The following is a 57,671-nucleotide window of genomic DNA, read 5'->3' as shown; positions in this document are numbered from 1 at the left end:
TCTTTTCCCGATGATTATATTTTTAAAGGAGGAAAAACAAGTCAGTTAAAACAAATAGGTAATGCAGTTCCACCATTATTGGCTAAAACAATTGCAGAAGAATTAATTAAATACATTTAAAATGTTCAATCCAGATATTCAATATAGATGTACAATCATTCGAGGTAAAGCACAAAAGGAATTAGACAATATTTTACCTGCTTATGCTACGATTGTAGCTGAAATATGTCCTTGTCCAAAAGAAGTATTTGATCAAGAATTTAATGACAGATTATCTCAAATAATCTATAATGATGATTTTGAAAATCTTAGGGAAAGCAATCAAAAAACAATTAGAAACCATATTACCGAAGTTGCAGGAAAACTTTTTGGGTTGTACTATTTTGATGAGCAATATATTTATGAAAGTCCAAGTAATGAGAAACTTTTAATTGATAATGACCAACCTGCATTTTTCAAAAATCTTTGTTTGAATTTTCAGTTTCCAAATGGAACTCAAAAAATCCAAACTATTGAAGAACGTATAAATTATGGAATAAAATTCAAACCTTTTCATTTTGTTTTGGCTTTGCTTTCTCTTGCTCAAAATAATGGAATAATTCTCACCAAAGACGAAATTGGATACTATGTATTGAATGCAAAACAAGTTTTGCAAGGAAATATTTCTATTGAAGAAGTTTTAGGAATAATTTTAAAAGACAGAGCTGAAAATACAGTCAATAAATTAGAAACAGGTTCATTTCATACACAACATATAAGAGAACAGCTCAACTTATTGGCTTTAGCCAATTTGATAATTATTGATGGAAATAATTTGATAATCAATAAAGCCGAAAGAGAAATTATTGATGTTTTCATTTCAGAATTAGCCCAACCATTACAATTTGACATATTCAAATATGATTTGAATATTGATGGCGAGAAGAAACAACTGTATTATGATTGGTCTGCATATTTTGGAAAAATAGCCGTTCAAAATCCTGAAATTTTATCAACTTCATTAGAAGCATTACAAAGAGAAGAAGTAGAAAAACCCAAAGTTCCACAAAAAGGAACTGACCAAACTATTTTGGGAGATGAAGGTGAAGATTTTGTTTTCGATTTAGAGAAAAAACGAGTAAATGCAACACATCCACGTTTGGTAAATAAAGTATTACTATTAGGAAAACAAAGAGGTTTAGGTTATGATATTTCTTCTGTGGAAGCTGACGAAAATCGTGGAGAACCTGAATTTGCAAGGTTTGTAGAAGTTAAATCTACAAAACGAATTACCGAACCTGATTTAGAAGATAATTCTTGGACAGACACAATCAACTTAACAAGAAAAGAATGGATTGCAGCAAAACAATACCGTTCTGCGTACAATATTTATAGAGTTTATTTCACTCCAAATGCAACAATCGTTAGAAAAATCAATGACCCATTTGGGAAAAATGATAGTGGAATAATTACAGTTTTACCAACTTTATACAGAATGGACTTTGGTTCTGAAAGTATAGACAAACAATATTAATTATGGAAAATAAAATTAAAGTAGCGTCATTTTTTTGTGGCTGTGGAGGCTCGGATTTAGGAATACTTGGAGATTTTAAATTCCTAAAGGATTTTTATGTACCACTACCATTTGAGATAAGTTATGCTTTGGACTTTGATAAATACGCAGTTGAAACGTACAATGCAAATTTTGAACATCCAGCCATTTGTGATGACATAAAAAATGTAGATATTAACTCAATCAACGATTTTGATTTATTGCTTGGAGGTTTTCCTTGCCAATCATTTAGTACGGTAAACCCAAATAAAGACACGAATGACGATAGAGCAAATCTTTACAAAGAACTCGTAAAAATATTAAAAGTAAAACAACCTAAATTTTTCGTTTGCGAAAACGTAAAAGGTTTGGTAACGCTACAAAAAGGAGAAATTCTTAAAAAAGTAATTACCGAATTTGAAAGTGTTGGCTACAAAGTGAAATATAAAGTTTTACTTGCTTCAAACTTTGGTATTCCACAAAAAAGAGAAAGGGTTTTTATTGTCGGAGTAAGAAATGATGTAGATGTAGATTATAAATTTCCGATAGATACACACTCTGAAACAAGCCTTTTCAGTACAAAAAAATGGGTTTCTCTTAAAAATGTAATTCCTCAATTAGCAATTGATGACGAAAAATATTATTTCTCTCAAAGAGCAGTAGAAGGAATGAAAAATGCAAAAAATAATATGAAGCGTGGCTTGTATCAAGATCTGGACGGACAATGCCTAACAGTTACTTCGCATTTAGCAAAAACGAGTTTAAATTCTCGTGACCCTGTGTTATTAGTTAATCCCGAAAAGGAAATTTATAGACGATTTACACCAAGAGAAGCCGCAAGCATTCAGTCATTTCCTGAAAGTTTTGTATTTCCTGTGAGTGAAACACAAGCCTATAAGCAAATAGGAAATGCAATTCCGCCTGTTTTGATGTGGCACGTTGCAAATGCTTTGGCAGAAAGTCTTAACACAATGAGTGAAAGTATTCAAGTAAACGAATTACAAGAAATCTAAACATTTGGTAGCACATTTGCATTTTCCCAACCGCACAAAGCCATATAAAAAATGCAAAAGAGCTACCAAGCCAACGCACAACAAAGCGACCGAAAAAAGCCACTACCGATAACATGGGTTTTGCAAAAGAGCGAATTAAGTGCAAAATTCAACATTTGTGCTTTTTATCCGCAAAAACCATTTTTTATTTGCTGAAAAAATCTAAATTAGCAAATAAAAAATGGTTTTGCTAACTGTAGTGCAAAGTTGAAAGTTCCGTCTTTCTAATCCGCTCCTTCGCAAAGCCCTTAACCGTTAGCTGCAATATCACAAAAACTTGCGTAACAAATTAAATATCAAAAAAAATAAATAAAATCTTTCACGAAATTTTATGAGAAAACAAATTTCTTTATTTGCATTTTCCATTTTAGCAATCTTGGGAAAAGCACAAAATTCAAATGTTGAAAAAAATATTTCAGGAATTCAAATTGGAATGTTTGGTCTCGACCTTTACAATGAAACTAAAATTGCTGATAAAACAACTTTAAGAGCAGAAGCAAGTTTATTCCCGGCAATTTGGGGTGGAGATATGTACGCAAAAACAGGTTTTGCTTTTTATCCTGCTCTGACAATTCAACCAAAATATTATTATAATATTTCTAAAAGAGCTGAAAACGGAAAAAACACTAAAAATAATTCAGCAAATTATTTTGGCTTGCAAATTCGTTACATTCCAGATTGGTTTGTAATTTCAAATACAAAAAATGTAGGTCTTTCAAATCAGATTAATTTTATTCCAACTTATGGTTTTAGAAGAAATTTTGCTGAAAATTTCAATTATGAATTTAAAGCAGGATTAGGTTATGGAACAACATTTGGAAATGACTTTAATACATCAGGAGCTGTTTTAGATTTGAGTATAAAAATTGGATATGATTTCTAAAAGATACTGCAGCTAACAGTGTATTGGCAAAAACGGGCTTGAATATCCAAATTGAAAATTTGAATAATCTTCGCCGCCACTGCTTTTCGTTACAACTTTTTTTGTAATTTAGTTTCCACGAAAAAGCATTGGTTTCTTTCAGTCAAAATTGAATTCTCCGAATTCCTTTTTGCCCGTCTTCGCCAATACTTTTTCCGTTAGCTGCAACCATACCAAAAATGACGCTTAATCAAACTGATAGAAACAAAATTAAGAAAGAAATGATAATCGGAAACATTGCTTCAATTATCATTATTTTCGGTGTGCTTATTTTTGATATAATTCAATTCGTAAAAAAAGACGAAATTGATTTTAAAATTATTCTAATAATAAATTTTTCAGTATTACTTCTCTCCTATTTAGTGAATTTTTTATTAAATTCTAAATACAGAAAAGATTTAAAATTTAATTTAAAAATCAGTAGAATTGAAAAAGTAACTGAAAAATTACAAAGAGTAGACTATGAAGCAGGATCAGGAACTTTATATATTCCAATTCTAGGTGATTTATTTCCCAAACTGTGGGGACAAGAAATGAAAAAAGAAGAAATTCAATTCTTAAAAGTAAATAATGAATTAATTGAAACAAATTCATCAATTTATGATTCTATTGAAATTGGAAATAAAGTTGAAGTTTTTGAAACTCAATTCAGTAAAATCATTTTAGAAGTAGAAAAAAAGTAAAATTATGGCTGCAGCTAACATAGGTAACCGTTGCACAACTCTGCAATTCTTAAAAATACAGAAAATATCGACCTCGTTTTAGCCTTTTTAAGCGAGGTTTATTCTGGCAATTTCTAGAAAAATAGAATAATCAAAGAGGCTTAAATCCAAGCTACCGAACAAGTATTTTATTGCTTATCTAAAAACCAAAATCTCTTCTTGAGTAGCTGCATTTGTTGAACTAAGATATTTGGTTTTTTCGTCGTAAAATTCAGGTATTTCTTCAGGTTGTAACACAGCGCCGACATCAAAACGTGTTTGTTCGCCTGAGCTTTTCCACGGCTGTTAACACGTTTCATATTGTGGTAGTTGATCAGCGTCCCCAAAACAGGCTCAACCGTACCTGAACGGCGTTTAACCAGCCTGCGGTGATAAGCTTTGTGTTGCGTTAGTTTTTCATGCATTCTATCATAAAGTGGTTTGTGGATACTGTCTTCAAGTTTTTTTCCGCGTAGATATAGTTATGAATTCTGAATATCTTCTAAAATTGAGTTGTGCAACAAGCATATTGTATTGGCAAAATGCGGGGATTTGTGAAAGTTTAATATTTTGTCAAAATAATTCGCAAAATGCTTTTCATATTGATTTTTTCTTTAATTTTAACAATCTGAAAAAGCATTTGTTACGTTTCTGAATTCTTGAACTTCTCGTTCTTCGAATTCCCGCACTTCGCAAAGCCTTTTTCCGTTGTACGGAATTTTACACCAATGTCGTACTAAGTTGATAATCAAAATATTAAACAATCAGATGAAAAAAACTTTTCTTATTGCTGGAATAATTTTTCTTTCTCAAATCATTTCAGCACAAACTAAATTTGAAAATAATTATAAGTTAGAAATTGGTCTGCAAGGAGTTTCGTTCGGAACAGAAATACCAATTAATGATAAATTTCTTGCTGACGTAAATCTTGGTTGGGGCGGAATTACTGACTTTTGGCATAATGGAATTTCTTATGAATGGACAAATAATAGCAATAGTATTTTTGCAAGAGCACAGATCAGATATTATTTAAGCAGAGAAAGAAGATCTCAAAAAGAATACTCACTTAAAAATAATTCAGGAACTTTTGTAGCATTTCAAACGAAATATCTTCTTAGTGGAATGAAATATTATCCTGTTGGAAAAAGTTGGTTAAATGAAATTCAATTCGGACAGCAACTTCCTTTAGGAAATCATTTTATCTTTAGATATTATGCTGGAATTGGAAATGCTAGTGATTTAGATTATAAGCAAAATAAAATATATCCAGCATTAGGTTTTGCTTTAGGATATTCTTTCTAAAAAAACTGCGTACAACATAGGTAACCGTTGCACAACTCTGTAATTTTTAAAAAATACAGAAAATATCGACCTCGTTTTAGCCTTTTTAAGCGAGGTTTATTCTGGCAATTTCCAGGAAAATAGAGTAATCAAAGAGGCTTAAATCCAAGCTATTGACCGCGTATTTTGTTGCTTATCTAAAAACCAAAATCTCTTCTTGAGAAGCTGTATTTTTTTCACTTTGTAAGCTTCCTTTTTCCATTGAAGATGTTGCTCCACCAGCTTTTTCCGCATAGATGTAGTTTTGAATTCTGAGTTCAATTCAAGTTCATTAACATAAGCTGAAGAGTCCTGCAAAACATCCTTCTCCACCAAAGAATCCATACTTGCATTGGCTTTGATAAAAGCTGAATCTACCGCCTGACGCTTGCCTCTTACCATGCCTTTTTCGACACACTTTTTTAAAATTAATTGAAAAAGCACCAAGAAAACTTCCTCACCAAAAAGGGATCGTGTCCGGCTTATCGTGGAATGCCAGGGCAATTCTTCGTTGAGATCATAGCCTAAAAATAATCGGACGTCCAGACAATTGCTGCAATAACGCATCAGCGCACGATCGCTATTGATATTGTTGAGATAGCCAACCAGCAAAATCTTAAAAAAACGACAGGATCAATACTATCCTGACCCTGGCTGCCATAATAATTTCGAGTAGCTTTATACAGAAAATCCAGCTCTAAGGACTGATTGATGCGGCGATAAAAATTATCTGTAGGAACTAAAATATCTAAGCTTAATTCGTAAAATAACTGTGGTGTGAATACTTTCCGGCCTTGCATCGGGATAATTAACTTTAGTCTAATTTAATAAATAAAATACTGACAATCAAATATTTAACTAAAAAAACATGGTAAATTAAAACAAAATACCAAATCTAAAATTAAATTGTGCAATAAGCACACGGTATTGGCAAAATGCGGGGTTAAGTTCAAAGTTGAACTATTTGTAATTTTTCGCCGCCAATATTTTTCAATTTCACAAGTTTTTTATAAATTAGTTCCATTGAAAAAATATTGGCTACGTTTGGTCTAAATTGAACATTTCGTCCAATTTAACTCGTACTTTGCCAATACTTTTTCCGTTAGCAGAAATTATAAAACCAAACTATATAACTTAAATAAATGAAATCAAAATTTAAATTTTTTGTTTTAGGTATTTCACTATTATCTTTAACAAGTTGTGCCTTGTCAAATTCAGCAAAACAGATTAATTATCAATCAAATATGAAAATTGACAATAAGTTATCCTCAAGCAAAACTGTTCAAATTGAAGCAATGAAAGACGCAAGAGGCTATCAAGATGAAAAAGTTATTTTTTACAAAAAGAATATGTACAATCAGACAATGTCTGGAGCATATATGGCTGAAAAACCTGTCGCTGAAATCCTGACAGAAGCCATTAAAAATGGATTTAAAGAAAAAAATATTCCAGTAAATAATGTTACTAATGATTATATACTAAAATCAGAATTAGCGAAATTAGATTATGAAGCAATTTCTGGTTTCTCAACAGTTCAATTAATTCCACAAATTACAGTAAAGTTTCAATTAATTGACAAAAGCGGAAGAGTTGTTTGGACAGACCTAATAACTGGAAAAGCAAATACTAAAGGTGCTAAATTTGAAAAATTTTTACCACCGGCAATTGACAATCTTGTAGAACAACTTGTAAATAATCAAGACTTTATAAACAATATAAAAACTGAATAAATATAACTTCTGCTAACACTGGTAACCGTTGCACAACTCCGTAATTTTTAAAAATACAGAAAATATCGACCTCGTTTTAGCCTTTTTAAGAGAGGTTAATTCTGGCAATTTCCAGGAAAATAGAATAATCAAAGAGGCTTAAATCCAAGCTATCGAACAAGTATTTTGTTGCTTATCTAAAAACCAAAATCTCTTCTTGAGAAGTTGCATTTGTTGAACTAAGATATTCGGTTTTTTCGTCACAAAATTCAGGTATTTCGTCAGGTTGTAACACAGCGCCGACATCAAAACGTGTTTGTTCGCCTGAGCTTTTCCACCGCTGTTAACACGTTTCATATTGTGGTAGTTGATCAGCGTCCCCAAAACAGGTTCAACCGTACTTGAACGGCGTTTAACCAGCCTGCGGTGATAAGTTTTGTGTTGCGTTAGTTTTTCATGCATTCTATCATAAAGTGGCTTTTGGATGCTGTCTTCCAGCTTTTTAAACTTCGTCAATTTGCCACAACATTCTTGTCGTAGAGGGCAATTGCCACAATCTTTCTCGCTACTGCGATAGCTTTTCTTGTCGTAGCCTTTACTGTCTGTTAAAATCCGTTTGAAGGGTAATAAGGCTCGGTTTCCGCCCGCTTGAATACATTCGTAGCGATTTTTTTCTTTATTAAATATAAATCCTTCACGGACGGGTTTGTACTGTCCGAAGTTCGGGATCCAAGCATCTAAATTTTTGTCCTAGCAATATTGCAAACTCGTCCCACTGCTGTAACCAGCATCGGCTAACACCTCATTGATTTCGATACCGTTTTGTCCAAGATTCTCAAGCGTTTGATCCATAATATCGGAAAATATGGCGCTGTCTTTGCTCCCAGCAGTACTCGCGCAAGCACCGGTGATGACATGATGTTTATCGTCAACAGATAGTTGCCCTGCGTAATTCAGTTGGCGAGGTTTCCCCGGTTTGGTTGAGATCTTCGCATCCGAATCTGTTGGACTGTAATGGGTGTGGTTGCTTAGGAATTTTGGACGAATTTCGTTCCCGTCCTCATCATGAGCTATAATTTTCTTAGCACCGGGCATCTTTTTATACTCTTCTTTTTTCCATTGATGATGTTGCTCCACCAGCTTTTTCCGCGTAGATGTAGTTTTGAATTCTGAGTTCAATTCAAGTTCATTAACATAAGCTGAAGAGTCCTGCAAAATATCCTTCTCCACCAAAGAATCCATACTTGCATTGGCTTTGATAAATACTGAAACCTAGCGTAGCGGTTAGACGAAGTCAATCTACCGCCTGACGCTTGCCTCTTACCATGCCTTGTTCGACACACTTTTTTAAAATTAATTGAAAAAGCCCCAAGAAAACTTCCTCACCAAAAAGGGATCGTGTCCGGCTGATCGTGGAATGCCAAGGCAATTCTTCGTTGAGATCATAGCCTAAAAACAATCGGACGTCCAGACAATTGCTGCAATAACGTATCAGCGCACGATCGCTATTGATATTGTTGAGATAGCCAACCAGCAAAATCTTGAAAAAAACTACAGGATCAATACTATCCTGACCCTGGCTGCCATAATAATTTTGGGTAGCTTTATACAGAAAATCCAGCTCTAAAGACTGATTGACGCGGCGATAAAAATTATCTGAAGGAACTAAAATATCTAAGCTTAGTTCGTAAAATAACTGTGGTGTGAATACTTTCCGGCCTTGCATCGGGATGATTTATTTTAGTCTAATTTAATAAATAAAATTCTGACAACCAAATATTTAACTAAAAAAAACATAGTAGATTAAGACAAAACACCAAATCTAAAATTGAGTTGTGCAACAAGCACATTGTATTGTCAAAATGCGGGGTTTTGTGAAAGTTGAAAATTTCGTCTATTTAATCCGCAAATTGCTTTTTAATTTCACATAATTTTATTAATTTAGTTTCATTGAAAAAGCATTTGCTTCGTTTCTGAATTCTTGAACTTTCAGTCCTTCGAATTCCCGCACTTCAGCAATACTTTTTCCGTTAGCAGAAATTGCATACAAACACATCGCAGACCATTATGAAATGGAATTTTTCTAAAACGATAACTGATAATGAACCCTACTTTATTCAAAATATTAATATTTGGGATAAAAAATGGAATAATACTGGCGAAAAAATAAATATTAAGGATCCACTTTACAATCAAAATTATACTTTTGAAGTTTATGAGATTGAAAATAATGGAAAAAGAATCTTGTTTTCAGCTGGTGAATTTTCAAACAATATTTGGGGAATTTATGAGCCTGAAAATTTAATGACTCAGAACAAAATGTCAATGAGAAGAAAATTATTTATTGGTGGAGTAATATCATTCTTCTCTTCAATTCTTATGCTAATATTTGGCGCAGGAATGTTTGTTTCACGAGGTGATTATAGCAAATTCATTATAAAGTTATCTGAATTTTGCTTCATATTTTGGATTCCATTTTTGATAATTGGAATTTCACTTATTTTAGTATCAATTATTTTAACTGGAATCAAATCTACCAAAACAAAAAAGCAGTAAAAAAGCTCCAATTGCAACTTCTGCTAACATAGGTAACCGTTGCACAACTCTGTAATTTTTAAAAATACAGAAAATATCAACTTCGTTTTAGCCTTTTTAAGCGAGGTTCATTCTGGCAATTTCCAAGAAATCTAATAATTAAAAAGACTTAAAACCAAGCTATCGAACAAGTATTTTGTTGCTTATCTAAAAACCAAAACCTCTTCTTGAGAAGCTGCATTTGTTGAACTAAGATATTCGGTTTTTTCGTCACAAAATTCAGGTATTTCTTCAGATTGTAACACAGCGCCGACATCAAAACGTGTTTGTTAGCTTGAGCTTTCCTACGGCTGTTAACACGTTTCATATTGTGTTAGTTGATCAGCATCCCCAAAACAGGCTCAACCGTACTTGAACGGCGTTTAACCAGCCTGCGGTGATAAGCTTTGTGTTGCGTTAGTTTTTCATGCATTCTATCATAAAGTGGCTTGTGGATGCTGTCTTCAAGCTTTTTCCCGCGTAGATATAGTTATGAATTCTGAGTATCTTCTAAAATTGAGTTGTGCAACAAGCACATTGTATTGGCAAAATACGGGGTTAAGTCCTAAATTGAACTTCTTTCCTACTTATTCCGCAAATTGCTTTTCATATTGATTATTTTTTATAACTTAACAATCTGAAAAAGCATTTGCTACGTTTCTGAATTCTTGAACTTCTCGTTCTTCGAATTCCCGTACTTCGCAAAGCCTTTTTCCGTTGTACGCAATTAATCACAAACATTTCACTTTAAATGAAGATAAAAATTCTATTACCAATTTTGTTAATTACTTTATTAAATTGCAAGAAAGAAACTTCTAAAAAAGCACAATGGAAAGTATATTCTATTGACAAAAATATTAACCAAAATAAAGTTTTTAAAGAATTGGAATCTGAGAATGAAATTCAAATGATGATAGATTCTGAACCACCTAAAAAGAAAAAAACAACCAAAGTGATTTATGATGAATATGTCTGCAATCCTATGTTTTGGAAAAATTTGGACACATTAAATATAAATATAGTATATAATTCTGGATTTAGTTCAATTGGTTTTAATATTAGAGTAAATAAAAATGAATATGAGATTTATCCATTTTCAGCAGATGATGTAATCACAGATAACGAAAAACCTTCTACTTTTAAAAACCCAATTCAAAAACTAATATTAAATAAATCTAAATATAAACCAAATGATAGTATTTATGGTTATGTTGAATTTTCAAAAATAGAAACTGATCAATTTGGTAATATAATACCACATAAAGGAAAAGGATATTTCAGAGGAAAAATTGAAAATTATAAGTAACTGCAGATAACATAGGTAACCGTTGCACAACTCCGTAATTTTTAAAAATACAGAAAATATCGACCTCGTTTTAGCCTTTTTAAGCGAGGTTTTGTGAAAGCGGAAATTCACTCAAAATAAGCAGCAACTGATTTTAGTTTCAACATTTTTTGTAATTTAGTTCCCACTAAAAAGCATCGGCTCAGCTTGGTCTTTCTTGAACTTTCAGTCCTCCGAAAGCCCGCACTTCGCCAATACTTTTTCCGTTAGCTGTAATTGTACCAAACTACCGTTAAATAAAAGAAAATTAAATTTCTAAATTAAATACAAAATCAGCATTTGTAAATTAATTAAAAAAATATATTTGCCTGAAATTATGGGATTATCTTGTTCTCCTGCACCAAAAAATAAAAAAGAATATATTTCTGATATTGGAAAAATTCTTGTAAAAGATTATGGAAAAAAGAAATTTTACAAGCCCGAAGAAGTTAAAAAAGCTCATAATAAAAGTAAATGGTATAATGGTTTAGACTTTTCTTGTTGGGGAATGAGTACATTTTCTTCACACTCAGATTTTGATAAATATCATCAAGAAATTGGAGAAGAATGCGACTATTCTGAAATGAAACCCGAAATGTTAAGTGGATTATCAATTTCAGCAAATTCAAATATTGATTGGTTTGAAATTCCAGGTATGGACATCGATGCTTCGTGGCTAGATTTTGGAGATGTTTTCGGCGAAATTTTTAATGGAATAGGTGAATTTATTGGTGGAATATTTGATGGAATTTAAAAACAACTACAGCTAACACCGGTAACCCTTGCACAACTCTGTAATTTTTAAAAATACAGAAAATATCGACTTTGTTTTAACCTTTTTAAGCAAGCTTTTGTAAAAGCAGAAATTCACTCAAAATAAGCAGCAACTGCTTTTTGTTTAACTATTTTTTATAATTTAGTCAATTGAAAAAAGCATTTGCTTCGTTTATTAATTCCCAGAAGTTTTGGTTTTTAGAATTCCCAAATATTGCCGATACCTTTTTCATTGTACGATATTCCTCCATAAACCTTATAAATGAAAACACAATTTAGTACTATATTTTTTTTTATTTTCGCAATTATAAATTCGCAAATCATCAATGGAAAAATTATTTCTAAGGAGAATAATAAGCCAATACCTTTTGCGAAAATTGGGATTAACAATGAAAACATAGGATCAAGCGCTGATGAAAATGGCAATTTTTCAATAGATTTAACTAATATTTCTCGAGATAATTTTATCATTATTGAATATGGAGGCTATCAGACATTTAAAAATAAAGTTGATAATTTTATAAATACTAAAAATCATATTATTACTCTACAAGAAAATATTTTTAATATTCAAGAGGTTGTAATAAATCCAAAGAAGTACGTAAATAAAAATTGGGGAACAAATGCTAAATCCAAAAAAATATTATTGGGTTTTAATCCAGCGCGAAGTAAAGAAGATAAATCAAAAGAATTCGGAGTTCTTTTCTCAAACTCAAAAAAAATAAAAATTGATAAAATTAACCTGAACATTATTGACATTAAGACAGATGTGCCTATTCTACTCAATTTTAATGTTTATTCTAAAGATGAAAAATTCCCTGGACAATCTCTTGCGGACGAAACACTTTCTGTTGTTTTAACTAAAGACAAAATAATTAATGAAACCTTTACCTTTGATGTAAGTGATAAAAATATTTGGATAGATAAACAAGATTTTTTTGTTACTGTACAAGTAATGAATGCCTTTGATGGTTGGATGTACTTAAGCGGCGCATTATTAAAAAGTGTTTATTACAGAAAATTTTATGGTCCTTGGACTAAGTTAACCGCTGCAGGGCCTGCCATCAATATTGATGTGAAAATTGAAAAATAATAAGTTTAGTATTTAATTAAGCATCTACTCTATTTATTTTGCAAAAAGCCAATTATATTTCCTTTTTTTTATAAATTTGTTCAATTAATTCGCTTTTGCTTACTGTGTCGCCTAATTGAAACTTTTCGATTCAATTTCCGCCACTGACGCCAAGCCCCGATACGTTAACCGTAATGCTATGAAATCATTTCGAATTAAATCTAGAATTCTAATCATTTTCCTCTTATTTATTATTTCGTGTCAAAAAATTGAAAATTTTGAATTCATTAGATATGAAAATGGTGGATTTGGTTCACCAAATTATATTTTTAAACTTAAAAAGGATAGATCATTTGAAATCGAGATTCAACACAACCCTTTCAATGAAACAATTGATAGTTCTAAAATTGGACAGTTCTATGGTAAAATTTCCGAAGAAGAAATGTTGAAAATTCAAAAATTAATACACAAAGTAACCCGAACCGGATACGATTATAATAATCCTGAATTAATTTTAGATGCTGGAATTCACCAATTATATATCAAGACTGAAAATTCAGAAAAAGTTTTTCAAACCGATCATGCAACGAAAAACTTTAAAGTTGATATTATTGAACCTTTTCAAAATATTGCTGAAAATAATCTCAAATTTAAAATTGAATAAAAAAACTACAGCTAACATAGATTTTATAAAATGAGAGCTAAAACTCAAAGTTGAAAATTTTGTCAAAATAAACTAAAATTACTTTGCACTCTTACAATGCTTTCCGGGTTGTGTATAACTTCTTGTAGAAATAAAACAGATATGGAAGGCAATTCTGTTTCTACATAAAATAAGACAATAAAAATTAATAAATAAAACCTATGAAACTAACAATTATTATAATAAATCTTTTGCTTTTTGGTTTTCTTTCTGGACAGGAAAGTTATATCGTTGAGTATAATTATACTTTTAAAAAAGATTCATTAAGTGAAAAAAATAATACCGAAAAGTATTTCTTCATCAATTCTGATAATAAGCAATACTTTTTAAGTGAAACTGATTTTCATCTCTTAGAAAATGAAAAAAAATTGGAGACGGTATATAAAGGAGATGGTATCATAAAAGGATCAAATAAAAATATTAAACCACCTAGATTAAAATCATTACTAATTGATGAACAAGGTAAAGTTACCTTCTTTAGAAATTATTTTAACAAAATAAAAGTAAAATATGATGATAAAATTTTACTTGATTGGACATTAACTAACGATACTATAACTCATAACGGTTATCTTTGTAATATCGCAACAACCATATATTCAGGAAGAAAATATACCGCGTATTTTACAAGTGATATTCTATTACCTTATGGACCTTATGTTTTTAACGGATTACCAGGTCTAATCATATTTATTAGCGACACTGAACGTAATCATATTTTTGAGTTAACAAAATTATCAAAAGAGAAGTCCAATTATACGATGAATAATTTTAAGGCTGTTTCCAAAACTGATTTTAAAAACATGGAATATGATTATCAAACTGATCCCGTAAGATTATTAATCCCTGAATCTAATATCATTAATGGTGAAGAACAGAAGGAAATTAAAAGAAAATTAAAAGAAAAAATTAAAAATGATAATAATCCTATAGAACTTAAAGACGAATGAAACAATTCTTTTTAATTTCTTTTATATTTATTAGCTCAATTATATTTTCCCAAGTTACAATTAACGGAAAATTAAGTAATGACGCTGGTGAGCCAATTTCAGGTGGGAGCATTTTTATTAAGCAAATCAGTACAAATAAAATAATTGCCTACGACATTTCTAAAGCAAATGGCTTGTATAAAATTACATTTGCATCCCAACTAAAGGATGTGGAAATTGAGGCAGGAAATTTAGGTTTTGAATCTATCAAAAAAAATATTGAAAACAAATCCCAAACTCAAAACTTTCAACTACGAGAAAGCTCGGTGATGATTGATGAAATTGTTATAAAAAATTCTCCAATAACAAAAAAAGGCGATACCATAAGTTATGCTGTCAATTCATTTGCAAAGGATCAAGATAGAACGATTGCAGATGTATTAAATAGGCTCCCTGGAATTGAAGTCCTCAACGATGGAAAAATTCTTTATCAAGGAAAAGCCATCAACAAATACTATATTGAAGGTTTGGATTTATTGGAAGGGAAATACAATTTAGCAAACGATAATCTCCCTCACAAAGAGGTTGCCCAAGTCCAAATATTGGAAAATCATCAACCTATAAAAGCTTTGGACAGTCTGAAATTTTCGGACAATACAGCGCTCAACATCAAACTGAAGAATGCTTATACCTTTACAGGACAAGCAAGGTTAGGAAGTGGTTTTAGTCCTTTACTCTGGGATGTAAATGCAACGCCTATGCTTTTTACAAAAAAAAGGCAAATGCTGACAACATACCAAACCAACAACACAGGGGAAAATATAGCTTCACAAATCAAAAAATTAACTATTGAAGACCTTCTTAACCAATTTGAAAACAATTCTGAGAAAACAGATTGGCTTACTGTACAACAGCTAGCCAAACCAAATTTTTCAGAAAAAAGATGGCTGAACAACAACATTCATTTACTTTCGGGAAATTATCTCCATAAACTTAAAAAAAACTACGAATTAAGAATCAACACTTCTTATCTGAATGATTATCAACAACAAAACGGTTATACCAACACACAATTTATCACGCCAACAAATACCATTACATTACTAGAAGAAAAACACAATCAACTATATTACAACTCGTTACAAACAAATGTAACCTTGCAAAAAAATGCAGATAAGAATTATTTTAAAAACAGTTTAGAATTTCAAGGATTTTGGGATAGTCAGAAAGGAAATATTGTGTTGAACAATAAAAATCTAAATCAACAACTCAACAATCAATTTTTTAGATTTTCCAACACTTTAAAATCAATTTTTCCTGTCGGAAAACAAATACTTACTCTAAATTCTTATCTCGCTTATAACAAAACCCCTCAAACACTCGCTGTACATCCTGGGCAGTTTGAAAATCTATTGAATCATGGTTTACCTTTTGGTGAAGTCAATCAACAAATTGATTTAAGATCATTTTACACCAATAATTCAATTAGTTTAACCAAAGTAATCAACCGATTTTCACTTGAACCCAAAATAGGATTTCAATTGGAAAGTCAGAATCTTTACAGTCAAATCACCACTTCGGAAAATACAAATTTAGGTCATGATTTTTCCAATGACTTGGATTGGAATCGTTCTAAAATCTATTTTAATTTGCAAACCCAATATAAAAAAAACAAATGGAGGTTAGAATTTTCAACTCCTATTAATTTTCATTCATATCAAATAAAAGACAATTTTTTACAGCAATCGGAAAACCTGAACCGAGTAACTTTTGAACCCAGATTAACTGCAACTTATGATGTAAATTTATTTTGGAAAATAAATTCTTCTACAAGTATTTCTAATCAGTTTGGGATAATTAACCAACTTCATTATGCCTACATTTTACAGAATTACAGAAATATACAACGGATAAATTCTCCTTTACCACAAACATTTAATCAAAATTATTCTTTCGGAATTACTTATCGTAACCCTATCAAAACTTTATTTTGGAATATGATGTACACAAATACGAAAAGTGAAAATAATTTGATCTACCAAACCCAAGTATTACCAAACGGAGCAACCGAATTACAAGCAGTTGAGCAAGCTAACAACAGAAACAATCATAATATTTCGACTCGTGCAAGTAAATATTTTAGAAATTTCAAATCAAATATTAGCCTAAATTCAAATTTTGGTTTACAGGAGTTTCAACAGATTATAAATACAGATTGGTCTAATATTTCCAATCAAAACCTTAGAATAGGAGGTAAAATTGAAACCGACTTTACAAATTGGTTAAATACTGAATATCAACTTGAATGGACGTTTTCTAAAAATAAAATTGAAAGTCAATCCAACCCTACTGTTAAACAACAAAGTCATATTTTTAATCTTAACTTTTATCCAAAAGAAAACCAATATTTCGCTATAAAAACCGAATATGTAAACAATAATTTATTTTCGGAAAGAACAGAGAATTTATTCACAGATTTAATATACAGATACACCTTAAAAAAGAAAAAAATAGATTTGGAAATACAATTGACAAACCTCTTCAACACAACCAATTTCAGAACAATAAATATCAATCAGTTTAGCTATGTTGAAACAAATTATCAGTTAAGACCAAGACAAATATTGTTTAAAATCAGAATTTCGCTAAGCTAAAAAATATAAAACTACGTTCTCTAATCAATTCACGGAACAAGTTTATATTCTATCCCCGAAAATCTAAAAAAATATATAAAAAGCCTTTATGGTGGTGCCTCACCAGAATATAAAAACGTGCCGAGTATTGAATTCACAACCCGAAAATAATATTGGAAATTTCACTCAAAATAATCTGCAATTGCTTTTTAATTTCACATATTTTTGTAAGTTTATTCCATAGAAAAATATTTGCTACGTTTATGAATTCTTGAACTTTTTGGTTCTTCGAATTCCCGCACTCGCCAATACTTTTTTCGTTAGCTGTAATCTTTAATAATTGACCACAAAATTCCAATTGGCGTCTTTTCAATATACTCTTTAAAATTCCATAAACCAAAAAAAGGCATTCCTATAAATAAGAACAAAAAATAAGATAATTTATAATTGAAAAATTTCATAATCTTAACAAAAGTATTATTCACTATAATTTTTTTATTAAAATTTTCCAAACTTTGATTATCGATTAAAAAAGGGAAAACAATTGAAATTAAGTTAACCATAAAAAACCATCTAGAAAAATCAGCAGCTATAATACAAAGCATCAATAAAATAAAATTATTTAGGACAAAAGTAGCAATGAAAATATTTTTTCTAGTGTTTTCTATTTTATTTATTATTATCCCTACAATAAAATAGAAATTCAGTAATATAACAAATAAATAATTTAAAGCAGAATTAAAATTCCATTTCGATGATTTAAAAACTATAGTTGACCTTACATATAAAATTCTATCTAATCTGTCTAGATAACTTTTTATATTGGAATCAATTAAATTCCATGACTCAATTATAACTTTAGAATCTATTTTATAACCTGAGTATTTATAGGTTATAAGAAAAAGAACTGTGTTTATTACTATTAACATTAAACTGATCAACCTATACTTTTTAAACACGAAAAGTAGTGCTAATGGAACTAAAGTGAGAAAGAAAAATATTTCATGAAAAAACATACTGAAAATTGAAACACCAAAAAGTATAAGATATTTTAAAATCCAATTTTTCATTTTAAATATAATATTAAATTGCATTAATATCAATAAAAGAACATATAAATCTTTTCTAAAAATACTTCCATAATAAATTTCGGATAATAATACCGGCATAGAAAAAATTACAATCCATAAATATTCTTTGTCAATTAAAAATTTAATTAATAAAATGAAAAATAAAGTTATCACAAAAATTGTTGCAATAGGAATAACTATTAGTGGCGAAATTTGTAGATACATTCCAATATTGTACAATAACTCACCATCAATTCCTCTTCTGACAAATCCGTCACAATAGTTGAGAAAAAACTCTTTAAAATAGAAATTATTTAAATTATAATAATACAAACTATTTATAATAACAATACTAATTACTAAATAATACACGGAATTTAATAACTTTAATCGTTTCATAATTGCAAATATACACAAAAACACTACAGCTAACATTGATAACCATTGCACAACTTCAATCTTCAGATAAAAGATAAAATAAATGACCTCGCTTAAGTCTTTTTAAGCGAGGTTAGTTTTTGATTGACATATTCTTACACGCAATAATCTTTAAGGAGAAAAACTTCTAAAATAATAAAGATAAATGATTAAGTGCCAATTAATATCAATCTGGCAGGCGCAACAATTAAATCACTTCAATTGGAGTCTATGATTTCCAAGAAAGGTGAGTTTTCTGCAACAGTTCAATTTAACGCCGATAAACCTTATTCTGTAGAATTACTGTTTGACAAAAGCAATAGCAATCAAAAAACCCAAAATCCATTACAAGAGATTCCTAAAATTTTTAGAGGGAAATAATTGGATAAAATACAACAAACCCTCCTAATCTGGAGGGCTTTATCATTATGCTTTTAATACTTTAAAGCTTGCATTGATTTTTTCAATTAGTTCATTCATCATGATAATAGATTAAAATTTCTAGGTAAAGGTAGAAAAGAGAAATTTTATGTTTTCATTTATTTGAATATCATGCAATTTCATATAAAACAAAAGCCAAAACTTGTTCAGTTTTGGCTTTATTCATCATAAATAACTGCTAATCAGTTGACATTGCAGAGAGGAAGGGATTCGAACCCTCGATAAAGTTACCCCTATACTACCTTTCCAGGGTAGCTCCTTCAACCACTCGGACACCTCTCTTTTCGAGGTTGCAAATATATGAATTTATTTGATAAATACTATTTTTAATGGAAATTTTCTGTTACTTCCCCACATATATTCTTAGAGAACATATCTGAAAACGAGGCAGAATTATTAGGATTATTAAGTAGATACATCGCTTTAGTAATTGCAGCCTCTGCCGTCATGTTTTTCCCATTAATTGCACCAACTCTAGTGAAAATATTGCTGTTGCTATATTTACCAAAGCTAATACCGCCAGATACACATTGGCTGATGACGATAATTTCTACGTTTCTCTCTCTTAGAAGTTGCAATACACGCTCAGTCTTATCATTATTGAATATTGTACCTGATCCGAAAACCTGAAGAATTACAACTTTAATATCTTTAACATCTAATAAAAAATCGAAATTCATTCCTGGGAAAATCCTCCAAAACAAAACATTTTCATCCAGGTGAGTATCTAGATAAAAATCTTGATTAGTATGGCGTAAAAGATTTTCTTTTTCAATATTTAGATGGACACCTGATACTCCTAATACTGGATAATTTGGACTTTGATAAGCATCAAAATACTCTGCAGAAACTTTAAGACTTCTATTGCCACGTAATAGTTTGTACTCAAAATATAGAGCTACTTCTTGTATAACTGCTTCATCATTATCATAATGACTTGCATAATAGATACTTGTCAATAAATTTTCTTTAGCATCAGTCCGCAGGTCTCCAATAGGTAACTGAGAACCTGTAAGAATAACTGGCTTTTTAAGATTACGAAGCATAAAACTAAGCGCAGAAGCAGTATAAGACATCGTATCTGTACCGTGGAGAATTACAAATCCATCAAATATCTGATAATCCTTCTCAATAAACTGTGCAATCTTTTGCCATTCTTTAGGCCCCATATCAGAAGAGTCTACGGGATTATCAAAAGATTTTACAGAAACCTCACATTCCATAAGGTTCATTTCTGGCATTCTTTTAAAAATATTAGAAAAATCAAATGGAACAAGACTTCCTGTTTCATAATCTTTCTCCATACCAATTGTACCGCCAGTGTAGATAATTAAGACCTTTCGTTTCATCTTTCAAAAATAAAGCTTTAATCTGATTTTCTTTCAATAAAAATAGCCCATCTCTAAAGATAGGCTGTTTTTACTTGAATTCTTTTTATTCTCAGTAGGTTAAATAATACAAAAACTATTTAACTAAAAGTATACTATGGATTTGATCTGCAAGACTAGTCCCTATTCTATCTTGAGCTTCTAATGTTGCAGCACCTGTATGTGGTGTTAATGAGATTTTAGTATGTTTTAGTATGTCTTGTGAAGGCTTAGGTTCATTCTCGAAAACATCTAAACCAGCGAATGATAACTTTCCAGAATCCAAAGCCTCTAACAAAGCTTTCTCTTCTACAACGCCACCTCGAGCACAATTAACAATGGCGGCACCATCTTTCATCATTGCGATTTCTCTTGCACCAATTATGGGTCCATCTTGAGCAGGTACGTGCAATGTGATAAAATCTGCATGCGAAATCAATTCTTCTAAAGGTTCTGTCTCTATCTCAACATTGATAAATTGATTATTATAAAAATCAACCCTTACACTTGCCTTACCAATTCTGGTATCAGAAGCAATCACTTTCATTCCTAACCCTAACGCTATTCTCGCTACTTCCTGACCAATTCTCCCTATACCAACAATCCCTATAGTTTTCCCTCTGAGTTCTATTCCTTTTTCGTAGGCTTTTTTCAAACTCGCAAACTCCACATCACCAGATGTAGGCATTGCACGATTGGCTTGCTGAAGAAATCTACAACCAGAAAATAAATGTGCAAAAACTAATTCTGCTACAGACTCAGAAGAAGCTGCTGGTGTATTAATAACATGGACTCCTTTCTCGCGCGCATAAGCAACATCAATATTATCCATACCAACACCTCCTCTACCTATAATTTGCAAACTAGAGCAAGCATCTATAATATCTTTGCGCACTTTCGTTGCGCTACGTACCAAGATTACGGCTATCTTATTTTCATTAATATAATCAATAAGATTCTCTTGGGCTACTTTTTTTGTAATTACCTCATATCCTTTTTCTACCAAAGCATCAATACCGCTTTGTGTAAGGCCATCATTAGCTAATATTTTCATTATAATAATTTATTTTGGAGCTTATACCTGCTGTCACTACTCGCTATCTTCCCCCATCCCCCACATCAATGCTCAAGCAGAAAGATGAGCTCAGACATACCGTTCCATCAGGGCTAGATAAGCGCGATTAGATCTGAGTAATCGTTAAGATATTTAATCTTTAAATACTTCTATGGTTACTTGTTTTTCTATCATATCGGTAAACTTTCCTTTGTAACGTGTTGCTTTTACAAGGTGATTATCAATCCAGTGATAATTGCCACCTCGTGGTTTACCACATAAAACACTATGGTACTTAAATCCATTTTGGTCCAACCACTCTTCTGTAATTTTCTTTAAATCCTCTGTTCTAGAAGTAAAAAAACAGATCTGATGACCTTCGTCATACCAACGGTTGATAGTTTCTAAAGCATCCGGAAAAGGTTCGCAGGTACGCATACGCTCCGGCTCTTCATTAGGGATGTCATCAGTAATTGTTCCATCAATATCAATAAGATAATTTTTAACACCATCCTTTAATATCGGGCTTAGATGTTCTATGTATTCAAGTTCCATATGTAAAAATCAAGTGGCAAAATTAAGCATTAATTAGCAAACAGAGCAATTGATATCAAATTATTAACATAAACTTTATTATACAACACTATTCTCAATCCAACAACAATAAAAATTAACAAACCCGAAAACTAAAATTATCACGTTTTATCATCTAATATCTCATGATGTGATGAGTTTTTTTTTATATTTGATAGAAATAAAACTATGGAAAAGAAGCTAAAACTGTGGGATGCCATAATGATTGTCATGGGATCTATGATTGGCAGCGGGATCTTTATTGTAAGTTCTGACATTATGCGTAATCTAGGCTCTGGCTATTGGATGTTGGTTGTCTGGATTATCACTGCTGTTATGACGGTATCTGCTGCAATAAGTTATGGTGAACTATCTGCAATGTTTCCTAAAGCTGGTGGTCAATATACCTATATCACAGAAATCTTCGGAAAAATGATGGGATTTCTTTATGGATGGGGACTCTTTACAGTTATCCAAACCGGGACAATTGCTGCTGTGGCAGTAGCTTTCGGGAAGTTTACCGCTTATCTTATTCCTGGTCTTAATGATGCCGCACCTATTTTTCAACAAGGAAGTTTCAAAATTACATGGATTCAGATATTAGCAATTGGTATTATTTTGTTACTCACTTTTATCAATACCAAAGGTGTCCAAAGCGGTAAAATATTACAAAATATCTTTACGTCATCTAAAATTATTGCGCTTTTAGGGTTAATTGTATTAGGCTTTGTTTTGGTAGATCACTCACGGTTATCAGAAAATTTCCAGATGGGATGGCAATCATTTCAGGACTTTGGACAAGAAATAAATGGACAAAAATTAGCTACCAATTGGAGTAGTATTTCTGGCACTTTAATATTAGGCGGAATAGCCGCTGCAATGGTTGGTTCAGTTTTCAGTTCTGTAGCTTGGGAAAATGTAACCTTTATCTCGGGCGAAATAGAAAATCCTAAAAAAAATGTTGTCCGCGCTATGATTATTGGGACTTCAGCAGTTATGATTTTATATTTATTAGTTAATCTAGTCTATCTTAATACATTAACTCGAGACGAAATTGCCTTTGCTCCCAACGATCGTGTTGCTGTGTCTGCCGCCGAAAAAATTTTTGGTAATGCGGGCACCTATATTGTTGCTATATTAGTTATGATCTCTACTTTCGGTTGCGTTAACGGAATTATATTGTCAGGTAGCCGAGTATTTCAAACGATGGCAAAGGATGGATTATTTCTAAAGCAAGCCATCAAAAATAATAAAAATAATGTTCCTGCTAATTCCCTTTGGATGCAGGGTGTCTGGGCTAGTTTATTGTGCCTTAGTGGACAATATGGCGATCTTTTGGATATGATATCTTTCGTAATCGTTTTATTTTATATGATTACAGTTATCGGAGTTATCTACTTAAGAATTAAAAAACCTAACTTAGAACGTGGTTATAGAACATGGCTTTATCCCATGACACCTATCTTATATCTAGTGATTGGTATATCTTTTTGTATTTTACTTTTCATTTTCAAACCCAATTACACATGGCCAGGTTTAGGATTAATACTATTAGGATTACCTATCTATTTCATTTTTAATAAAAAATAATTTAATAAATTTAAAAATGAATATAATCAAAAACATACTATCAGACGACCGACATCGCCCTTATCCAATACCCAATAAAAAATATAAATATTATCAAGAATGGAATAAAGCGATCTTTCTACATTGGAAAGTAGATTACGATCAATTAAGACCATTAGTTCCTTCTGCATTCAATTTAGATAATTTCAATGGTGACTATTACATTTCTATTGTTGCCTTTACCATGGAAAAAATTAGACCAAAATCACTTCTATCTATTTCATTTTTGTCCAATTTCCATGAAGTCAATGTCAGAACTTATGTAGAAAACGAAGGCAAAAAAGGAGTTTATTTTCTTAATATTGAAGCAGAAAAACTTCTTGCCTGTATCATTGCCAAGCAACTTTCTGGTCTTCCTTATCAAAAAGCAAATATTCTTCGAGACAAAAACAAATTCTATTCTCAACTTGACACTAAAAATTTTAAACTTTCAATTGACTTTAAAATTGAAGAGAATCTCACAGAAAAATCAGCATTAGACCTATGGTTAACAGAAAGATATTGTCTATATATAAATACTAAAAATCGAAATTATAGGTATGATATTCATCACAAAGAATGGGAAATTAACAATATAGAATTGTTTAATCTAGAAACCAAATACCAACTAGGAAGCATCAACTTACAACAACGTAAGCCAGATATAACACATTATTCCAAAGGCGTTCAAGTTATTGCTTGGGAGAAAACAAGACTGTAACAATAAGGAAAGTACAAAAAATAAAAACATACTATTTTTTGTTACTAAATTTTCTTTCATACAATACTTACAATCTAATCTTTTTCTATGGCGCTTGCCCTATCCTTCCTTGCTTAAGTCCAGGCTTAGGCTATGTCACCGGGCTATCCGCTACTATCTTTTTCTTTTTACAGTGTCTATCTTTCGTTGTTTAGGACTTCGGCAGCTCAAAATCTATTACAATAATCACCAGAAGCCAAAAGAAAAAGGATAACCGCTTCTATCCCTAGCGCGAGAACGATGCGACAATTCGAGGATATGGAGATACGGTAATATGACGATTTGTTGATTTGCTGATGCGGTATATGCCATTTCGTTTCTCATGTCTTTTCATCACATTTCTAATATCTAACTTCTAAAGTTTAATATCTTTCGTCATTTTTCAAAAGTATGGACCAAAAAAAAGCTCAATCAACTAAATGATTGAGCTTTTAAAAAAAACTGGCGGCGACCTACTCTCCCGCGTTAGCAGTACCATCGGCGCTAGAGGGCTTAACTTCTGTGTTCGGAATGGGAACAGGTGAGCCCCTCTGCTAAAACCACCCTAAATAAGGTATATTTTAGTTTTGGGTATTTAGTTTTGGGTATTTAGCATTCATACTAAAAACAATACACTAAAAACTAAAAACTATGTTTATCGATAAAAACGTTCACAAAGACAAAACCTTTGGCGCGCAAACTTGCGCTTTACAATAGGCTATAAATCTACGGGTAATTAGTACTACTTGGCTATGACATTACTGCCTTTACACCTATAGCCTATCAACGTGGTCATCTCCCACGACCCTTAAAAGAAGTCTAATCTTGCGGCGAGTTTCGCACTTATATGCTTTCAGTGCTTATCTCTTCCAAACGTAGCTACTCAGCGGTGCACCTGGCGGTACAACTGATACACCAGAGGTTTGTTCAACACGGTCCTCTCGTACTAGAGTCAAGTCCGCTCAAACTTCTAACGCCCGCAATAGATAGAGACCGAACTGTCTCACGACGTTCTGAACCCAGCTCGCGTGCCACTTTAATGGGCGAACAGCCCAACCCTTGGACCTTCTCCAGCCCCAGGATGTGACGAGCCGACATCGAGGTGCCGAACCTCCCCGTCAATGTGAGCTCTTGGGGGAGACTAGCCTGTTATCCCCGGAGTACCTTTTATCCTATGAGCGATGGCCCTTCCATACGGAACCACCGGATCACTATGTCCTGCTTTCGCACCTGATCGACTTGTTGGTCTCACAGTCAAGCACCCTTATGCCATTACACTCTACGCACGGTTACCAAGCGTGCTGAGGGTACCTTTGAAAGCCTCCGTTACTCTTTTGGAGGCGACCACCCCAGTCAAACTACCCACCACGCAATGTCCTTCTAAAAGAAGTTAGGCTCCAAGTAAGTAAAGGGTGGTATTTCAACGTTGACTCCACAAACACTAGCGTGCCTGCTTCAAAGTCTCCCACCTATCCTACACATTACTTACTCAAAGTCAATACGAAGTTATAGTAAAGGTTCACAGGGTCTTTCGTCCCATTGCGGGTAATCGGCATCTTCACCGATACTACAATTTCACCGAGCTCGTGGCTGAGACAGTGCCCAGATCGTTACACCATTCGTGCAGGTCGGAACTTACCCGACAAGGAATTTCGCTACCTTAGGACCGTTATAGTTACGGCCGCCGTTTACTGGGGCTTCAGTCAAACGCTTCGCTTACGCTAACGCCCTTCCTTAACCTTCCAGCACCGGGCAGGTGTCAGACCCTATACAGCATCTTTCGATTTAGCAGAGTCCTGTGTTTTTGATAAACAGTCGCCTGGGCCTCTTCACTGCGGCCAACATTGCTGTTGGCGTCTCTTCTTCCGAAGTTACGAGACTATTTTGCCTAGTTCCTTAGCCACGACTCACTCGAGCACCTTAGGATTCTCTCCTCGACTACCTGTGTCGGTTTTGGTACGGGTTGCTTCACTTCGGCTTTTCTTGGAAGCGCTTTCCTTACAACAACTTCGCCCGAAGGCTAGGTCTTGACTATTCCGTCAGTCTCCAGTAAGTACGGCACTCCGTCCCCTTTTTAGTGTGAGCAAGTATGGGAATATTAACCCATTGTCCATCCACTTCCACGTTCGGGTTCGCGTTAGGTCCAACTAACCCTCAGCTGATTAGCATGGCTGAGGAAACCTTAGTCTTTCGGTGAGGGGGTTTCTCGCCCCCTTTATCGTTACTTATGCCTACATTTTCTTTTCTATCCGCTCCACAATACCTCACGATACTGCTTCGGCGCAAATAGAATGCTCTCCTACCAGATATACCCCTAAGGTATAAATCCATAGCTTCGGTAATATGTTTATGCCCGATTATTATCCATGCCGGACCGCTCGACTAGTGAGCTGTTACGCACTCTTTAAATGAATGGCTGCTTCCAAGCCAACATCCTAGCTGTCAATGCAGTCCAACCGCGTTATTTCAACTTAACATATATTTGGGGACCTTAGCTGTTGGTCTGGGTTCTTTCCCTCTCGGACATGGACCTTAGCACCCATGCCCTCACTGCCGTAGAACATTTATTAGCATTCGGAGTTTGTCAGGAATTGGTAGGATTTGACTCCCCCGCATCCAATCAGTAGCTCTACCTCTAATAAACTTATATACGACGCTGCACCTAAATGCATTTCGGAGAGTACGAGCTATCTCCCAGTTTGATTGGCCTTTCACCCCTACCCACAAGTCATCCGAAGACTTTTCAACGTCAACCGGTTCGGTCCTCCACTTTGTGTTACCAAAGCTTCAACCTGCCCATGGGTAGATCACAAGGTTTCGCGTCTAATACTACTAACTAAGCGCCCTATTCAAACTCGCTTTCGCTCCGGCTCCGGACCTGAAGTCCTTAACCTCGCTAGTAACATTAACTCGTAGGCTCATTATGCAAAAGGCACGCCGTCACTCAACTTGTGAGCTCCGACCGCTTGTAGGCGTACGGTTTCAGGTTCTATTTCACCCTTCTATTCGAAGTGCTTTTCACCTTTCCTTCACAGTACTTGTTCACTATCGGTCTTTCAGGAGTATTTAGCCTTGGAGGATAGTCCCCCATATTCAGACAGGATTTCACGTGTCCCGCCATACTCATTTATCATCTAAATATACCTTTCGAATACCGGGCTATCACCGTCTACGGCTGTTCTTTCCAGAACATTCTTCTAAATATATAAAGACTTTTGGGCTAATCCGCGTTCGCTCGCCACTACTTACGGAATCTCTTCGATTTCTTTTCCTCCGGGTACTTAGATGTTTCAGTTCTCCGGGTTTGCTTCTCAATGTAAACATCAAGATGACTGGTCTTCAACCAGACGGGTTGCCCCATTCGGACATCTGCGGATCAATTCGTGTGTGCCGATCCCCGCAGCTTTTCGCAGCTTACCACGTCCTTCTTCGCCTCTGAAAGCCTAGGCATCCGCCATACGCCCTTAACGATTTCTTTCCTATTGGTTACTCAAGCGCTTGTTTGCGCTCGGTTTTCTCTTTGTGATGTCTTTACCGTTAATGTCAATGATCTTTGTTTTCTTCTTATTTGTCTGATGAACAATTGTTGTTTTTGGCTCCAATCGTAACTTTTAAATCAAACTCCTAAAACTGTGGAGAATAAGGGAGTCGAACCCTTAACCTCCTGCGTGCAAGGCAGGCGCTCTAGCCAGCTGAGCTAATTCCCCCTCTAGTTAAGATGTTAGATGATAGATATTAGATATTAGACTTTTGCTTGCGCATATATCTAACTTCTAAATTCTGACCTCTAACCTCTATTCCAATTAGTAGTCTCGGGCAGGCTCGAACTGCCGACCTCTACATTATCAGTGTAGCGCTCTAACCAGCTGAGCTACGAGACTTCGTTTTAGATGTTAGATAATAGAGGTTAGACTAATTTCTAACTTCTAATTCCTAACTTCTTTTTCCAAATCTCTTCCCTATACTAATTTCTAGTGGGTTTATCTTTTTTTATATATCCAACCGAGTAAAAAAACCAAAACTTGTAGTTTTGTCTAAGGTCTTGTTGTCAATCTAATGACTTGTACGTTTTTCGTCTTAAAGACGCTCTAAAATGAGATGTTCCAGCCGCACCTTCCGGTACGGCTACCTTGTTACGACTTAGCCCTAGTTACCTGTTTTACCCTAGGCAGCTCCTGTTACGGTCACCGACTTCAGGTACCCCAGACTTCCATGGCTTGACGGGCGGTGTGTACAAGGCCCGGGAACGTATTCACCGCGCCATGGCTGATGCGCGATTACTAGCGATTCCAGCTTCATAGAGTCGAGTTGCAGACTCCAATCCGAACTGAGAACGGCTTTCGAGATTTGCATCCAGTCGCCTGGTAGCGTCCCTCTGTACCGTCCATTGTAGCACGTGTGTGGCCCAAGGCGTAAGGGCCGTGATGATTTGACGTCATCCCCACCTTCCTCTCTACTTGCGTAGGCAGTCTCACTAGAGTCCTCAACTTAATGTTAGCAACTAGTGACAGGGGTTGCGCTCGTTGCAGGACTTAACCTAACACCTCACGGCACGAGCTGACGACAACCATGCAGCACCTTGAAAATTGTCCGAAGAAAAGTCTATTTCTAAACCTGTCAATTCCCATTTAAGCCTTGGTAAGGTTCCGTCGCGTATCATCGAATTAAACCACATGCTCCACCGCTTGTGCGGCCACCGTCAATTCCTTTGAGTTTCATTCTTGCGAACGTACTCCCCAGGTGGCTAACTTATCACTTTCGCTTAGTCTCTGAAACCTAAATCCCAAAAACGAGTTAGCATCGTTTACGGCGTGGACTACCAGGGTATCTAATCCTGTTCGCTCCCCACGCTTTCGTCCATCAGCGTCAGTTAAAACATAGTGACCTGCCTTCGCAATTGGTGTTCTAAGTAATATCTATGCATTTCACCGCTACACTACTTATTCCAGCCACTTCTACTTTACTCAAGACTTGCAGTATCAATGGCAGTTCGACAGTTAAGCTGCCGGATTTCACCACTGACTTACAAGCCCGCCTACGGACCTTTAAACCCAATAAATCCGGATAACGCTTGCACCCTCCGTATTACCGCGGCTGCTGGCACGGAGTTAGCCGGTGCTTATTCATATAGTACCTTCAGCTACTTACACGTAAGTAGGTTTATCCCTATATAAAAGAAGTTTACAATCCATAGAACCGTCGTCCTTCACGCGGGATGGCTGGATCAGGCTCTCACCCATTGTCCAATATTCCTCACTGCTGCCTCCCGTAGGAGTCTGGTCCGTGTCTCAGTACCAGTGTGGGGGATCACCCTCTCAGGCCCCCTAAAGATCGTAGACTTGGTGAGCCGTTACCTCACCAACTATCTAATCTTGCGCGTGCCCATCTTTATCCACCGGAGTTTTCAATAAATCAAGATGCCTTGACTCATATTATGGAGTATTAATCCGAATTTCTTCGGGCTATCCCCCTGATAAAGGTAGGTTGCACACGTGTTACGCACCCGTGCGCCGCTCTCAATGTCCCGAAGGACATCTACCGCTCGGCTTGCATGTGTTAGGCCTCCCGCTAGCGTTCATCCTGAGCCAGGATCAAACTCTCCATTGTATGTTGGTTTATCCTTAAACTCTACTCAATCCTAAAATTGACGCTTTGGTTTTTTTTCCTTACTTGGTTGTTATATGTTATTTCAATGATCTATATTCTTCTCGCTTTTCTATCAGGAATCTTCTCTGTCAGTCGTCCCTGATTTGCGAGTGCAAAAGTAAAAACTTTTTCCGATATACACAACTCTTATTATTACTATTTTTCTTAGCCATAATAATCATCATCACACATCTTATACTCTACTCCTACGCTTGCTAATCTATCTCGATTTGCGTTTGCAAAAGTAAAACTTTTTATCAATACTCGCAAATAAAATTTGTATTTATTTTTTGAGAATCTTTATAGTTTATGTCATCTTTACTGTCTTCTGCGCCGCTCTTATCTCTAATTGCGACTGCAAAGGTAAGCCCTTTACATATCTCCCGCAAACTTATTGTGAACTATTTATTAACGCATCCTTAAACACACTGAAATTCAATGCTATTTTTTTAATCTTAGTCTTCAGACATGGATATGGGATTCGAAGATTGGAAAATGCAACGATGATACAATACAGCGAGAGGCTATATAAAATAAACCTATCTAATTAGTCAGGCGCATCTTTTTTAACGGGAAGAATACGATTTTAAATAATGAAAGTAAGCTTGTAAAGCTATTTTTTTATTATGATAAAGGTTATTAAAACTCATTAAGCGTTAAATAAAGATTCATATAATATACATTTGCCGGAGCATTACTAATATTCATAAAATAAACTCTCACTTGCGATGTAGAAATTAATCGACTACTTACAACTGCAAAATTATTATTGAACTCATTAGAGTTATTGGATGGCGATACTGTCACGGTAACCCTAGTAGAACTTGGCTGACTTGTATTAGGAATATTAAAATCAATATAATTAACACCATTAGCAGGAATATCAACAAAGCTAACACCAGTTTGTACCTCAAAACTAATCAAATTCTTTTGTATCGATCCATTTGTTCCTAACTTATAAGATCCTGAAACATCTATCTTCGTATTTGTATTAGGCGTATTAGTCCCGATACCAACATTAGTCAACTCATCTCCCAAGACTAAAGCTCGCTGTTGAGAAGTCTTAGCGTTATGTCCTATTGCAACAGAATACTGTCCTGTTGCAGAAGCTCCTGCCCCTATTGCGATAGAACTCTGATTAGCCGTTTTCGCACTATTCCCTAAAGCTATTTCGTCATTAGAGCTTGTTGATGCATCACTCCCAATTGCAACAGATTGATAACCTGAAGCCAAGGAGCCATTACCAAATGCAATATTACGCATGCCATTAACACCTAATCTACCTGCTATATTACCATTGACCTTAAAAACTAAATCATCATAAGTAGCTGTACCAATAGACATTGTCGTTTTGTCACCACTATTATTACCTCCATTATCTCCTGATAAAGACCAATTAAACTGTGAGGAACCACCGTTACCATTTCCTACAGAAAGAGAATTCCATTGATTATTGTTCCAATAAAAAAATCCTTGAGGAGAAAGTCCTTCATTACCATTATTCCATACTAGCAAGCCTACAGCAGGATTAAGAATGGTAGATGTATCGGTAGTAGATTTCAATCCAACTTTTGTCATCAAGAAACCTTTGTTATTACTTTCTAAATGTAAAATAGAAGAAGCATCCGGATCAGACGTCCCAATACCAACTTGCCCTAATAGTACATTACTATATAACACAATGCCAAAGAATAGTATTTTATTTAAATTCATCATCTGTGTGTAATCTCAGACCGCAAAATTAAAAACATAATAAAACACAAACATTACCTTATGATAATAAATTAAAAAAACAATATATTAATTAACACTATTTGCTAATTAAACCTATTTATTTAAGATTATTTTCAATTAAAACAATCAAAAAGCATAAAAAAAAACTCATTCAATGTTTTTACACATAATAAAATATAAATATTTATCATTTAATTATATATAATTTTAAATACATTTAATTATAAATAATATAATTTGTAAGATCATTTAATACAATTAAATTTAACCAAATACACTTTAACATAATTTTAATATTTAATACAATATGTTAAAACTATTTAACTACAATTAAAAGTTAATTTACGATTACATTAACAAAAACTTCATATTAGCTTTTAATTTAAAAAAAACGGACAAATCTTCATGAGAAAAATAGACAAGTTTTTCAAGAATCTGCTTACTTAATCATTCAATAGCTAAAAACAAAAAAACCACTTCTTTCGAAGTGGTTTCTATATATCAATTGAAAATGATTACGCTTGATCTGCAGGCTTATCACCTTCAGGTTTTGCTGGAGCATTCTCAGCTTTTGGCTTAGCTTCTGGTCTTGGTGGTCTAGGAAGAAGTACTTTTCTAGAAAGCTTCATCTTCTTACGATCATCATAACCCATAAATTTCACTTCAACTTCATCACCTTCTTTATAAGGAACTTTCTCTAGACGAGACCATTCGATTTCAGAAATATGAAGAAGACCTTCTGTACCTTTAGCAATCGCTACAAAAGCTCCGAAATCCATTACTTTCACAACTTTACCTTGATACACTTCACCAACTGTTGGCACAAAAGTAATTTCGTTGATTTTTGCAATCGCAGCATTGATTTTTTCTCTATCAACACCAGAAATTTCGATACGACCGATCTCGCCGATTTCTTCAATCGCAATAACTGTATCTGTATCTTTTTGAAGCTGCTGAATAATTTTTCCACCAGGTCCAATTACTGCTCCAATAAAATCTTTAGAGATCTCGATCATTACCATTTTCGGAGCGTGAGGTTTCACGTCTTCTCTTGGTTCTGCGATAGTTTCTGTGATTTTATTTAAGATATGTAATCTTCCGTCTCTTGCTTGCATTAACGCCTGCTCCATGATATCCATAGAAAGACCTTGGATTTTGATATCCATTTGACAAGCTGTAATTCCGTCTTCAGTTCCTGTTACCTTGAAGTCCATATCACCTAAGTGATCTTCGTCTCCTAAGATATCAGAAAGAACCGTGAATTTACCTGACTTTTCATCTGTAATTAATCCCATCGCAATACCAGAAACCGGTTTTTTAATCTGCACACCTGCATCCATTAATGCTAAAGTACCTGCACAAACTGTTGCCATAGAAGAAGAACCGTTAGATTCTAAAATATCAGAAACAATACGGATTGTGTAAGGATTTTCTGCAGGAATCATGTTAGCCAAAGCTCTCTGAGCCAAGTTACCATGTCCTACTTCTCTTCTTGACGTTCCTCTTAAAGGACGCGCCTCACCTGTTGAGAATGGAGGAAAATTATAATGTAAGAAAAATCTCTCGTCATGGTTAGTAATCACGCTATCTACCATGTTAGCATCTTTAACAGATCCTAAAGTCACAGCAGTTAACGATTGAGTTTCTCCTCTTGTAAATACTGCAGAACCGTGCGCTCCTGGTAAGTAATCTACTTCTGACCAAATTGGACGAATTGTCTTAGGATCACGACCATCAAGACGAATATTGTCTTCCAAAATCATCTGACGCATCGCCTCTTTCTCTACATCGTGGTAATATACTTTAACAAAAGGTGTAACTCTTGCCAACTCTTCCTCGTCTGTATATTGAGCTAAAAACTCTACTAATACAGCTTTGAATTTTTCACTTCTTTCCTCTTTAGCGGAAGGCGTTCTAGCTACTTCAAAAACTTTATCGTAAGTTTCTTTCCACACTTTCTCACGGATTTCTTCGTCGTGATTCTCGTGGTTATATTCTCTTTTAGGGAAAGATTTACCAACTTTAGCCGCTAATCTTTCTTGAGCTTCAATTTGATTGATAATTTCTTTGTGAGCAAACTGAATAGCTTCTAACATTTCTTGCTCAGAAATTTCTTTCATTTCTCCTTCTACCATTACGATAGAAGATTTTGTAGCACCAACCATTATGTCTAATTCAGCGTTTGCTAAATCTTCATAATTAGGATTAATTGCTAATTTTCCGTTCAATTTTACAACTCTTGCTTCAGACATTGGTCCGTTGAAAGGAATATCTGTAATAGCGATAGCCGCAGATGCCGCTAATCCAGCTAAATCATCTGGAATAGACTGTCCATCGTAAGAAATCAATGAAATCATTACCTGAACTTCTGCATGAAAATCTTCTGGGAATAATGGACGAAGTACTCTATCCACTAGACGCATGGTTAAGATTTCTTGATCAGATGGTCTTGCTTCTCTTCTGAAGAAGTTACCTGGGATCTTACCTCCCGCGTAGAACTTTTCTCTGTAATCTACTGTTAATGGTAAAAAGTCAACACCTGGGTTGGCTTCTTTATTGGCTACAACAGTTGCTAAAAGCATTGTTCCGCCCATTTTTACAACAACAGATCCGTCAGCTTGTTTCGCCAATTTCCCTGTTTCTAGAGTAATTTCTCTGCCATCTGCAAGAGTAATTAACTCAGTGATTGCTTGTGGTGCACTCATAAATTTGTTTTCGTCTTTGCAATCCGTATGATTGCGATTAATATTTAAATTCTTTAAATTTCCGTGCAAATATAATGAAATTTGATTAAAATTTTAGGTTGAAACTATAAAGTCTAAAATTAAAGTTAACCGCTTAACTTCTAGTCTTTTTCTCTTATTTTATCAATCAGATTTTCTAATTCTTTAATCTTATCTCTTAATTGTTTTATTTCATTTCTATTAGTAGAAACCTTACTTTTCAGCATTACAGTTCTGGCTCTATCGCTGTGATCCTCATCATCTTCGTCTTCATTAATTTCTTCGATATCTTCTTGGATCTCGTCAATATCTTCATTAATCTCCTCGATATCTTCGCTAATTTCTTCAATATCTTCACTGATCTCCTCAATATCTTCTTGGATCTCGTCTATATCTTCTTGGATTTCTACAATCTGAACAGAACTTTTATTAACCGACATCTGAATGAAAATCGCTAAATAAATTGCTTCTAAAGACAATAATGTTGTTAAAACTAACAACATATGATCCCAGTCAACAAGCCGAAAAACAGGCAAAGCAAAACATAATACAAAGAAAACAGTATGCACAACAAGCGACGGGATAGAGCCTATCCACCACATTATACCATTTGCTATTTTCTCTAATACTGTTAACCTTTCTTGATTATCTTCAGTTATTCTCATTGATAATGAATTTTAAAAATAGTAAAATTAAAAAAAGCAACTCGTTTCGGAGTTGCTTCTGTAGATTTTTGCCTTAGAATTATTTTCTAATTCCAAGTTCAGCGATAATCGCTCTATATCTTGCGATTTCAGTTTTCTTAAGATAATCTAGCAATCTTTTTCTCTTACCTACTAATTTCACTAGAGATCTCTCAGTGTTGAAATCTTTGTGATTAGCTTTAAGGTGTTGAGATAAATGATTAATTCTGAAAGTGAACAAAGCAATTTGTCCCTCTGCACTACCGGTATCAGCTGCTGATTTACCGTGTTTTGCGAATAATTCCGCTTTTTTTTCTGTTGTTAAATACATTCCAATATTGTTTAATGATTATTATGTAATTCGGGTGCAAATATACAACTTAATACCATACAAAACATCGTTAGCTGCAAATATTTTATCATTTGCGATATATAAAGGAATAGCGTAATTTTGTCTATTCAATTTTTAGAGGTTTAATTTATGAAAATATTTATCAAGAATATGGTTTGCAATCGTTGTATTACTGCGGTTGATAATATTTTCAAAGATTTAAAAATTGACATCAGCCATTTACAATTAGGTGAGGTAGAAACCGAAAATACATTGTCAGATCATGATATTTTAATCCTAGAAAAAAAATTACAAGATAATGGTTTTGATCGTCTAAGAGATTCTTCTCATCAAGTTATCGAAAAGATTAAAAATCTCATTATTGTAAAAATTCACGATCTCGATATTTCAGACAATTTCGTTTTGTCAGAGTTTTTATCTCATCAAATTAATAAAGATTACAGCGCATTGTCCAAAGCATTTTCTCAAAATGAAAATCATACTTTAGAACAATATTTTATCCTTCAAAAAATAGAAAAGGTTAAAGAACTCCTACTCTACAATGAATTGAACCTAACCGAAATTGCAGGAAAACTAGGCTACAAAAGCGTACAACATCTTTCGACACAGTTTAAGTCCAACACAGGTTTTACCCCAACCGAATTTAAAAAACTTAAAGAACACAACAGAAAAGCACTCGACAAAATCTGAATTTTATAAACTTAATCCTTATAAGTATAACAGTATAATTTTTGATATACTGACATTTGTACGACAAATTAAAGGATTATGGAACGTACTTACAACGTCTTAGGGATGACATGCTCTGGCTGTCAAAAAAAAATATCCGAGACGCTTAATCATATAGAAGGACTACACGCATATGTTGATTTAGAAAAAAATTCTGCAACAATCAACTCTGACAGAGACTTTACTTTAGAAGAACTTAACCATGCTTTATCCGCAGTTAGTAATTATAAATTAGAAGATCCTGCTCATAAAGACACAAGCTTTATAAAGCCTCAAGATCGCGTTTCGCCGTCGTCAGTCTATTATTGCCCGATGGAATGTGAAGGTGACAAAGTTTATTTTTCACAAGGCGAACGTTGTCCCGATTGCAAAATGTATCTTGTCCCGATTGAGGAAAAAAATCAAAAATCATCCAGCAATCAAGATTCAAAAGTTAAAAACCAAGAACCTATAACTAGCCAAGCCGGGAAGTATTATTGTCCTATGTTTTGCGAAGGTGACAAAGTCTATGATTCTAACGTAGGCTGTCCTGTTTGTGGGATGGATCTGGTAAAATATCCCGGAAAAAATGAGGAAGAAGATGATACACATAAAATTCTGAAAAACAAATTCTTAATCGCTCTAGGATTTACCATTCCAGTTTTTGTATTGTCAATGGGCGGGATGTTTATTAACTTTCCGTTTTCTCACCAATTGCAAGGTATCATAGAATTGATTTTCACTTTGCCAGTCTTATTTTTCGCAGGTTGGTTTATTATGAAAAGAGGTTGGATTTCCTTTAAAACCTGGAATCTAAATATGTTCAGCTTAATCGCTTTGGGCGTTACGGCTGCATTTTTGTTCAGCATTGTAGCGATTACTTTTCCTGATATTATTCCGCATGAGATCAGAGGTCACGACGGTGATATTCCATTGTATTTTGAGGCAGTTTGTGTTATTTTAACCTTGGTCATTCTTGGTCAATTAATGGAAGCTGCAGCACATAAAAAGACAGGAAATGCCATCCGAGAATTAATGAATCTCTCACCAGACGAAGCGACTTTGGTAGAAGGAAATTCTGAAAGAAAAATAGCATTAGATCATGTTAAACTTAATGATATATTAAAGGTTAAACCTGGTGAAAAAATCCCGGTTGATGGTAAAATCATCGATGGTAATTCTTCTATTGACGAGTCTATGATTACAGGAGAACCGATCCCAGTTGAGAAAAATATTGATGATAAAGTCATTGCGGGAACAATTAATGGCAATCAGGTTTTCTTAATGAAAGCCGAAAAAGTAGGCGACGAAACTTTATTATCTCAAATTATAAAAATGGTGAACGACGCCAGCCGAAGTCGTGCCCCAATACAGAAGTTAACCGATAAAGTTTCAAAAATATTTGTGCCCGTGGTGATTGCGATTGCAATGCTGACTTTTATTTTGTGGCAATTTTTCGGGCCAGAAGGACAACGGACATTATTCGCTTTTGTCAATGCTGTAGCCGTATTAATTGTAGCTTGTCCTTGTGCGCTTGGATTAGCTACGCCAATGTCATTAACAGTCGGAATTGGAAAAGGTGCCAAAAACGGAATTTTAATTAAAAACGCTGAAGCATTAGAACAAATGAATAAAGTTAATGTTTTAATCACCGACAAAACAGGAACTTTAACCGAAGGAAAACCATCCTTGCAACATATAGAAATTTTAGAAAACACCGATAAAGATTCAGTTTTAAAAATCGCAGCTTCTTTGAACCAAAATTCAGAGCACCCTTTATCCACAGCGGTTCTCAAGAAAGCTAAATCCGAAAATATTTCAATAGAAAAAATAGAACAATTCCAAAATATTTCTGGAAAAGGCATTAAAGGAAACCTTAATGGACAAACCGTCTACCTCGGCAACCAAAGTCTTTTGGAAGAATTTAACATTACAATTCCAGATCAGCTCAAACAAAAAGCGATCAATATTCAATCCAAAGCGCATACGGTTTCTTATATCGCAGAAAATAATCAAGTTTTGGGCTTTGTTAGCTTTACAGATCAGATTAAAAATACATCTAAAAAAGCCATTGAGTTTTTAATTAATGACGGCATAGATGTTATTATGATGACGGGCGACAATGAGCATACTGCAAAAGCAGTCGCAGAAGAATTAGGCATACAACATTATCAAGCCAATTGCCTTCCACAAGATAAATTAAACAAAGTTAAACGACTTCAAAATGAAGGCAAAATCGTAGCAATGACCGGCGACGGAATTAATGATGCGCCTGCTCTCGCTCAATCCAACATTGGCATTGCAATGGGCACTGGGACAGACGTAGCGATAGAAAGCGCAGAAATCACTTTGTTAAAAGGCGATATTTTAGGCGTTGCCAAAGCTAAATTACTCAGCGAAAAACTCCTGAAAAACATTAAAGAAAATCTATTCTTCGCCTTTATATATAATGTACTGGGAGTTCCTATTGCAGCAGGACTACTCTATCCTTTTTTTGGGATTTTGTTATCGCCAATGATTGCGGCGGCCGCAATGAGCGTGAGTTCTTTATCGGTAATTCTTAATTCTTTAAGACTTAATTCTGTTAATCTAGACCTTAAATAAAAGCTGTATGAAAAATAATATATACATCGGTTGCTCTGGTTTTTACCATCCTGATTGGAATGGACTTCTATATCCAGAACATACACAGCCTCAAGATTATTTAGAATTATATGCGCAACAACTAAATGCCGTCGAAATCAATTTAACATTTTACAGAAAACCTCAAGTCGGCACTTTGAAAAAGTGGTATGATGATACGCCGTCTGGCTTCAAGTTTTTTATCAAAATACCTAAAAATATTACACACGAAAAAAAATTACAACGATCTAAAAAAGATATTATAGAATTTTGCAACTACATGCAGCAACATCTTAAAGAAAAACTAGCTGGATTCTTATATCAACTTCCGCCATCATTTGATTTCAATCTATCTAATTTAGATTTAATTTTAAACCAAATTGATCTTTCAAAACAAAATACCATAGAATTTCGTCATGCGTCTTGGTGGCGAAATGACGTTATAAAATTACTTAATAATAAAGGAATCACATTCTCCGGGATTAGCTTCCCAAGGGACATCCCTGATGATTTTATAGACAACGATAGCACTTACAACTATTACAGACTGCATGGCAATCCTATTCTTTATAAATCTGAATATAATCATGCTTTCTTAGATCATCTCTCAGAAAGTATTAAAAATGCTCATCAAGAAACTTATATTTTTTTTAATAATACTTGGGGCACAGCAGCAATTCACAATTCATTATATTTAAACCAAATTACAAAATCGAATTATGAAGAAATTGGTGGTATTGTCGGGAGCGGGAATTAGTGCAGAAAGTGGCATCTCAACCTTTAGAGATTCTAATGGATTATGGGAAAATCATAAGATTGAAGATGTTGCTTCTCCAGAAGGCTTTGCTCGTAATCCACAATTAGTTTTAGACTTTTATAATTTGAGAAGACGTCAGTTAAAGAGCGTATTTCCCAATAAAGCACATTTAATTTTAAAAGAATTAGAACAAAACTTTGAAGTTAATATTATCACACAAAATGTAGATGATCTGCATGAACAGGCTGGTTCTAACAATATACTTCACCTTCATGGAGAATTAAAAAAAGTCCGTCCTATCAACAATTACAACAATATCATCACTTGGGAAGAAGATCTTAATATTGGTGATAAAGACAATTGCGGCAATCAACTTAGACCACATATTGTATGGTTTGGTGAGATGGTTCCTGAAATTGAAAACGCAGAAAAAATTGTATCTCAAGCTGACATTTTATTGATTGTTGGCACATCGTTACAAGTCTATCCTGCAGCCGGACTTATCCATAGTGCCCAAGAAAACTGCAAAATTTTTGTAATAGATCCACATCTTGAAAACAAATTGACTCCTCAAGATAACTTTTATAAAATGTCCGCAACAGAAGGCATGGAAAAATTAAAAAAAATATTACTTACAAAATATTCATTTTAACAAAATATGGCATTTTAATTGTTATGAATTATTGACGATAATTAACATTCATTAACACTTTAATTCCATTTATTTTATGAAACATTTTTTAGCTAGAAAGCTCTTCAACAAAAGCTTTCCTGGCACTATTGTAATTTTAACTGCAATAACTGTAACATTTCAGTCTTGTCAAAAAGAAAATATAAATAATACGTTACAGCCAGAATTAGCTAAAAATGCCCCCGAATTAAAGCAACCTAATCGTGTTAACATAGACGATCCTGATAAAAGAACAATCTACCTTACCTTTGACGATGGTCCTAACAGAGGTACTGAAAATATGATAAAAATTCTTAACAAACATAACATCTATGCCAGCTCTTTTGTTGTCGGAAATCATATTAATAGCAGCAATAAGCAAAAACTAGATTATGCAGATCTACAGCAAGATTCGTTAATAGAAATTGCTAATCACAGCTACAGTCATGCTAATAATAAATATGCTAAATTTTATCAAAATCCTGATAAAGTAGTCCATGATTTTAAAATTGTTAGAGATAGCCTAAAACTTCTAAATCCTATCGCCAGAACACCTGGACGTAATATTTGGAGAATTAATGGTATTAATATTACCGATATAAAAGCATCTAAAATCGCTGCAGACCAACTACAAACTGCTGGTTTCAAACTTATTGGCTGGGACTTAGAATGGCACGGAAGTCCGCAAATGAAACTTAAAAACAATCATCAAGATATGCTGAAAAAAGTAGACAGTATATTTTTTAATGACCTAGAAAAAACACCGCGACATCTGGTCTTGCTAACGCACGATCAATATCTTCATGATGAAAACTCTGTTAAAGAACTGGATCTTTTCATTCAAAAATTAAAAGAAAGTAATCGTTTTGTCTTCAAGAAAATTTCAGATTATCCTAAGATCAACGAAACATTGAATTAGATCTTAAACCTAAAGTCGCAAAATAAAATATATTAATTTGCGACTTACAACAGTTTTATAAAGGATTTAACTTTGAGCCTTTGCTTATAAGAAATCAATTAGGGTTCGTAGGTCATAATATTTCTCTTATGCATCTCGAATCCTAATTTTTTATATAAATGCACCGCTCTTTCGTTATGATGTTCTACTTCTAAAAACATCATTTTCAGACCTTTTTCTTTTGCAAATTTTTGCGAAAACTCTACAGCCAATCCACCATATTTTTTCCCTTGAGCTTCTGGCGTTATATATAATTCGTCCAGGAAACACATTGTTCCGCCAAATTCGAAGCTAAAAATATAGTTCATAATCATATAGCCTACGACATCTGTACCATCTTTTAACAAAAATGCTTGGCCTAAAGTCTCGTTTTTTATAAAAATTTTAAAATTTTCTTCTGTTGATTTTTCATCAAAAGCATAATTATCAATTTCATAAAAGTCTTTCATCATCGGCAATACAAGATTAATCTCGTGTTCTTGTAAAGATTCTATTTTTAAACTCATTTTTTATTTTTTACAAATTTAAGAATTAAATATTTGTGTAATTAAAAATTAATTCTACATTTGTAGAGCAAGATAATTAATTGTAGAATGAAAATTAAATTAACAGACGCAGAAAAAGAAGTAATGCAAATCCTTTGGGAGCAGAAAAAAGCTTTTATGAAAGATATTATAGAAGAATTTCCTGACCCAAAACCTGCTACAACAACTATTGCAACGCTATTAAAAAGGATGCAAAACAAAGATTTTGTAGGCTACAAATTATTTGGTAATTCTAGAGAATATTATCCAAAGATTGATAAAGAACACTATTTTTCTTCTGAAATGAAAAGTATGATTAACAATTTTTTTGGTAATTCTGCGAGTCAATTTGCTTCCTTTTTCACTCAAAATACTAAGCTCAGCCAAAAAGAATTGAAAGAATTACGTGATATTATTGATGATAAAATAGAAAACACAGAGCCATGATATTGCTTTATATAAAATTTACAGCAGCCACTTCTCTATTGATAGCATTCTATTATTTAGTTTTAGAACGTCAAAAAAACCATCATTTCAAACGGTATTTTTTACTGGGAAGTCTTTTGATTGCAGGGATAATTCCTTTTTTAGAAATTCCAATCGGGACTTATTATGTTGAAGATAAAACTACAGGAATAACTTTAACAACTGTTAATTCATCAATTAAAGAAGTCAAAAATATGGATTGGTTAGTAATTCTTTCCTCTTTGTATTACATTGTGACTTTTATATTGATAATGAAATTAGTTTATCAAATTTTCAAACTATTTCAAACAAAAAAGCATGCTAAAATTATAAAGAATAAGATATTTGACATTGCTTTATTAACGCAAAAAACAACAGCTTTTAGTTTCCTTAATACCATTTATTTAAATCAAAATCTTTACGAAAACCAATTAATTGATGACAGTATTATCATCCACGAAAAAGCTCATATCGATCAAAATCATAGTTATGACATTATTTTAATAGAAATTATTAAGGCTTTATTTTGGCTGAATCCCGCGCTTTATCTTTACAAATCTGCAATATGTACCAACCACGAGTTTTTAGCTGATGATAAAGTTTTAGAATCAACATCAATAAAGAATTATCAAAAAATAATTTATAATGAAATCACCAATAATTTTTCGCCATTAGTACAAACACTCAAAAGACATAACAACACCAAAAAAAGATTTATTATGATGAACACTAACCCAAAAAGATCTACCGCAAGAATATTAGGTAGTGTCTTATTTTCTGGAGCGATAATTTTTGCCTTTGCAGAAAAAGTAAAAACACCAATTTTATTAGAAAGCAAAACAAAACTATCTTCTCCACTCAATAATAAGGCATTAACAGATACAATTAAAAATTATAATGCTGACAAAGTTGATATTCAAGCAGAATTCCCTGGCGGAATGACCACGTTAAGAAATGCTTTATCTAATGAATTTGACATTAGCAAATTTGATAATATTTACGGAAAACTAAACGCAAATTCGTTTATCATAATTGATAAATATGGTAAGCTACAAGGAGTAAGAACCGAAAGTGCTAACGAAAAATTTAGACTAGAATCTAACAGAAGTATCAAGAAGGTTTTAAAAAATATAACATGGATACCTGCACAAAAAAATGGTGAAGCTGTAGCCTCAGAATTAAAAATTCCATTTACTATAGAATTCATTGGCAAAGGAGAGACCCCACCACCTCCGCCTCCACCACCAGCATTACGTTCAAAAAAATAATTATAAAAGAGTCAACATTGACTCTTTTTTTTCTTTTATAGGTTCTCATTTCTGAAAAAAATGTATTTTTAGTGCACAATAATTCATTAATAATGGGTCTTACAAAAGAACAAATTGCACAAAGAATTGCAAAAGAAATAAAAAATAACTCCTATGTTAATTTAGGGATTGGGATTCCAACATTGGTAGCTAACTACATCCCAGAAGGCATTAACGTCGTATTACAATCAGAAAATGGACTTCTCGGCATGGGACCTTTCCCTGTTGAAGGTCAAGAGGATGCGGACTTAATCAATGCAGGAAAACAGACAATTACAACGCTTCCTGGCTCTTCTATTTTTGATTCGGCTATGAGTTTTGGGATGATTAGAGCTCAGAAAGTAGACCTAACCATTCTTGGAGCGATGGAAGTCTCAGAAAATGGCGATATCGCCAACTGGAAAATCCCCGGTAAAATGGTTAAAGGTATGGGCGGCGCTATGGATCTTGTAGCTTCTGCCAAAAATATTATTGTCGCGATGCAACAAGTCAACAAGTATGGAGAAAGCAAGTTACTTTCTGAGTGCTCACTTCCTCTTACGGGCGTTAGATGTATTAAGAAAATTGTAACAGAATTAGGTGTGTATGATGTATTGCAAGAAGGCGGCTTCAAGTTATTAGAAAGAGCACCAGGCGTTACTGTAGAAGACATAAGACAGGCAACCGCAGGCAAATTAATAGCTGATGAAAATACGCCAGAAATGGTTTTTTAGTTTTAAATAATCAAACCAAATATTCTATGGAAAAAAAATTCAACATATCTGTTAATAAAACTTACGATTTCAATTGGACGGAAGAACAACTAGATACTGCCGATGTTGCAAGTCTGGATCATGAAAACTTTCATATCTTGTTGCATGACCAATCATTTACAGCAAAAATTGTAGAGTCTGATTTTAATCAAAAAAAATATACTGTAAGCATTAACAACACGATTTATGAAGTTGATATCCATAATAATTTGGATAAATTGATAAAAGAAATGGGCTTTGAAATTGGAAAATCAAAACAAGTCAACGTCATCAAAGCACCAATGCCAGGATTGATTTTAGAAATTGCCGTATCAGTTGGAGACCAAGTTAACGAAGGCGACAATCTTCTAATTTTAGAAGCCATGAAAATGGAAAATAGCTTTTACTCACCAAGAACAGGCATAATTAGATCTATTGCTATTACCAAAGGACAAGCCGTAGACAAAGGACAGTTATTAATAGAATTCGAATAAAAGCCAGACACAAATGAAAAAAATACTCGTAGCTAACCGAGGAGAAATTGCATTAAGAGTGATGAAAACCGCAAAAAAAATGGGAATCAAAACTGTTGCTATTTTCTCGATTGCAGATAGAGAGTCGCCTCACGTAAAATTTGCTGATGAAGCTATTTGTATTGGAGAAGCGCCATCTAATCAATCTTATCTTTTAGGTGATAAAATTATTGAAGTCTGCAAAAAACTTAATGTAGATGGTATCCATCCTGGTTATGGCTTTTTGTCAGAAAATGCAGCTTTTGCCGAGAAAGCAGAAGCTAACAATATTACTTTTATCGGTCCCAGATCCAAGGCTATTCATATCATGGGAAGCAAGTTGGCGGCAAAAGAAGCTGTCAAAGCCTACGATATCCCAATGGTTCCTGGTCTTGACGAAGCCATTAGCGATGTCGAAAAAGCAAAAAAAGTAGCGGTAGAAATTGGATTTCCTATTTTAATTAAAGCCTCTGCTGGCGGCGGCGGAAAAGGAATGCGTGTGGTAGAAAATGAAGGCGAGTTTGAATTCCAAATGCAACGTGCGATTTCTGAAGCCACATCTGCTTTTGGGGACGGTTCTGTTTTTATTGAAAAATATGTAACCTCACCAAAACACATCGAAATCCAAGTGATGGCAGACAATCATGGCAATATTTTATATTTATTCGAAAGAGAATGTTCTGTCCAACGTCGTCATCAAAAGGTTGTGGAAGAAGCGCCATCTGCCGTTATCTCGCCAGAAATTAGAAAAGCTATGGGAGAAGCGGCTGTTAAAGTTGCAAAATCTTGTGATTATCTAGGAGCAGGAACAGTAGAATTCCTTTTGGATGAAAACAAAAATTTTTATTTCCTGGAGATGAATACACGTCTGCAAGTAGAACATCCCGTAACCGAAATGATTACTGGTATAGACTTAGTAGAGCTTCAGATCCGTGTGGCGCGTGGTGAAGCATTACCCATAAAGCAAGAAGACTTGCGCATTAATGGTCACGCTTTAGAATTGAGAGTTTATGCCGAAGATCCGCTTAACGATTTCTTGCCAAGTGTTGGGAAATTATCAACCTATCAACCGCCGGTTGGCGATGGCGTGCGCGTGGACGACGGTTTTGCAGAAGGCATGGATGTACCGATATATTATGATCCGATGTTGTCAAAACTAATTGTCCATGGTAAAGATCGTAATGAAGCTATAGAAAAAATGCTGGAAGCTATCAAAAATTATAAAGTAGAAGGCGTAAGTACAACTTTACCATTTGGTAGTTTTGTGTTTGATCATGAAGCTTTCCGCTCTGGTAATTTCGATACTAATTTTGTTAAAAAATACTACAGTCCTCAAATTATTATCGATACTCAAGCTAAAGAAGCCGAAGTTGCAGCATTAGTCGCTTTGAAAAAATATTTGGCAGATCAAAAAACCTTGCGTATTCCTAATTAATTCTAAATCAAATCATGGAGAATAAAATAGATTTATTAAATAGTAAAATAGCAGAATCAAAGTTAGGCGGCGGCGAAAAAAGGATAGCAACGCAACATTCCAAAAAAAAACTAACGGCAAGAGAACGTATAGACTATTTCTTTGACGAAGGCTCTTTTGAGGAAATTGGCGCTTTTGTCACACATCGTACCAAAGATTTTGGGATGGATAAAGAATATTATCTAGGCGATGGTGTTATTACTGGTTATGGCACTATTAATGGGCGATTAACTTATGCTTTTGCACAGGATTTCACCGTGTTTGGTGGTGCTTTATCAGAAACTCATGCAGAGAAAATTTGCAAGGTAATGGACATGGCAGTAAAAGTTGGCGCGCCTATGGTGGGACTCAACGATTCTGGTGGGGCTCGTATCCAAGAAGGTGTAAGATCTCTGGGTGGTTATGCGGATATTTTCTTTAGAAATGTTCAGGCCTCGGGTGTTATTCCTCAGATTTCTGCGATCATGGGACCTTGTGCTGGTGGTGCTGTATATTCTCCAGCAATGACAGATTTTACAATGATGGTAGAAAATACGTCTTATATGTTTGTTACAGGACCTAATGTTGTAAAAACTGTCACCAACGAAAGCGTAACTTCCGAAGAGTTGGGAGGCGCATCTACGCATTCTACCAAGTCTGGCGTAGCTCATACAACATCAGCTAATGATATAGAATGTCTTGAAGATGTCAAAACTTTACTCAGTTATTTACCACAAAACAATCAAGAAGTTCCACAACACTTAGATTATACTTTAGGCGAAGAGTTACGTGAAGATCTTAAAAATATTATTCCTGACAACGCAAATAAACCTTATGACATGCACGAGGTTATTAATCATTTGATTGATGAAGATTCATTTTTTGAGATTCATAAAAATTATGCTGAAAATATTGTTGTTGGCTTTGCAAGAATTGCAGGAAGAAGCATTGGTATAGTCGCTAATAATCCAATGTTTTTAGCAGGTTGTCTAGATGTTAACAGTTCGGTAAAAGCGGCAAGATTTACCCGTTTTTGTGATGCTTTTAATATTCCATTATTAGTATTGGTAGATGTCCCAGGCTTTTTACCAGGAACAGATCAGGAATGGAACGGAATTATCACTCATGGTGCCAAATTATTATACGCTTTATCCGAAGCCACAGTACCAAAAGTGACAGTAATTACCAGAAAAGCTTATGGCGGAGCTTATGATGTTATGAATTCTAAACATATTGGCGCCGATATGAACTTCGCTTGGCCAACTGCAGAAATTGCAGTAATGGGCGCAAAAGGTGCTTCAGAAATCATTTTCAAAAGAGAAATTGCAGAAGCAGAAGATCCTGCTGCTAAGCTTCTTGAAAAAGAAACGGAATATGCAGAAAAATTCGCTAATCCTTACACAGCCGCACAAAGAGGTTTTATTGATGAAGTTATTTTCCCAGAAGATACACGTAGAAAACTAATAAAAGCTTTCGCAATGTTAGAAAATAAATTTGTAGACAGACCTAATAGAAAACACGGTAATATTCCGTTGTAGAAAACTATAAGATAAAATTAAAGGAACAGAAAAACTGTTCCTTTTTTATTTTCAAATTTGAAAATTCTTCTTAGCTAATTCTTTTCTTACTCGGCTCAAGCTTTCTGGCGTAATACCTAGATAAGATGCAACCATCCATTGTGGTACACGTAACATTATATTGGGATACTTTTTAAGAAAGTCCATGTAACGCTCCTCCGCAGTAGTACTAATTAATGAATTAACCCTATTCTGAAGATTTTTTATGTGATTAAACATTAAGGTCTGATTTTTTTTTGCGACTTGAGGATAAAAATCAGAGAGTTTAACAAAAAAATCTTCTGGTATAAGTACCACTTCAGAATCTTCTATAGCTTCTATATAAAATCTAGATTTCTCGTTAAGTATTTGGCTTGTTGAGTCAGAAATAATCCAACCTTCTGGTGCAAATTGTATGACATGCTCCTTGCCTAACTTATCAATAGAAAACATTCTTAACAAACCTTTTTCTACAAAGTAACGATCATCTGAGACCTCTCCTTCTCTTAGCAACATCTCACCTTTTTTGAAACGTTTAATTTTATAATATTCAGAACATAGGTTAATAGAATTCTCAGGGACTTCTAATATTTCTGAAAGATGTTTATCAAAATTTAGGCTCATTACGTAGTGAATATTTAAAGTATAAAATTAGTCAATTCTTTTCAAAAACAAATTGTTATTTTCTTTATCATCAAAAAGTGTGACAATTTGTTTCTTTTTGTAAAACTTTAACCAATTGGTACAATTGATGTTTGAGTATAACTATAAATAGCTAACATAATTTTTACACTATGAAAAAAGCACTTATCGTTGTTGATGTACAGAATGATTTTTGTGAAGGCGGTGCCCTTGCAGTGCCTAATGCCAATGATATTATCCCATATATCAATCTATTAATGGATGATAATCAATATGATGAGATTATACTTACTCAGGATTGGCATCCAGCAAATCATAAATCTTTTGCAAGTAATAATAATCGTAAAGTTGGAGAGAATATTATCTTAAATGGAATACCGCAATTTATGTGGCCTGACCATTGTATACAAGGTACATTTGGCGCAGAATTTCATAAGAACCTAAATATTAGCAAGGCTACTAAAATTATCCAAAAAGGAACAAATGTAGAGATTGATAGTTATAGTGGTTTTCAGGATAACAATCACTTCATGAAAACTGGATTGGGAGATTATCTTAAATATCATGACATCCAATTAGTAGAAGTTGTTGGCTTGGCAATGGATTATTGCGTAAAATTCACCTGTACAGATTCTGTTAAAGAAGGCTTTATAACTTGTATGCACTTTAATGGTACAAAAGCGGTTAATTTAAAACCTGACAATGACAAAGCAACTATTTTTGATTTATTACAAAACGGCGTTAGTATTTTAGGGTAATATTAATAATAAAAGCAAAACATAAACATTTTCATGTTAATAAATGCATAATTTATAAATTACAGACTCAATTAATTTGTTTTTATTAAATTTGTCTAAATTATAAAACTAATTTCCATGAAAAAATTATTATTACTGTTACCCTTGGTAACAGCTTCATTTCTAAATGCCCAAAAATATGAAGTTTCTGTAGCATATGGTTCTCCGTCATTATTTGGCACAACGGATTCTTTATTAAAAGGAATAGGAAGTACGGCAGGAGCCGTGATCTTCGGAGGAGAGGTAAGCTATCCTAAAAGCAATGGTGTGCTGAACATTAGTGTTGCAATGTATAACAGCGATATGAAATGGCGTTATGGCTTAGAAGCTAATTTAGAATCTTTTAATGAGAGTCAATCTAGCATTGACAAACAATCTTATGTTTCTATTTTACCTAAGGTTGACTATTTCTGGTCAGATGCAGACAGTAAATTCAGATTCTATTCTGGGGTTTCTGCGGGTGTATTGTTCCGAAATACAGAATACAAAGCCAATAGTACATCATCAGTCACTAAAGAAAATGATACTTTTTTCGCCTTTAATATTATGCCAATTGGGGTAAGATATGGTGGTAATTTTGGTGTTTTTCTAGAGCCAAGTATTGGTATAAGAGGCTTTACTCAGGCTGGCGTATCTTATATTTTCTAAAAATTAAAATACAATATTATTATTACAAAAAAAAGAGAACTCAATTGAGTTCTCTTTTTTATATTTTTTTATCAGGATTATAACATCTTTAAAGTATTAACTTCTAGGTCTGTCAAAATTCTCCAATGTCCACGCTTGATATTTTTCTTAGTTAATCCAGCAAACATCACACGATCTAAGGCTTCTACCTCATAACCTAACTTATGGAAAATACGTCTTACCACACGATTCCAACCGATATGGATTTCGATACCGATTTCGTTCTTTGGTTTTCCTTCGATGTAAGAGATGCTATCTACTTCTGCTACGCCTTCTTCTAATCTTATCCCTTCTCCAATAGCACGAAGATCTTCTACTGATAACTTACGATCCAAAGTTACATGATAGATTTTTTTCATGTTAAAAGCTGGATGCGTCAATTTTTTGGTAATATGACCGTCATTAGTTAATAAAATAACGCCTGTTGTCTGTCTGTCTAATCTTCCCACAGGAAAAACACGATAAGGAGACGCATTAGCCACTAAATCCATTACGGTTTTTCTAGCTTTCTCATCTTTTGTTGTTGAGATATAACCTTTAGGTTTGTTAAGTAATACATAAACTGGCTTTTCTGGCGTAATACTCTGCCCATCAAAAACAACTCTGTCTACTTTTTGTACTTGATAGCCCATTTCTGTAACTACTTTGCCATTAACTTCTACCAAACCTTGGGTAATCAATTCGTCTGCTTCTCTCCTACTACAGATACCAGAATTAGCAATATACTTGTTAAGTCTTATGGTATCTTTCGGAACTTCTTTGGCTATTTTTTCGAATCTTCTTTTTAGGATAAAAGATTTAGTACGCTCTGTTGCTGCTTTTTCTTTATCAAAAGTATGATACGGTTTTTTCTTTAAAGGCTCAAATTTTGCTTCGCCGTTCTCAAAAGTTTCTACGCCTCTGAAACCACGTGTTGTCTTAGGACGCCCAAATTTGGAGTCTTTACTAAATGGTTTTGAACCGCCTTTGGAGTCGGTTCTTGAGCCACGAGAATTTTCAGAAGACTTCTTCCCTCCAAAATTTCCTGTCTTTTTATTTCTATCTGAAGAATTTCTTTCGTTTCTGCTCATATTCTAAAATTTTTGCAAAGATATGATTTTATACTCAATAATATAGGCTGATTTTTATAAGTCTGACTTTCTTGAAAAAATATTTTTTATTAATAACCGAAATATTAGCCCTGATTGCAACGGCATCCTTTACAGGGCGAGTGAGGCGGCGGAGCGGAGCGGAGCCGTCCGAGTGAGCAGTGGAAAGATACAGTGGAAAGCAGGTTCTCGGCTCCTTATAATGCTATATAAGCCAATTATACTTATTAGATATCCCATCTAATAACATCGCAATAATCCCCATCATAATCCATAATCTCAGAAAATTGAGCGATATAAATTTGTCATTTTTCCGGTTTCTGAATAATAAGAAAATAGTTATCATCAAGGCAAATAATCCTGCATAAAAATACCACCCCATAATGCTTCTTAATCCTATACCTTCTGTAATGACAAGCGATACGACAAAACAAATTAAACATAATACAATGATGATATTTCTTGCAATTTTGGGACTAAAACTGTTAGCAATGGTATGATATCCAAAAACCTTATCTGCATTTTTTGTCAATAGATCTTTTATCATATCTACGATTGTCAAGATCAGAAACAAGAAAATCGCCATGAAAAATATTTTCGGGGTGAAAGTCCTGTAATACACCAGCATTCCAAAAAATGGATACATCGTTATGCTCACTAGTGTAAGGTTATTTACAAAAAGAATTTTGCTAAGCTTATGACTATAGAACCATAGTAAAAATTGATAAAAAATAAAAAACACCAATACACGCCAAGATAATGTGGCAGCAATACCTAACGATAAAAGGTTAAGCGAAACGTACATATAAAGAAAGTACTTCTGCTTGAGAAAAGATTGTAGCTGGCTCCTAAATGGTTGTGTTATTTTATCCTTTTCTCTATCGTAAAACTGATTAATTATCCCTCCTGCTAAGATGCTTAATACAGCACAGAAAATAATAAGGTGAACATGATAATCAAACACGAAAGTCTTAAAACTTTCTTCTCTATTAAATAAAAAAAAAGTAGAGACGTATAACGCAAATGTTAATAATAGCGTTACAAAAAAACGTGCCCCCAAAATAAAGCCCATCAATTGAGACAATCGATAGGCAAAATTTTTATTTTTTTTTGGAGCGTTATTCATGCACTATATTATAATTTAAAATCTATAAATAATTTCTTTCTGAAATCCAGCAAGCATTTTCTCTGCTTTGTCATAATCTTTTGTAAATCCTAAGATATAGCCACCACCGCCACTGCCGCACAACTTAAGGTAATAAGCATTACTGTCGATACCTTTTTTCCAGGCTTTATAGATGCTCTCTGGGATCATCGGTTTAAAATGATCATACGCCCATACCGATAATTTCTTAAGATTTCTGAAAAAAGGATTCATGTCTTTCTTTAGAAATGCTTCTATACAAGCATTATTATATCTGATAAATTCTTCCTTAAGCGTTTTGCGGAAACCTTCGGTTTTCATTTTCTCAAAAAAGATTTGTACCATTGGACCTGTCTCTCCTGTAGATCCAGAATCTATTAAGAAAATAGCACCTTTGCCTTCTTCACTTTTTGGGATAGAAACTTTGTCTACGCTTTCCTTATTTTCTATTAAAATAGGAAGATTCATAAAACAAATTAATGGATCTATACCAGAACTTTTGCCATGAAAATAACTTTCTAATAATCCAAAAACTTTTTTTAGCTCTTTAAGATCATTTTTAGAAACTTCCTCTGGCGTTCTTTTTTGCACAGCATATTTATCAAAAATTGCAGCTACCAAAGCGCCAGAACTTCCGACACCATAACCTTGCGGAATATTACTATCAAAGAAAAGTCCTTTTTCTATATCTTTTTTTAAAGTCGTAATATCCAACTGAAAATCTGTTGGTAACTCTAAATCCGTTAAGTAGCTTGAATATTTTTGTAATGAAGCATTTGATTTTTCCTCAAACTCCGAAAAGTTATCAGAAAACTTGAGTGTTCCTTTATAAAAACTGTATGGAAGCGTTAATCCTTGCGAATCTTCTATAATACCATATTCTCCAAAAAGAAGAATTTTAGCGTAAAATAAAGGGTTTGTCATCTTTTGTTATTCTGTGTTTTGTTTTGCAAAATTACTAAAAATTTATTATATCAATTAAATACAATAATAGTTTTGTTAAAACAACTATTTCCCGATTTTAGCTTTTACAAAACGAATTAAAATCGCTCCTACTACAAAGAATCCCGACATCGCAATAAAAGCATATTGCATATTCCCAAATTTCTGAATGAATACACTAAAGATCAACATCCCGCAAATAATTGCTAATTTTTCCAAAACATCATAAAAACTAAAATAGGTTGTATTCTCCATAGAATTTTCTGGAAGAAGCTTAGAGTAAGTCGATCTAGACATAGCTTGTAAACCTCCCATCACTAATCCAATTAATGCTGCTAGACCATAAAACTGATATTGCAAATTAGGATTTTCGTTATTTAAAGAAAACGCAGACAAACAGCATATCACCCAAATGATAACAGCTATCGTGATAACATTCTTATTCCCTATCTTTTTCGATAATTTAGAAAATAAATAAGCTCCAAGAATGGCAATAATTTGGATGACTAAAATCGTAATAATTAGCTTATACTTTTCGTCATGTTTTGGGAAAACTACATTACTTCCAAATGGTGTTGCCATTAAGAAAATAGTCTGCATCCCGACACTGTAAAAGAAAAAACTAGATAAAAAGTATTTTAAATTTCGGTCAGAAAACAACTTATTCCCGACACGAAATAACTCTCTAAAACTTTCTTTAGCTACGTCTATATAGAAGCTTACATTATCTTTCAATACTTCCCAAAAACCTCCTTGTTCTTCATGTTTTTTGAAAATATTTTTATAGTTTAAAAGTACCAAATCTTTGGGTAACTTATCTTTAACATTACCAAACTTAGGTAAATGTTTAAATGTATATTGTGAAAAACCGAACCACCAAGCTCCTGTCAACAAGAAAGTTATTCTAATTAACAAATTCTGCTTATGCGGATCATCTGTTAATCCTTGAATTAAAAATAAACAAATAATTAACAAAAAAACAGAGCCTACATAACCATAAATATATCCTTTTGCCGATAAAGCATCTTGCTTATCTGGCGTTGCAATATCTGGTAAAAATGAATTATAAAAAACTAAACTTCCCCAGAAACCTACACTTGCAGTAATACTAAAGAGAAGACCGAGGAAAACATTGTTCATCCCTGTAAACATTGCCAATCCCATACAAGAAGTCGCTCCTAGATAACAGAAAAACTGAAGAAATGATTTTTTATTACCAATAGTATCTGCCAAAGATGACAAAAATGGTGATAATAAAACGACCAAGAAAAATGATATCGCATAAGAGAAACTCAACACGGCATCTGGTTCATAATTCTCCCCAAATACCTTTATCATATGCCTAACCGGCACTTCTTGAAACTCTTTTGCAGATTCTATATATTCTTTTTTATTATACGCCGTTGTAAGAATCGTATAGTAAATCGGGAAAATCGTGGAAGTAATTACCAAAGAATAAACAGAATTAGCCCAATCATAATAAGCCCAGGCTTTCATTATTTTAGGATTATTCTTTATATTTTCTGTTGGTTGTATATTATTATCAGACATTTTCATAGTATATAATGACACAAAAATATAAAAACCACCGAACATTCGGTGGTTTTTTTGTACAAGTTGTATCAATTAATTTTAATTCTAGAATTATAAATTTTCAATAACAATTGCAGAAGCACCACCACCACCGTTACAGATAGCCGCAGCACCATATTTTGCATTATTTTGTTTCAATACATTAATTAAGGTTACGATAATTCTTGAGCCAGAACTTCCCAGAGGATGTCCAATTGCTACTGCTCCACCGTTAACATTAACTTTAGAAGCATCAAGACCTAAAATCTTATTATTAGCTAGACCAACAACAGAGAAAGCTTCATTAAACTCAAAGAAATCAATATCAGAAATCTCTAAACCTGCTTTTTTAAGCGCAACAGGTAAAGCCTTTGCAGGAGCTGTGGTAAAGTTTTCTGGCTCTTGCGCCGCATCTGCATAAGATACAATTCTTGCTAAAGGTGTTAAGCCTAATTCTTCTAGTTTTTCTTTAGATACTAAAATTAACGCCGAAGCTCCATCATTTAATGTGGAAGCATTAGCAGCAGTCACTGTTCCGTTTTCTCTCTTGAAAACTGTTGGCAACGTTGCAATTCTGTCAAAGTTAACCGCTTTATATTCTTCATCATGAGAAAAAACAATGGGATCTCCTTTTCTCTGTGGAATACTTACTGGTACAACTTCATTATCAAATTTACCAGCATCCCAAGCGGCAGCTGATCTTTTATAAGATTGAATGGCAAAAGCATCTTGCTCTTCTCTGCTGATCTCGTAATCTGTAGCACATTTCTCAGCACAAACGCCCATATGTACTTTGTTATAAACATCTGTAAGACCGTCTACAACCATACCATCTTGCATCTTGATATCTCCTAATTTGGTAGCCACTCTTGCATTATAATAATGCGGAACCAATGACATATTCTCCATACCACCTGCAACAATAACGTCTGCGTCACCAGCTTTAATGGCTTGCGCAGCCATAGTTACTGCCTTCATCCCAGAAGCACATACTTTGTTAATAGTTGTTGATGGCGTATGATTAGACAAACCTGCACCTAAAGCAACTTGTCGTGCGGGAGCTTGTCCTTCGCCAGCTTGCAAGACATTTCCCATATAAATTTCCTGAACCTGGTTAGGATCAAGATTAATTTTTTCTAAAGCTCCTTTTACTGCTGCCGAACCTAATTGAGTTGCTGGTACTGTTGATAAACTTCCCATAAAACTTCCTATTGGTGTACGTACAGCAGAAACGATGAATACTTCTTTCATTATATTTTGATATTTAATTTTTGATTTCTGTTTGATTTCCTTTTCTCGGTAATAACATTAATAATGCACCAGCAAACTCAAAAAACCAGCCCCAAGATAACTTTACAATTCCCGCAAAAGCACTTCGCCAAGACCTAAAAGGTAAAAAACTAAAATAATCTAATGACTTAAACTTTACTGCAATAATTGTAAAAATAAATAGTATCATTAAAATCACAGAGATAATCCTAATGACTTTCGGTTTATTAATCTGGATAAATAAAATCCCCATTGCTGATAGTACCCATATCATAGATGCTAGATAAGGGTCTATTTTCCAATATGTCCAGTTGCCGATCAGTGGGATATGTACCAAAGGCAGAAAACTACCCAGTACAACTATAATTACCCCTATAAGTTGTAAGTTCTTTATCATAATTAATGCTTTTGCCAAATTACAAAAAAAAACATACCTGTAAAAAAGTATGTTAATTATATTTAAAGGATTCAAAAATCTAGTTTTAGCTTTATTTTCTTAGAAACTTTAGAATGTACTCATTCAATATCTTAGGTTGCTCAAAGGGAACATAATGACCTGCATTAGGAATGATTAACAACTCAGAATCTTCTATAGAATTTTTTATAAGCTTACTGTGATCTTCTTTGATAACATCTTTTTCGCCAGCAATAATCAAGACTGGACTTGCGATAGATTTCAGATCCAAAGCTGTCAATTGTGGTTGGGTCAACATTAATTTCAAAAGTCTTTTGTCTCCCGTATTTTCTGGATTACTGTATTGATTTTTAAAATCTGTCAGTAAAGAATCTTCTACACCTTCAGGGAAAAGATTAGCACCGATTGTCACCAATTTGCTAACACGATTAGGATATGTTTTCGCAAAAATCAATCCCGTATTCCCGCCATCGCTCCATCCTACTAAACTAAATATATCAATATTAAGATAATCCATGAGCTGATTAAGATCTTCTGAAAATTGTTGATAGGTATAATCTTTGTCAGAAAGATTGGTGCATCTCCCCTGACCACGAGTGTCTATTGCGATAACCTGAAACTGTTTAGCCAAAAAAGGAATTTGCTTATAAAAATCAGAAATGCTTCCGCCATTACCATGTAATAACACCAAAGGTTCTCCTTTACCGTAAATCTCGTAATAGATTTTAGCATCATTAATATCTAGAAACTTTCCAGATTTATTTTTGCCATAATCAGATTTTTGAGCTTCATCTTTATATTTAGAAATCAACAATTGTTCTTTAAGCTTTTCATCTTCTAATGTTGATATATTGTCTTCTGGTTCTACGGCATTATCTTTAGCATTTTTATTAACTGCTACTTCTAGATTCGCTATAAATTGTCCAGAAAACTGCTCCCAGTTGCCTTGACTTTGGTATCGGTATAATAAATTTTGAGACAACGTTTTTTTCGCAGATAGTCCAAAAACAAAATCAGCATCCGGTAACTTTTTATAATCTACCAATTGTAAAGTTACTGCAAGGTCTTTCATTTTTCTAAAAATCAAATGATATTGAGCAAGATCTATGCGTTGCCAACCTGTCGTTGTTGTCGTAAATGTTATATTTTCTGACAAAAGAGATTGATAAGGTAAGCCATTTTTGGTATTATAAATATTAAG

At 33.7% G+C, this 57,671-nt stretch carries 47 protein-coding genes, 3 tRNA genes, 3 rRNA genes and 4 pseudogenes (2 of these 57 cut by a window edge); 30 read left to right on the top strand and 27 right to left on the bottom strand.

The features are described from left to right. From ACQQ6V_RS02880 to ACQQ6V_RS02860, 5 genes are all read left to right on the top strand, one after another. Positions 1-120, top strand: partial view of a DNA cytosine methyltransferase gene (locus tag ACQQ6V_RS02880; protein WP_448844079.1) — the 3' end only. Its footprint begins 918 nt before the window's first position; the window shows 120 of its 1,038 coding nt (coding positions 919-1,038); its start codon lies off the left edge, out of view; its stop codon occupies positions 118-120. A 1-nt stretch (position 121) separates the two neighbouring features. Beyond that, positions 122-1,513, top strand: a complete 1,392-nt coding sequence (locus ACQQ6V_RS02875) for a protein NO VEIN domain-containing protein (protein WP_448844078.1) — start codon at positions 122-124, stop codon at positions 1,511-1,513. Positions 1,514-1,515: 2 nt separating this feature from the next. Next, positions 1,516-2,544: a DNA cytosine methyltransferase gene (dcm, locus tag ACQQ6V_RS02870; protein ID WP_448844077.1), complete on the top strand. Its 1,029-nt coding sequence runs from the start codon at positions 1,516-1,518 to the stop codon at positions 2,542-2,544. Positions 2,545-2,914: 370 nt separating this feature from the next. After that, entirely contained in the window at positions 2,915-3,466 is a 552-nt protein-coding gene (locus ACQQ6V_RS02865; RefSeq protein ID WP_448844076.1) for a hypothetical protein, read from the top strand. A gap of 218 nt (positions 3,467-3,684) precedes the next feature. Further along, positions 3,685-4,188 (top strand): hypothetical protein, encoded by a 504-nt coding sequence (locus tag ACQQ6V_RS02860; RefSeq protein ID WP_448844075.1) that lies wholly within the window; start codon positions 3,685-3,687, stop codon positions 4,186-4,188. Between the two features lie 167 nt (positions 4,189-4,355). Here the strand turns inward: ACQQ6V_RS02860 and ACQQ6V_RS02855 are convergent. Next, positions 4,356-4,673: pseudogene (locus ACQQ6V_RS02855) on the bottom strand (transposase); the annotation flags it as partial. 301 nt (positions 4,674-4,974) lie between these two features. On the opposite strand from ACQQ6V_RS02855, the gene ACQQ6V_RS02850 reads away from it, so the two are divergent. Further along, positions 4,975-5,508: a hypothetical protein gene (locus ACQQ6V_RS02850; protein WP_448844074.1), complete on the top strand. Its 534-nt coding sequence runs from the start codon at positions 4,975-4,977 to the stop codon at positions 5,506-5,508. Between the two features lie 219 nt (positions 5,509-5,727). Here ACQQ6V_RS02850 and ACQQ6V_RS02845 read toward each other — a convergent pair. After that, positions 5,728-6,326, bottom strand: a pseudogene (locus ACQQ6V_RS02845) (transposase); the annotation flags it as partial. 342 nt (positions 6,327-6,668) lie between these two features. On the opposite strand from ACQQ6V_RS02845, the gene ACQQ6V_RS02840 reads away from it, so the two are divergent. Beyond that, complete coding sequence (locus ACQQ6V_RS02840) at positions 6,669-7,256, top strand: hypothetical protein (protein WP_448844073.1); 588 nt, start codon at positions 6,669-6,671, stop codon at positions 7,254-7,256. Between the two features lie 138 nt (positions 7,257-7,394). Here ACQQ6V_RS02840 and ACQQ6V_RS02835 read toward each other — a convergent pair. Beyond that, a pseudogene (locus ACQQ6V_RS02835) lies at positions 7,395-8,961 on the bottom strand (IS1182 family transposase). Between the two features lie 341 nt (positions 8,962-9,302). On the opposite strand from ACQQ6V_RS02835, the gene ACQQ6V_RS02830 reads away from it, so the two are divergent. Beyond that, positions 9,303-9,791: a hypothetical protein gene (locus ACQQ6V_RS02830; RefSeq protein WP_448844072.1), complete on the top strand. Its 489-nt coding sequence runs from the start codon at positions 9,303-9,305 to the stop codon at positions 9,789-9,791. Positions 9,792-9,939: 148 nt separating this feature from the next. On the opposite strand, the pseudogene ACQQ6V_RS02825 reads toward ACQQ6V_RS02830, so the two are convergent. Then, positions 9,940-10,284 (bottom strand): annotated as a pseudogene (locus ACQQ6V_RS02825) (transposase); the annotation flags it as partial. A gap of 276 nt (positions 10,285-10,560) precedes the next feature. Between ACQQ6V_RS02825 and ACQQ6V_RS02820 the strand changes: the two are divergent. The 6 genes from ACQQ6V_RS02820 to ACQQ6V_RS02795 all read left to right on the top strand — a co-directional run bounded on the left by ACQQ6V_RS02820 (position 10,561) and on the right by ACQQ6V_RS02795 (position 17,265). Then, a complete protein-coding gene (locus tag ACQQ6V_RS02820) occupies positions 10,561-11,115 on the top strand; it encodes a hypothetical protein (protein WP_448844071.1) in 555 nt (184 codons plus the stop codon). 343 nt (positions 11,116-11,458) lie between these two features. Further along, entirely contained in the window at positions 11,459-11,887 is a 429-nt protein-coding gene (locus ACQQ6V_RS02815) for a DUF6559 family protein (protein WP_448844070.1), read from the top strand. 282 nt (positions 11,888-12,169) lie between these two features. Then, a complete protein-coding gene (locus tag ACQQ6V_RS02810) occupies positions 12,170-13,000 on the top strand; it encodes a carboxypeptidase-like regulatory domain-containing protein (protein ID WP_448844069.1) in 831 nt (276 codons plus the stop codon). 178 nt (positions 13,001-13,178) lie between these two features. Then, positions 13,179-13,643 carry a hypothetical protein gene (locus ACQQ6V_RS02805; protein ID WP_448844068.1) on the top strand — a complete coding sequence of 155 codons (465 nt, stop codon included), beginning with the start codon at positions 13,179-13,181 and terminating at the stop codon, positions 13,641-13,643. A gap of 200 nt (positions 13,644-13,843) precedes the next feature. Beyond that, positions 13,844-14,632, top strand: coding sequence for a GLPGLI family protein (locus tag ACQQ6V_RS02800; RefSeq protein WP_448844067.1), 789 nt, complete (start codon positions 13,844-13,846; stop codon positions 14,630-14,632). Next, complete coding sequence (locus ACQQ6V_RS02795; protein ID WP_448844066.1) at positions 14,629-17,265, top strand: hypothetical protein; 2,637 nt, start codon at positions 14,629-14,631, stop codon at positions 17,263-17,265. Before ACQQ6V_RS02800 ends, ACQQ6V_RS02795 begins: the two co-directional genes overlap by 4 nt. 299 nt (positions 17,266-17,564) lie before the next feature. On the opposite strand, the gene ACQQ6V_RS02790 is transcribed toward ACQQ6V_RS02795, so the two are convergent. Continuing rightward, positions 17,565-18,713 (bottom strand): hypothetical protein, encoded by a 1,149-nt coding sequence (locus ACQQ6V_RS02790; RefSeq protein ID WP_448844065.1) that lies wholly within the window; start codon positions 18,711-18,713, stop codon positions 17,565-17,567. Between the two features lie 192 nt (positions 18,714-18,905). Here ACQQ6V_RS02790 and ACQQ6V_RS02785 point away from each other — a divergent pair, with 192 nt between their 5' ends. Continuing rightward, the gene (locus tag ACQQ6V_RS02785) at positions 18,906-19,112 is read left to right on the top strand and encodes a hypothetical protein (protein ID WP_448844064.1); all 207 of its coding nucleotides are present in this window, start codon (positions 18,906-18,908) and stop codon (positions 19,110-19,112) included. A 255-nt stretch (positions 19,113-19,367) separates the two neighbouring features. On the opposite strand, the gene ACQQ6V_RS02780 is transcribed toward ACQQ6V_RS02785, so the two are convergent. The 4 genes from ACQQ6V_RS02780 to ACQQ6V_RS02765 form a co-directional block, all read right to left on the bottom strand. Beyond that, positions 19,368-19,454 (bottom strand) — tRNA-Ser (locus ACQQ6V_RS02780). Positions 19,455-19,498: 44 nt separating this feature from the next. Then, on the bottom strand, positions 19,499-20,521 hold the full coding sequence (locus ACQQ6V_RS02775) for an asparaginase (RefSeq protein WP_448844063.1): 1,023 nt from the start codon (positions 20,519-20,521) through the stop codon (positions 19,499-19,501). Between the two features lie 115 nt (positions 20,522-20,636). Next, the gene (locus tag ACQQ6V_RS02770) at positions 20,637-21,593 is read right to left on the bottom strand and encodes a D-2-hydroxyacid dehydrogenase (protein WP_448844062.1); all 957 of its coding nucleotides are present in this window, start codon (positions 21,591-21,593) and stop codon (positions 20,637-20,639) included. A gap of 153 nt (positions 21,594-21,746) precedes the next feature. Next, positions 21,747-22,148 carry an LNS2 domain-containing protein gene (locus ACQQ6V_RS02765; RefSeq protein WP_448844061.1) on the bottom strand — a complete coding sequence of 134 codons (402 nt, stop codon included), beginning with the start codon at positions 22,146-22,148 and terminating at the stop codon, positions 21,747-21,749. Positions 22,149-22,355: 207 nt separating this feature from the next. Between ACQQ6V_RS02765 and ACQQ6V_RS02760 the strand changes: the two genes are divergently transcribed. Together ACQQ6V_RS02760 and ACQQ6V_RS02755 are read left to right on the top strand one after the other, a co-directional pair. Beyond that, entirely contained in the window at positions 22,356-23,756 is a 1,401-nt protein-coding gene (locus ACQQ6V_RS02760) for an APC family permease (protein WP_448844060.1), read from the top strand. Between the two features lie 16 nt (positions 23,757-23,772). Next, complete coding sequence (locus ACQQ6V_RS02755) at positions 23,773-24,495, top strand: YqjF family protein (RefSeq protein ID WP_448844059.1); 723 nt, start codon at positions 23,773-23,775, stop codon at positions 24,493-24,495. 478 nt (positions 24,496-24,973) lie between these two features. Here ACQQ6V_RS02755 and rrf read toward each other — a convergent pair. The 9 genes from rrf to rpsO all read right to left on the bottom strand — a co-directional run bounded on the left by rrf (position 24,974) and on the right by rpsO (position 35,630). Next, positions 24,974-25,081, bottom strand: a 5S ribosomal RNA gene (rrf, locus tag ACQQ6V_RS02750). A 148-nt stretch (positions 25,082-25,229) separates the two neighbouring features. Next, positions 25,230-27,991, bottom strand: a 23S ribosomal RNA gene (locus ACQQ6V_RS02745). Between the two features lie 155 nt (positions 27,992-28,146). Further along, a tRNA-Ala gene (locus ACQQ6V_RS02740) sits at positions 28,147-28,220 on the bottom strand. A 100-nt stretch (positions 28,221-28,320) separates the two neighbouring features. Then, positions 28,321-28,394: transfer RNA gene (locus ACQQ6V_RS02735), tRNA-Ile, on the bottom strand. A gap of 210 nt (positions 28,395-28,604) precedes the next feature. Beyond that, positions 28,605-30,120, bottom strand: a 16S ribosomal RNA gene (locus ACQQ6V_RS02730). The 16S, 23S and 5S rRNA genes sit together here with 2 tRNA genes alongside, the layout of an rRNA operon. Before the next feature lie 678 nt (positions 30,121-30,798). Then, entirely contained in the window at positions 30,799-31,875 is a 1,077-nt protein-coding gene (locus ACQQ6V_RS02725) for a phage tail-like protein (protein WP_448844058.1), read from the bottom strand. Between the two features lie 533 nt (positions 31,876-32,408). Then, positions 32,409-34,598 carry a polyribonucleotide nucleotidyltransferase gene (locus ACQQ6V_RS02720; protein WP_448844057.1) on the bottom strand — a complete coding sequence of 730 codons (2,190 nt, stop codon included), beginning with the start codon at positions 34,596-34,598 and terminating at the stop codon, positions 32,409-32,411. Between the two features lie 140 nt (positions 34,599-34,738). Further along, positions 34,739-35,281 carry a DUF1003 domain-containing protein gene (locus ACQQ6V_RS02715; protein WP_448844056.1) on the bottom strand — a complete coding sequence of 181 codons (543 nt, stop codon included), beginning with the start codon at positions 35,279-35,281 and terminating at the stop codon, positions 34,739-34,741. A 79-nt stretch (positions 35,282-35,360) separates the two neighbouring features. Then, complete coding sequence (rpsO, locus tag ACQQ6V_RS02710; protein ID WP_448844055.1) at positions 35,361-35,630, bottom strand: 30S ribosomal protein S15; 270 nt, start codon at positions 35,628-35,630, stop codon at positions 35,361-35,363. A gap of 150 nt (positions 35,631-35,780) precedes the next feature. Here rpsO and ACQQ6V_RS02705 point away from each other — a divergent pair, with 150 nt between their 5' ends. From ACQQ6V_RS02705 to ACQQ6V_RS02685, 5 genes are all read left to right on the top strand, one after another. Next, positions 35,781-36,341 carry a helix-turn-helix domain-containing protein gene (locus tag ACQQ6V_RS02705; protein ID WP_448844054.1) on the top strand — a complete coding sequence of 187 codons (561 nt, stop codon included), beginning with the start codon at positions 35,781-35,783 and terminating at the stop codon, positions 36,339-36,341. 78 nt (positions 36,342-36,419) lie between these two features. Continuing rightward, a complete protein-coding gene (locus ACQQ6V_RS02700; protein WP_448844053.1) occupies positions 36,420-38,963 on the top strand; it encodes a heavy metal translocating P-type ATPase in 2,544 nt (847 codons plus the stop codon). A 7-nt stretch (positions 38,964-38,970) separates the two neighbouring features. Next, positions 38,971-39,738, top strand: a complete 768-nt coding sequence (locus ACQQ6V_RS02695) for a DUF72 domain-containing protein (RefSeq protein ID WP_448844052.1) — start codon at positions 38,971-38,973, stop codon at positions 39,736-39,738. Then, positions 39,701-40,390 (top strand): SIR2 family NAD-dependent protein deacylase, encoded by a 690-nt coding sequence (locus ACQQ6V_RS02690; RefSeq protein ID WP_448844051.1) that lies wholly within the window; start codon positions 39,701-39,703, stop codon positions 40,388-40,390. The genes ACQQ6V_RS02695 and ACQQ6V_RS02690 overlap by 38 nt, the downstream gene beginning before the upstream one ends. 76 nt (positions 40,391-40,466) lie before the next feature. Continuing rightward, on the top strand, positions 40,467-41,327 hold the full coding sequence (locus tag ACQQ6V_RS02685; RefSeq protein WP_448844050.1) for a polysaccharide deacetylase family protein: 861 nt from the start codon (positions 40,467-40,469) through the stop codon (positions 41,325-41,327). Positions 41,328-41,425: 98 nt separating this feature from the next. Here the strand turns inward: ACQQ6V_RS02685 and ACQQ6V_RS02680 are convergent, their stop codons facing one another. Beyond that, a complete protein-coding gene (locus tag ACQQ6V_RS02680) occupies positions 41,426-41,872 on the bottom strand; it encodes a GNAT family N-acetyltransferase (RefSeq protein WP_448844049.1) in 447 nt (148 codons plus the stop codon). A gap of 87 nt (positions 41,873-41,959) precedes the next feature. Between ACQQ6V_RS02680 and ACQQ6V_RS02675 the strand changes: the two genes are divergently transcribed. The 6 genes from ACQQ6V_RS02675 to ACQQ6V_RS02650 all read left to right on the top strand — a co-directional run bounded on the left by ACQQ6V_RS02675 (position 41,960) and on the right by ACQQ6V_RS02650 (position 47,896). Beyond that, positions 41,960-42,337: a BlaI/MecI/CopY family transcriptional regulator gene (locus ACQQ6V_RS02675; protein WP_448844048.1), complete on the top strand. Its 378-nt coding sequence runs from the start codon at positions 41,960-41,962 to the stop codon at positions 42,335-42,337. Further along, the gene (locus ACQQ6V_RS02670) at positions 42,334-43,623 is read left to right on the top strand and encodes a M56 family metallopeptidase (RefSeq protein WP_448844047.1); all 1,290 of its coding nucleotides are present in this window, start codon (positions 42,334-42,336) and stop codon (positions 43,621-43,623) included. The genes ACQQ6V_RS02675 and ACQQ6V_RS02670 overlap by 4 nt, the downstream gene beginning before the upstream one ends. A 92-nt stretch (positions 43,624-43,715) precedes the next feature. After that, entirely contained in the window at positions 43,716-44,375 is a 660-nt protein-coding gene (locus tag ACQQ6V_RS02665; RefSeq protein WP_448844046.1) for a CoA transferase subunit B, read from the top strand. A 26-nt stretch (positions 44,376-44,401) separates the two neighbouring features. Next, a complete protein-coding gene (locus tag ACQQ6V_RS02660; protein WP_448844045.1) occupies positions 44,402-44,887 on the top strand; it encodes an acyl-CoA carboxylase biotin carboxyl carrier protein subunit in 486 nt (161 codons plus the stop codon). 13 nt (positions 44,888-44,900) lie between these two features. Next, entirely contained in the window at positions 44,901-46,340 is a 1,440-nt protein-coding gene (gene accC, locus ACQQ6V_RS02655; RefSeq protein ID WP_448844044.1) for an acetyl-CoA carboxylase biotin carboxylase subunit, read from the top strand. 14 nt (positions 46,341-46,354) lie between these two features. After that, complete coding sequence (locus ACQQ6V_RS02650; protein ID WP_448844043.1) at positions 46,355-47,896, top strand: acyl-CoA carboxylase subunit beta; 1,542 nt, start codon at positions 46,355-46,357, stop codon at positions 47,894-47,896. 51 nt (positions 47,897-47,947) lie between these two features. Here ACQQ6V_RS02650 and ACQQ6V_RS02645 read toward each other — a convergent pair whose 3' ends face one another. Then, entirely contained in the window at positions 47,948-48,538 is a 591-nt protein-coding gene (locus tag ACQQ6V_RS02645) for a Crp/Fnr family transcriptional regulator (RefSeq protein WP_448844042.1), read from the bottom strand. Between the two features lie 170 nt (positions 48,539-48,708). On the opposite strand from ACQQ6V_RS02645, the gene pncA reads away from it, so the two are divergent. After that, a complete protein-coding gene (gene pncA / locus ACQQ6V_RS02640) occupies positions 48,709-49,314 on the top strand; it encodes a bifunctional nicotinamidase/pyrazinamidase (protein ID WP_448844041.1) in 606 nt (201 codons plus the stop codon). 117 nt (positions 49,315-49,431) lie between these two features. Beyond that, positions 49,432-50,001, top strand: a complete 570-nt coding sequence (locus ACQQ6V_RS02635) for a hypothetical protein (protein WP_448844040.1) — start codon at positions 49,432-49,434, stop codon at positions 49,999-50,001. Between the two features lie 77 nt (positions 50,002-50,078). On the opposite strand, the gene ACQQ6V_RS02630 is transcribed toward ACQQ6V_RS02635, so the two are convergent. The 7 genes from ACQQ6V_RS02630 to ACQQ6V_RS02600 all read right to left on the bottom strand — a co-directional run. Continuing rightward, positions 50,079-51,110, bottom strand: coding sequence for a pseudouridine synthase (locus ACQQ6V_RS02630; RefSeq protein WP_448844039.1), 1,032 nt, complete (start codon positions 51,108-51,110; stop codon positions 50,079-50,081). Between the two features lie 223 nt (positions 51,111-51,333). Further along, entirely contained in the window at positions 51,334-52,254 is a 921-nt protein-coding gene (locus ACQQ6V_RS02625; protein ID WP_448844038.1) for a UbiA family prenyltransferase, read from the bottom strand. 15 nt (positions 52,255-52,269) lie between these two features. Next, positions 52,270-53,196, bottom strand: coding sequence for a mevalonate kinase family protein (locus ACQQ6V_RS02620; RefSeq protein ID WP_448844037.1), 927 nt, complete (start codon positions 53,194-53,196; stop codon positions 52,270-52,272). 84 nt (positions 53,197-53,280) lie between these two features. Beyond that, a complete protein-coding gene (locus ACQQ6V_RS02615; RefSeq protein ID WP_448846169.1) occupies positions 53,281-54,765 on the bottom strand; it encodes an MFS transporter in 1,485 nt (494 codons plus the stop codon). Between the two features lie 93 nt (positions 54,766-54,858). Beyond that, entirely contained in the window at positions 54,859-56,037 is a 1,179-nt protein-coding gene (locus tag ACQQ6V_RS02610; protein ID WP_448844036.1) for an acetyl-CoA C-acyltransferase, read from the bottom strand. Positions 56,038-56,050: 13 nt separating this feature from the next. Next, positions 56,051-56,452 carry a hypothetical protein gene (locus ACQQ6V_RS02605; RefSeq protein WP_448844035.1) on the bottom strand — a complete coding sequence of 134 codons (402 nt, stop codon included), beginning with the start codon at positions 56,450-56,452 and terminating at the stop codon, positions 56,051-56,053. A gap of 91 nt (positions 56,453-56,543) precedes the next feature. Further along, positions 56,544-57,671: the 3' portion of an alpha/beta fold hydrolase gene (locus tag ACQQ6V_RS02600; RefSeq protein WP_448844034.1), read on the bottom strand. It continues 531 nt past the right edge of the window; only the last 1,128 of its 1,659 coding nucleotides appear in the window; the start codon falls outside the window, past its right edge; the stop codon is at positions 56,544-56,546.

Source organism: Chryseobacterium electrogenes (assembly GCF_053553015.1).
Note: the sequence above shows the minus strand (reverse complement) of the source record. Positions and strands in the feature narration are given on the sequence as shown.

Coding starts and splice junctions, on each gene's coding strand:
- ACQQ6V_RS02700 (WP_448844053.1), top strand. CDS start 36,420: ATGGAACGTACTTACAACGTCTTAGGGATGACATGCTCTGGCTGTCAA.
- ACQQ6V_RS02670 (WP_448844047.1), top strand. CDS start 42,334: ATGATATTGCTTTATATAAAATTTACAGCAGCCACTTCTCTATTGATA.
- ACQQ6V_RS02715 (WP_448844056.1), bottom strand. CDS start 35,281: ATGAGAATAACTGAAGATAATCAAGAAAGGTTAACAGTATTAGAGAAA.
- ACQQ6V_RS02765 (WP_448844061.1), bottom strand. CDS start 22,148: ATGGAACTTGAATACATAGAACATCTAAGCCCGATATTAAAGGATGGT.
- ACQQ6V_RS02805 (WP_448844068.1), top strand. CDS start 13,179: ATGAAATCATTTCGAATTAAATCTAGAATTCTAATCATTTTCCTCTTA.
- ACQQ6V_RS02695 (WP_448844052.1), top strand. CDS start 38,971: ATGAAAAATAATATATACATCGGTTGCTCTGGTTTTTACCATCCTGAT.
- ACQQ6V_RS02680 (WP_448844049.1), bottom strand. CDS start 41,872: ATGAGTTTAAAAATAGAATCTTTACAAGAACACGAGATTAATCTTGTA.
- ACQQ6V_RS02645 (WP_448844042.1), bottom strand. CDS start 48,538: ATGAGCCTAAATTTTGATAAACATCTTTCAGAAATATTAGAAGTCCCT.
- ACQQ6V_RS02770 (WP_448844062.1), bottom strand. CDS start 21,593: ATGAAAATATTAGCTAATGATGGCCTTACACAAAGCGGTATTGATGCT.
- ACQQ6V_RS02760 (WP_448844060.1), top strand. CDS start 22,356: ATGGAAAAGAAGCTAAAACTGTGGGATGCCATAATGATTGTCATGGGA.
- dcm (WP_448844077.1), top strand. CDS start 1,516: ATGGAAAATAAAATTAAAGTAGCGTCATTTTTTTGTGGCTGTGGAGGC.
- pncA (WP_448844041.1), top strand. CDS start 48,709: ATGAAAAAAGCACTTATCGTTGTTGATGTACAGAATGATTTTTGTGAA.
- ACQQ6V_RS02800 (WP_448844067.1), top strand. CDS start 13,844: ATGAAACTAACAATTATTATAATAAATCTTTTGCTTTTTGGTTTTCTT.
- ACQQ6V_RS02605 (WP_448844035.1), bottom strand. CDS start 56,452: ATGATAAAGAACTTACAACTTATAGGGGTAATTATAGTTGTACTGGGT.
- ACQQ6V_RS02860 (WP_448844075.1), top strand. CDS start 3,685: ATGACGCTTAATCAAACTGATAGAAACAAAATTAAGAAAGAAATGATA.
- ACQQ6V_RS02810 (WP_448844069.1), top strand. CDS start 12,170: ATGAAAACACAATTTAGTACTATATTTTTTTTTATTTTCGCAATTATA.
- ACQQ6V_RS02610 (WP_448844036.1), bottom strand. CDS start 56,037: ATGAAAGAAGTATTCATCGTTTCTGCTGTACGTACACCAATAGGAAGT.
- ACQQ6V_RS02795 (WP_448844066.1), top strand. CDS start 14,629: ATGAAACAATTCTTTTTAATTTCTTTTATATTTATTAGCTCAATTATA.
- accC (WP_448844044.1), top strand. CDS start 44,901: ATGAAAAAAATACTCGTAGCTAACCGAGGAGAAATTGCATTAAGAGTG.
- ACQQ6V_RS02690 (WP_448844051.1), top strand. CDS start 39,701: ATGAAGAAATTGGTGGTATTGTCGGGAGCGGGAATTAGTGCAGAAAGT.
- ACQQ6V_RS02840 (WP_448844073.1), top strand. CDS start 6,669: ATGAAATCAAAATTTAAATTTTTTGTTTTAGGTATTTCACTATTATCT.
- rpsO (WP_448844055.1), bottom strand. CDS start 35,630: ATGTATTTAACAACAGAAAAAAAAGCGGAATTATTCGCAAAACACGGT.
- ACQQ6V_RS02705 (WP_448844054.1), top strand. CDS start 35,781: ATGAAAATATTTATCAAGAATATGGTTTGCAATCGTTGTATTACTGCG.
- ACQQ6V_RS02775 (WP_448844063.1), bottom strand. CDS start 20,521: ATGAAACGAAAGGTCTTAATTATCTACACTGGCGGTACAATTGGTATG.
- ACQQ6V_RS02755 (WP_448844059.1), top strand. CDS start 23,773: ATGAATATAATCAAAAACATACTATCAGACGACCGACATCGCCCTTAT.
- ACQQ6V_RS02650 (WP_448844043.1), top strand. CDS start 46,355: ATGGAGAATAAAATAGATTTATTAAATAGTAAAATAGCAGAATCAAAG.
- ACQQ6V_RS02865 (WP_448844076.1), top strand. CDS start 2,915: ATGAGAAAACAAATTTCTTTATTTGCATTTTCCATTTTAGCAATCTTG.
- ACQQ6V_RS02830 (WP_448844072.1), top strand. CDS start 9,303: ATGAAATGGAATTTTTCTAAAACGATAACTGATAATGAACCCTACTTT.
- ACQQ6V_RS02790 (WP_448844065.1), bottom strand. CDS start 18,713: ATGAAACGATTAAAGTTATTAAATTCCGTGTATTATTTAGTAATTAGT.
- ACQQ6V_RS02820 (WP_448844071.1), top strand. CDS start 10,561: ATGAAGATAAAAATTCTATTACCAATTTTGTTAATTACTTTATTAAAT.
- ACQQ6V_RS02685 (WP_448844050.1), top strand. CDS start 40,467: ATGAAACATTTTTTAGCTAGAAAGCTCTTCAACAAAAGCTTTCCTGGC.
- ACQQ6V_RS02620 (WP_448844037.1), bottom strand. CDS start 53,196: ATGACAAACCCTTTATTTTACGCTAAAATTCTTCTTTTTGGAGAATAT.
- ACQQ6V_RS02630 (WP_448844039.1), bottom strand. CDS start 51,110: ATGAGCAGAAACGAAAGAAATTCTTCAGATAGAAATAAAAAGACAGGA.
- ACQQ6V_RS02660 (WP_448844045.1), top strand. CDS start 44,402: ATGGAAAAAAAATTCAACATATCTGTTAATAAAACTTACGATTTCAAT.
- ACQQ6V_RS02625 (WP_448844038.1), bottom strand. CDS start 52,254: ATGAATAACGCTCCAAAAAAAAATAAAAATTTTGCCTATCGATTGTCT.
- ACQQ6V_RS02665 (WP_448844046.1), top strand. CDS start 43,716: ATGGGTCTTACAAAAGAACAAATTGCACAAAGAATTGCAAAAGAAATA.
- ACQQ6V_RS02675 (WP_448844048.1), top strand. CDS start 41,960: ATGAAAATTAAATTAACAGACGCAGAAAAAGAAGTAATGCAAATCCTT.
- ACQQ6V_RS02850 (WP_448844074.1), top strand. CDS start 4,975: ATGAAAAAAACTTTTCTTATTGCTGGAATAATTTTTCTTTCTCAAATC.
- ACQQ6V_RS02615 (WP_448846169.1), bottom strand. CDS start 54,765: ATGTCTGATAATAATATACAACCAACAGAAAATATAAAGAATAATCCT.
- ACQQ6V_RS02725 (WP_448844058.1), bottom strand. CDS start 31,875: ATGATGAATTTAAATAAAATACTATTCTTTGGCATTGTGTTATATAGT.
- ACQQ6V_RS02875 (WP_448844078.1), top strand. CDS start 122: ATGTTCAATCCAGATATTCAATATAGATGTACAATCATTCGAGGTAAA.
- ACQQ6V_RS02635 (WP_448844040.1), top strand. CDS start 49,432: ATGAAAAAATTATTATTACTGTTACCCTTGGTAACAGCTTCATTTCTA.
- ACQQ6V_RS02720 (WP_448844057.1), bottom strand. CDS start 34,598: ATGAGTGCACCACAAGCAATCACTGAGTTAATTACTCTTGCAGATGGC.